The organism is Gryllotalpicola koreensis, assembly GCF_039538185.1.
GTDB lineage: Bacteria > Actinomycetota > Actinomycetes > Actinomycetales > Microbacteriaceae > Gryllotalpicola > Gryllotalpicola koreensis.
In genome coordinates this window covers 676512-730452 of sequence record NZ_BAABBW010000001.1, presented here as the reverse complement: position 1 = coordinate 730452, position 53941 = coordinate 676512, and the positions used below count along the sequence as shown (strand labels likewise).

General features: G+C 68.9%; 61 protein-coding genes and 2 riboswitches (2 of these 63 only partly in view). Of the genes, 33 read left to right on the top strand and 28 right to left on the bottom strand.

What is annotated here, in order from left to right; all coding sequences use genetic code 11:
• The 6 genes from ABD708_RS03545 to crcB form a co-directional block, all read left to right on the top strand.
• Nucleotides 1-1434 carry the 3' portion of a cell wall-binding repeat-containing protein gene (locus ABD708_RS03545; RefSeq protein ID WP_344751902.1) on the top strand. The gene continues 270 nt to the left of window position 1, outside the view, so only the last 1434 of its 1704 coding nucleotides appear in the window; its start codon lies beyond the left edge, outside the window; it ends in the stop codon at nt 1432-1434.
• Between the two features lie 118 nt (nt 1435-1552).
• Nucleotides 1553-3457, top strand: a complete 1905-nt coding sequence (locus tag ABD708_RS03540; RefSeq protein WP_344751901.1) for a cell wall-binding repeat-containing protein — start codon at nt 1553-1555, stop codon at nt 3455-3457.
• A gap of 23 nt (nt 3458-3480) precedes the next feature.
• The gene (locus tag ABD708_RS03535) at nt 3481-4173 is read left to right on the top strand and encodes an HAD hydrolase-like protein (protein ID WP_344751900.1); all 693 of its coding nucleotides are present in this window, start codon (nt 3481-3483) and stop codon (nt 4171-4173) included.
• A gap of 27 nt (nt 4174-4200) precedes the next feature.
• Nucleotides 4201-4275: riboswitch (Fluoride riboswitch) on the top strand.
• Nucleotides 4276-4302: 27 nt separating this feature from the next.
• Nucleotides 4303-4884, top strand: coding sequence for a universal stress protein (locus tag ABD708_RS03530; protein WP_344751899.1), 582 nt, complete (start codon nt 4303-4305; stop codon nt 4882-4884).
• Nucleotides 4877-5452, top strand: a complete 576-nt coding sequence (locus ABD708_RS03525) for a fluoride efflux transporter FluC (protein ID WP_344751898.1) — start codon at nt 4877-4879, stop codon at nt 5450-5452. Before ABD708_RS03530 ends, ABD708_RS03525 begins: the two co-directional genes overlap by 8 nt.
• A complete protein-coding gene (crcB, locus tag ABD708_RS03520; RefSeq protein WP_425553244.1) occupies nt 5452-5820 on the top strand; it encodes a fluoride efflux transporter CrcB in 369 nt (122 codons plus the stop codon). Before ABD708_RS03525 ends, crcB begins: the two co-directional genes overlap by 1 nt.
• Here the strand turns inward: crcB and ABD708_RS03515 are convergent.
• From ABD708_RS03515 to ABD708_RS03505, 3 genes are all read right to left on the bottom strand, one after another.
• Nucleotides 5817-7214: an MFS transporter gene (locus ABD708_RS03515; RefSeq protein ID WP_344751896.1), complete on the bottom strand. Its 1398-nt coding sequence runs from the start codon at nt 7212-7214 to the stop codon at nt 5817-5819. The genes crcB and ABD708_RS03515 overlap by 4 nt on opposite strands.
• Nucleotides 7215-8018, bottom strand: coding sequence for an ABC transporter ATP-binding protein (locus ABD708_RS03510; protein WP_344751895.1), 804 nt, complete (start codon nt 8016-8018; stop codon nt 7215-7217).
• A gap of 100 nt (nt 8019-8118) precedes the next feature.
• Nucleotides 8119-9396 (bottom strand): aspartate aminotransferase type Ic, encoded by a 1278-nt coding sequence (locus tag ABD708_RS03505; protein ID WP_344751894.1) that lies wholly within the window; start codon nt 9394-9396, stop codon nt 8119-8121.
• Nucleotides 9397-9467: 71 nt separating this feature from the next.
• Here ABD708_RS03505 and ABD708_RS03500 point away from each other — a divergent pair, with 71 nt between their 5' ends.
• Nucleotides 9468-9680 (top strand): hypothetical protein, encoded by a 213-nt coding sequence (locus tag ABD708_RS03500; protein WP_344751893.1) that lies wholly within the window; start codon nt 9468-9470, stop codon nt 9678-9680.
• Here the strand turns inward: ABD708_RS03500 and ABD708_RS03495 are convergent.
• The 5 genes from ABD708_RS03495 to ABD708_RS03475 all read right to left on the bottom strand — a co-directional run bounded on the left by ABD708_RS03495 (nt 9677) and on the right by ABD708_RS03475 (nt 15119).
• Nucleotides 9677-10006, bottom strand: coding sequence for a GNAT family N-acetyltransferase (locus ABD708_RS03495; RefSeq protein ID WP_344751892.1), 330 nt, complete (start codon nt 10004-10006; stop codon nt 9677-9679). The genes ABD708_RS03500 and ABD708_RS03495 overlap by 4 nt on opposite strands.
• 29 nt (nt 10007-10035) lie before the next feature.
• Nucleotides 10036-10776 (bottom strand): MIP/aquaporin family protein, encoded by a 741-nt coding sequence (locus tag ABD708_RS03490; RefSeq protein WP_344751891.1) that lies wholly within the window; start codon nt 10774-10776, stop codon nt 10036-10038.
• A 27-nt stretch (nt 10777-10803) separates the two neighbouring features.
• Nucleotides 10804-12393, bottom strand: a complete 1590-nt coding sequence (locus ABD708_RS03485) for a long-chain-fatty-acid--CoA ligase (protein ID WP_344751890.1) — start codon at nt 12391-12393, stop codon at nt 10804-10806.
• A gap of 181 nt (nt 12394-12574) precedes the next feature.
• The gene (locus tag ABD708_RS03480; RefSeq protein WP_344751889.1) at nt 12575-14209 is read right to left on the bottom strand and encodes an acyl-CoA dehydrogenase family protein; all 1635 of its coding nucleotides are present in this window, start codon (nt 14207-14209) and stop codon (nt 12575-12577) included.
• Between the two features lie 52 nt (nt 14210-14261).
• Nucleotides 14262-15119 carry an oxidoreductase gene (locus ABD708_RS03475; protein WP_344751888.1) on the bottom strand — a complete coding sequence of 286 codons (858 nt, stop codon included), beginning with the start codon at nt 15117-15119 and terminating at the stop codon, nt 14262-14264.
• Between the two features lie 93 nt (nt 15120-15212).
• Here ABD708_RS03475 and ABD708_RS03470 point away from each other — a divergent pair, with 93 nt between their 5' ends.
• Nucleotides 15213-15791 carry a TetR family transcriptional regulator gene (locus tag ABD708_RS03470; protein ID WP_344751887.1) on the top strand — a complete coding sequence of 193 codons (579 nt, stop codon included), beginning with the start codon at nt 15213-15215 and terminating at the stop codon, nt 15789-15791.
• 4 nt (nt 15792-15795) lie between these two features.
• Nucleotides 15796-16086 carry a DUF1905 domain-containing protein gene (locus ABD708_RS03465; RefSeq protein ID WP_344751886.1) on the top strand — a complete coding sequence of 97 codons (291 nt, stop codon included), beginning with the start codon at nt 15796-15798 and terminating at the stop codon, nt 16084-16086.
• Between the two features lie 16 nt (nt 16087-16102).
• Here the strand turns inward: ABD708_RS03465 and ABD708_RS03460 are convergent, their stop codons facing one another.
• The 3 genes from ABD708_RS03460 to ABD708_RS03450 are packed head-to-tail and all read right to left on the bottom strand — an operon-like array spanning nt 16103 to nt 17591.
• The gene (locus ABD708_RS03460) at nt 16103-16276 is read right to left on the bottom strand and encodes a hypothetical protein (protein ID WP_344751885.1); all 174 of its coding nucleotides are present in this window, start codon (nt 16274-16276) and stop codon (nt 16103-16105) included.
• Between the two features lie 52 nt (nt 16277-16328).
• Entirely contained in the window at nt 16329-16502 is a 174-nt protein-coding gene (locus tag ABD708_RS03455) for a hypothetical protein (protein WP_344751884.1), read from the bottom strand.
• A 57-nt stretch (nt 16503-16559) separates the two neighbouring features.
• Complete coding sequence (locus ABD708_RS03450) at nt 16560-17591, bottom strand: serine hydrolase domain-containing protein (protein WP_344751883.1); 1032 nt, start codon at nt 17589-17591, stop codon at nt 16560-16562.
• Nucleotides 17592-17750: 159 nt separating this feature from the next.
• Between ABD708_RS03450 and ABD708_RS03445 the strand changes: the two genes are divergently transcribed.
• The 4 genes from ABD708_RS03445 to ABD708_RS03430 all read left to right on the top strand — a co-directional run bounded on the left by ABD708_RS03445 (nt 17751) and on the right by ABD708_RS03430 (nt 20922).
• Entirely contained in the window at nt 17751-18041 is a 291-nt protein-coding gene (locus ABD708_RS03445; protein WP_344751882.1) for a hypothetical protein, read from the top strand.
• The gene (locus tag ABD708_RS03440) at nt 18038-19084 is read left to right on the top strand and encodes a hypothetical protein (protein WP_344751881.1); all 1047 of its coding nucleotides are present in this window, start codon (nt 18038-18040) and stop codon (nt 19082-19084) included. The genes ABD708_RS03445 and ABD708_RS03440 overlap by 4 nt, the downstream gene beginning before the upstream one ends.
• On the top strand, nt 19081-19986 hold the full coding sequence (locus ABD708_RS03435) for a hypothetical protein (RefSeq protein ID WP_344751880.1): 906 nt from the start codon (nt 19081-19083) through the stop codon (nt 19984-19986). Before ABD708_RS03440 ends, ABD708_RS03435 begins: the two co-directional genes overlap by 4 nt.
• A gap of 129 nt (nt 19987-20115) precedes the next feature.
• Nucleotides 20116-20922 carry a nuclease-related domain-containing protein gene (locus tag ABD708_RS03430; protein ID WP_344751879.1) on the top strand — a complete coding sequence of 269 codons (807 nt, stop codon included), beginning with the start codon at nt 20116-20118 and terminating at the stop codon, nt 20920-20922.
• A 43-nt stretch (nt 20923-20965) separates the two neighbouring features.
• Here ABD708_RS03430 and ABD708_RS03425 read toward each other — a convergent pair whose 3' ends face one another.
• Entirely contained in the window at nt 20966-21088 is a 123-nt protein-coding gene (locus ABD708_RS03425) for a hypothetical protein (protein ID WP_344751878.1), read from the bottom strand.
• A gap of 160 nt (nt 21089-21248) precedes the next feature.
• Nucleotides 21249-21365, top strand: a riboswitch (SAM riboswitch).
• Between the two features lie 36 nt (nt 21366-21401).
• On the opposite strand from ABD708_RS03425, the gene ABD708_RS03420 reads away from it, so the two are divergent.
• The 3 genes from ABD708_RS03420 (at nt 21402) to ABD708_RS03410 (ending at nt 25167) form a co-directional block, all read left to right on the top strand.
• A complete protein-coding gene (locus ABD708_RS03420; RefSeq protein ID WP_344751877.1) occupies nt 21402-21818 on the top strand; it encodes a hypothetical protein in 417 nt (138 codons plus the stop codon).
• Nucleotides 21819-22218: 400 nt separating this feature from the next.
• Complete coding sequence (locus ABD708_RS03415) at nt 22219-23706, top strand: GmrSD restriction endonuclease domain-containing protein (RefSeq protein ID WP_344751876.1); 1488 nt, start codon at nt 22219-22221, stop codon at nt 23704-23706.
• 198 nt (nt 23707-23904) lie between these two features.
• Nucleotides 23905-25167 carry a DNA cytosine methyltransferase gene (locus ABD708_RS03410; protein WP_344751875.1) on the top strand — a complete coding sequence of 421 codons (1263 nt, stop codon included), beginning with the start codon at nt 23905-23907 and terminating at the stop codon, nt 25165-25167.
• A gap of 23 nt (nt 25168-25190) precedes the next feature.
• On the opposite strand, the gene ABD708_RS03405 is transcribed toward ABD708_RS03410, so the two are convergent.
• Entirely contained in the window at nt 25191-26060 is an 870-nt protein-coding gene (locus ABD708_RS03405) for an HNH endonuclease (RefSeq protein WP_344751874.1), read from the bottom strand.
• A gap of 86 nt (nt 26061-26146) precedes the next feature.
• Between ABD708_RS03405 and ABD708_RS03400 the strand changes: the two genes are divergently transcribed.
• The gene (locus ABD708_RS03400) at nt 26147-26572 is read left to right on the top strand and encodes a very short patch repair endonuclease (protein WP_344751873.1); all 426 of its coding nucleotides are present in this window, start codon (nt 26147-26149) and stop codon (nt 26570-26572) included.
• Between the two features lie 100 nt (nt 26573-26672).
• On the opposite strand, the gene ABD708_RS03395 is transcribed toward ABD708_RS03400, so the two are convergent.
• Nucleotides 26673-27458: an HNH endonuclease gene (locus ABD708_RS03395; RefSeq protein ID WP_344751872.1), complete on the bottom strand. Its 786-nt coding sequence runs from the start codon at nt 27456-27458 to the stop codon at nt 26673-26675.
• Nucleotides 27459-27695: 237 nt separating this feature from the next.
• Between ABD708_RS03395 and ABD708_RS03390 the strand changes: the two genes are divergently transcribed.
• The 4 genes from ABD708_RS03390 to ABD708_RS03375 all read left to right on the top strand — a co-directional run bounded on the left by ABD708_RS03390 (nt 27696) and on the right by ABD708_RS03375 (nt 30540).
• The gene (locus ABD708_RS03390; protein ID WP_344751871.1) at nt 27696-28757 is read left to right on the top strand and encodes a TM2 domain-containing protein; all 1062 of its coding nucleotides are present in this window, start codon (nt 27696-27698) and stop codon (nt 28755-28757) included.
• A gap of 261 nt (nt 28758-29018) precedes the next feature.
• A complete protein-coding gene (locus tag ABD708_RS03385) occupies nt 29019-29270 on the top strand; it encodes an AbrB/MazE/SpoVT family DNA-binding domain-containing protein (protein WP_344751870.1) in 252 nt (83 codons plus the stop codon).
• On the top strand, nt 29267-29641 hold the full coding sequence (locus tag ABD708_RS03380; protein WP_344751869.1) for a type II toxin-antitoxin system VapC family toxin: 375 nt from the start codon (nt 29267-29269) through the stop codon (nt 29639-29641). The genes ABD708_RS03385 and ABD708_RS03380 overlap by 4 nt, the downstream gene beginning before the upstream one ends.
• 131 nt (nt 29642-29772) lie before the next feature.
• Complete coding sequence (locus tag ABD708_RS03375) at nt 29773-30540, top strand: hypothetical protein (RefSeq protein ID WP_344751868.1); 768 nt, start codon at nt 29773-29775, stop codon at nt 30538-30540.
• Between the two features lie 107 nt (nt 30541-30647).
• Here the strand turns inward: ABD708_RS03375 and ABD708_RS03370 are convergent, their stop codons facing one another.
• Entirely contained in the window at nt 30648-31604 is a 957-nt protein-coding gene (locus ABD708_RS03370; protein WP_344751867.1) for an ADP-ribosylglycohydrolase family protein, read from the bottom strand.
• Nucleotides 31605-31770: 166 nt separating this feature from the next.
• On the opposite strand from ABD708_RS03370, the gene ABD708_RS03365 reads away from it, so the two are divergent.
• Genes ABD708_RS03365 through ABD708_RS03355 form a run of 3 tightly spaced genes read left to right on the top strand, consistent with a single transcriptional unit; the run spans nt 31771 to nt 33873 of the window.
• Nucleotides 31771-32139, top strand: coding sequence for a TM2 domain-containing protein (locus ABD708_RS03365; protein WP_344751866.1), 369 nt, complete (start codon nt 31771-31773; stop codon nt 32137-32139).
• Nucleotides 32140-32169: 30 nt separating this feature from the next.
• Nucleotides 32170-33600, top strand: a complete 1431-nt coding sequence (locus ABD708_RS03360; RefSeq protein WP_344751865.1) for a M20/M25/M40 family metallo-hydrolase — start codon at nt 32170-32172, stop codon at nt 33598-33600.
• Between the two features lie 9 nt (nt 33601-33609).
• The gene (locus tag ABD708_RS03355) at nt 33610-33873 is read left to right on the top strand and encodes a glutaredoxin family protein (RefSeq protein ID WP_344751864.1); all 264 of its coding nucleotides are present in this window, start codon (nt 33610-33612) and stop codon (nt 33871-33873) included.
• 84 nt (nt 33874-33957) lie between these two features.
• On the opposite strand, the gene ypfJ is transcribed toward ABD708_RS03355, so the two are convergent.
• On the bottom strand, nt 33958-34854 hold the full coding sequence (gene ypfJ / locus ABD708_RS03350; protein ID WP_344751863.1) for a KPN_02809 family neutral zinc metallopeptidase: 897 nt from the start codon (nt 34852-34854) through the stop codon (nt 33958-33960).
• 66 nt (nt 34855-34920) lie between these two features.
• On the opposite strand from ypfJ, the gene ABD708_RS03345 reads away from it, so the two are divergent.
• The 4 genes from ABD708_RS03345 to ABD708_RS03330 all read left to right on the top strand — a co-directional run bounded on the left by ABD708_RS03345 (nt 34921) and on the right by ABD708_RS03330 (nt 37499).
• On the top strand, nt 34921-35400 hold the full coding sequence (locus tag ABD708_RS03345; RefSeq protein ID WP_344751862.1) for a nitroreductase family deazaflavin-dependent oxidoreductase: 480 nt from the start codon (nt 34921-34923) through the stop codon (nt 35398-35400).
• A 121-nt stretch (nt 35401-35521) separates the two neighbouring features.
• The gene (locus ABD708_RS03340) at nt 35522-36004 is read left to right on the top strand and encodes a helix-turn-helix transcriptional regulator (RefSeq protein WP_344751861.1); all 483 of its coding nucleotides are present in this window, start codon (nt 35522-35524) and stop codon (nt 36002-36004) included.
• Between the two features lie 10 nt (nt 36005-36014).
• Complete coding sequence (locus tag ABD708_RS03335; protein WP_344751860.1) at nt 36015-36419, top strand: VOC family protein; 405 nt, start codon at nt 36015-36017, stop codon at nt 36417-36419.
• 30 nt (nt 36420-36449) lie between these two features.
• Nucleotides 36450-37499, top strand: coding sequence for a hypothetical protein (locus ABD708_RS03330; RefSeq protein ID WP_344751859.1), 1050 nt, complete (start codon nt 36450-36452; stop codon nt 37497-37499).
• Between the two features lie 22 nt (nt 37500-37521).
• On the opposite strand, the gene ABD708_RS03325 is transcribed toward ABD708_RS03330, so the two are convergent.
• Nucleotides 37522-38970, bottom strand: coding sequence for an MFS transporter (locus ABD708_RS03325; RefSeq protein ID WP_344751858.1), 1449 nt, complete (start codon nt 38968-38970; stop codon nt 37522-37524).
• A 118-nt stretch (nt 38971-39088) separates the two neighbouring features.
• On the opposite strand from ABD708_RS03325, the gene ABD708_RS03320 reads away from it, so the two are divergent.
• Nucleotides 39089-39679, top strand: a complete 591-nt coding sequence (locus ABD708_RS03320; protein ID WP_344751857.1) for a TetR/AcrR family transcriptional regulator — start codon at nt 39089-39091, stop codon at nt 39677-39679.
• Here the strand turns inward: ABD708_RS03320 and ABD708_RS03315 are convergent.
• A complete protein-coding gene (locus ABD708_RS03315; protein ID WP_344751856.1) occupies nt 39666-40088 on the bottom strand; it encodes a tautomerase family protein in 423 nt (140 codons plus the stop codon). The genes ABD708_RS03320 and ABD708_RS03315 overlap by 14 nt on opposite strands.
• A gap of 50 nt (nt 40089-40138) precedes the next feature.
• Here ABD708_RS03315 and ABD708_RS03310 point away from each other — a divergent pair, with 50 nt between their 5' ends.
• Complete coding sequence (locus ABD708_RS03310) at nt 40139-40690, top strand: TetR/AcrR family transcriptional regulator (RefSeq protein ID WP_344751855.1); 552 nt, start codon at nt 40139-40141, stop codon at nt 40688-40690.
• Here ABD708_RS03310 and ABD708_RS03305 read toward each other — a convergent pair.
• Together ABD708_RS03305 and ABD708_RS03300 are read right to left on the bottom strand one after the other, a co-directional pair.
• Entirely contained in the window at nt 40687-41238 is a 552-nt protein-coding gene (locus ABD708_RS03305) for a TetR/AcrR family transcriptional regulator (protein WP_344751854.1), read from the bottom strand. The genes ABD708_RS03310 and ABD708_RS03305 overlap by 4 nt on opposite strands.
• A 28-nt stretch (nt 41239-41266) precedes the next feature.
• The gene (locus tag ABD708_RS03300) at nt 41267-42493 is read right to left on the bottom strand and encodes an MFS transporter (RefSeq protein ID WP_344751853.1); all 1227 of its coding nucleotides are present in this window, start codon (nt 42491-42493) and stop codon (nt 41267-41269) included.
• A 156-nt stretch (nt 42494-42649) separates the two neighbouring features.
• Between ABD708_RS03300 and ABD708_RS03295 the strand changes: the two genes are divergently transcribed.
• Complete coding sequence (locus tag ABD708_RS03295; protein WP_344751852.1) at nt 42650-44254, top strand: amino acid permease; 1605 nt, start codon at nt 42650-42652, stop codon at nt 44252-44254.
• Between the two features lie 56 nt (nt 44255-44310).
• Here the strand turns inward: ABD708_RS03295 and ABD708_RS03290 are convergent, their stop codons facing one another.
• The 6 genes from ABD708_RS03290 to ABD708_RS03265 all read right to left on the bottom strand — a co-directional run bounded on the left by ABD708_RS03290 (nt 44311) and on the right by ABD708_RS03265 (nt 51157).
• A complete protein-coding gene (locus ABD708_RS03290) occupies nt 44311-44910 on the bottom strand; it encodes a hypothetical protein (RefSeq protein ID WP_344751851.1) in 600 nt (199 codons plus the stop codon).
• A gap of 159 nt (nt 44911-45069) precedes the next feature.
• A complete protein-coding gene (locus ABD708_RS03285) occupies nt 45070-45951 on the bottom strand; it encodes a carbohydrate ABC transporter permease (protein ID WP_344752174.1) in 882 nt (293 codons plus the stop codon).
• A gap of 20 nt (nt 45952-45971) precedes the next feature.
• Entirely contained in the window at nt 45972-46955 is a 984-nt protein-coding gene (locus ABD708_RS03280; protein WP_344751850.1) for a carbohydrate ABC transporter permease, read from the bottom strand.
• On the bottom strand, nt 46939-48321 hold the full coding sequence (locus ABD708_RS03275; RefSeq protein ID WP_344751849.1) for an ABC transporter substrate-binding protein: 1383 nt from the start codon (nt 48319-48321) through the stop codon (nt 46939-46941). Before ABD708_RS03275 ends, ABD708_RS03280 begins: the two co-directional genes overlap by 17 nt.
• A 33-nt stretch (nt 48322-48354) precedes the next feature.
• A complete protein-coding gene (locus tag ABD708_RS03270) occupies nt 48355-50049 on the bottom strand; it encodes a glycoside hydrolase family 13 protein (RefSeq protein ID WP_344751848.1) in 1695 nt (564 codons plus the stop codon).
• A 73-nt stretch (nt 50050-50122) separates the two neighbouring features.
• The gene (locus ABD708_RS03265; protein ID WP_344751847.1) at nt 50123-51157 is read right to left on the bottom strand and encodes a LacI family DNA-binding transcriptional regulator; all 1035 of its coding nucleotides are present in this window, start codon (nt 51155-51157) and stop codon (nt 50123-50125) included.
• Between the two features lie 196 nt (nt 51158-51353).
• On the opposite strand from ABD708_RS03265, the gene ABD708_RS03260 reads away from it, so the two are divergent.
• A complete protein-coding gene (locus ABD708_RS03260) occupies nt 51354-51626 on the top strand; it encodes a hypothetical protein (protein WP_344751846.1) in 273 nt (90 codons plus the stop codon).
• A 166-nt stretch (nt 51627-51792) separates the two neighbouring features.
• On the opposite strand, the gene ABD708_RS03255 is transcribed toward ABD708_RS03260, so the two are convergent.
• The gene (locus tag ABD708_RS03255) at nt 51793-52995 is read right to left on the bottom strand and encodes an MFS transporter (RefSeq protein ID WP_344751845.1); all 1203 of its coding nucleotides are present in this window, start codon (nt 52993-52995) and stop codon (nt 51793-51795) included.
• A gap of 70 nt (nt 52996-53065) precedes the next feature.
• Here ABD708_RS03255 and ABD708_RS03250 point away from each other — a divergent pair, with 70 nt between their 5' ends.
• Nucleotides 53066-53785, top strand: coding sequence for a GntR family transcriptional regulator (locus ABD708_RS03250; protein WP_344751844.1), 720 nt, complete (start codon nt 53066-53068; stop codon nt 53783-53785).
• A 108-nt stretch (nt 53786-53893) separates the two neighbouring features.
• Here ABD708_RS03250 and ABD708_RS03245 read toward each other — a convergent pair whose 3' ends face one another.
• Nucleotides 53894-53941 carry the end of an HdeD family acid-resistance protein gene (locus tag ABD708_RS03245; RefSeq protein WP_344751843.1) on the bottom strand. Its footprint extends 564 nt past the window's final position, so 48 of the gene's 612 nt are visible here — the last part of the coding sequence; its start codon lies beyond the right edge, outside the window; it ends in the stop codon at nt 53894-53896.

The following is a 53941-nucleotide window of genomic DNA, read 5'->3' as shown; positions in this document are numbered from 1 at the left end:
GCGGGAGCCACGCAGGCGGGGATCCCCCGCGGCGCGTATGCGTTCGGGCAGCCCAACAAGACCGCGTCGAACGGCGCCACGCAGGCCACGTATTTCTACAACCACGGCGCACAATTCAGCACAGCGAACAAGTTCTCGCTGCCACCCGTGCTCGATCTCGAGGAACAATCGGGCGCGACGACCAACGCCGCATCGTGCTGGAACCTCTCGGTCGCCCAGCAGCAGGATTGGGTGACCAGCTTCGTCACGACGTTCAAGTCGCTGAGCGGAATCGCCCCGGTCATCTACACCACCAGCTCGTACTGGAAGCAATGCGTCGGCAACCCGTTGACGCTCAACAAGTACCCGCTTTGGGTGGCCGATGTCGACTCCGGCACGCTCGGGAGCCCGGGCTTCGGCGGTGCGACCGCCTGGAAGTTCCGTCAGTTCGACATCACCTCCAGCAGCAGCTTCGACTACGACGAGTTCCACGGCACGCTCGCTCAGCTGCAGGCCCTCGGCACGCCGCGTATCGCCGGCCCGCAGCGCTGGGACACCGGCGCCATGGCCTCCACGTACTTCCCCGCCGGCACCTCGACCGTCTACGTCGCGAGCGGCGCGAACTTCCCTGACGCCCTCTCGGCGGGTGCTGCGGCCGGCAAGGCCGGCGCACCCGTCCTGCTGGTGAACCAGAACTCGGTGGCGGCGAGCGTGATCCAGGCGCTGCAGTACCTCAAGCCGACGAACATCGTGGTCGTGGGCGGCACGACCGCCGTCTCGAGCGCCGACTCCAGCACCCTCGCGAAGTACGGGCACGTGACGCGCGTCTCCGGCGCCGACCGCTTCGCGACCAGCTCGCAGATCGCCACGAGCTCCTTCCCGGCGGGCGTCAAGAACGCGTACATCGCCGTCGGCGCCAACTGGCCCGACGCCCTCTCGGGCTCGGCACTCGCCGCATCGCAGGCCGGAAGCGGCCCGATGCTGCTCGTCCAGGGGACGACGATCCCGGCATCCGTCGCCAGTGCGCTCGCCAAGCTGAAGCCGCAGCACATCACGATCCTCGGCGGCACGGCCGCGGTCAGCCAGGGCGTGCAGAACGCGCTTGCGAGCTACACGGCGGGCAAGACGGCGTCGGCGGTGACGCGCATCTCGGGCGCCGACCGCTTCGCCACGAGCGCCACCATCGCGGCCAAACTCGCGTCGATCGCGGGATCGGCGTGGGACAAGTCGGTGTACGTCGCCTCTGGAACGAACTTCCCCGACGCGCTCGTCGGCGCGCCGACCGCCGCGCTGACCTCGTCGCCGGTACTCCTCACGATGCCGACCAGCCTCTCGTCGTCGACGAGTGCCGAGATCACGAAGCTGGGCGCGACCTCCTTCGCGATCATGGGCGGTCCGGCCTCCGTGGGAGCCGCCGTGCAGTCGTCGCTGAACTCGATCGCGAAAGCGAAATAAGACCGGTTCGGGGATTCCGGACACTTCGGTCGTTCTCCCCCCGTTCGCGGGCGAGGCGGGTTAGCGTCGTGCCGAAGGCCGGTCCCCGACACCCCGGCACCTACCGAGAGGAATCCTCGTGCGCCTCGCGAGCCGAACCCTCACCGCTCTGACGGCGAGCGCACTGCTCGCGGCCGGAATCCTGACCGCCGAGCTGCCCGCGCAGGCCGAGACGGGCGGCGCAGCCGCCGCGACCACGACGGATGCCTCGGGCCAGTGCGCCCCGAGCGGCGACGGCACCACGCCGAGCCGCGCGGTGCAGGACGCCTGCAACGACCACGCCATGGGGTCGTCGCTCGAAGCGCAGGCCACGCCCGCCGCCTCACCCCAGCTGCGCTCGGCGGCCGCGGCGCCCGCCGCCGGCGCGAGCCCGTCGTCGGGCTTCCTCAAGGGCTTCGACGTCAGCGGCTGGCAGGGGGCGACCCCCGACTGGTCGGGCCTCGCTGCGAAGGGCTACAAGTTCGTCTTCATCAAGGCGAACGAGGCGACCGGGGTCTACAACGACTACTTCCCGCAGCAGTGGGTCGACGCCGGCGCGGCCGGGCTCATCCGCGGGGTGTACGACTTCGCGCGCCCCGACCTCGTCAGCGGCGCGGCCGAGGCCAACGCCTTCTACCAGAACGGCGCGGCGATGGCGGCCGGCGACGCCGGCACCCTGCCGCCCGTCATCGACCTCGAGACACCGTCGGCGGGCACCCCGGCCTGCTCGAACCTCAGCCAGAGCGGCATGGTGTCGTGGATCTCGAGCTACATCTCCACGCTGACCTCGCTGACGGGCCGGCAGCCGCTCATCTACTCGAACGCAAACTGGTGGAGCACCTGCACCGGCAACACCACCGCCTTCGCGAGCCGAGCCAAGCTGTGGATCGCGAACTGGGTCACCGGCGTGACGAACCCGACGCCGTTCCCTGGCTGGAGCAGCTGGACGTTCTGGCAGTACAGCGACGCGCTCACCGACAACCCCACCGGCGGTGACATCGACGTGTTCAACGGCTCGGCGCTGAGCGCGCTGCAGTCCGTCGCGCGGTACCCCCGGCTGTCGGGAACGGACCGATTCGCCACGAGCGCGAGCATCGGGCAGAACTTCCTCACCGCGGCGAGAACGGGAACAACGACTCCGACTCCGGGCGGGACGGTGTACGTCGCGAACGGCTGGTCCTTCCCCGACGCGCTCTCCGGCGGAGCGGCGGCGGGACTCGTCAACGCGCCGATCCTGCTCGTGAGCGCGACGTCGATCCCGACGACGGTCCGCAGGGAGATCACGGCGCTCTCGCCGACGAACATCGTGATCCTCGGCGGCACCACCTCGGTCAGCTCCTCGGTGTCTTCAGCGCTCGTCGGCCTGACGAAGTCGAAGTCCGCCTCCGCCGTCACCCGCATCGGCGGAGCCGATCGCTTCGCGACGAGCGCCGCGGTCGCGACCTCGAAGTTCTCGCCGGGCGTCGCCAACCTCTACATCGCCTCCGGAGCGACCTGGCCTGACGCGCTCTCCGGTGCGGCCGCCTCTGCCGCCGCCTCGACGAGCGGCCCGATCCTGCTCGTCCAACCCGGTTCGATCCCGGCTGCGACGGCCGCCGCGCTGACCACGCTCAAGCCGAAGAAGATCACGATTCTCGGCGGCCCCACCGCGGTGTCCGCGGGCGTGGCGAGCCAGCTCGCGAAGTACACCACGAGTACCGTCGCGCGGCTCTCGGGCGCGGACCGCTTCGCCACGAGCGCCGCGATCGCCACCTCGAAGTTCCCGGTCGGCGTCTCGGTCGCCTACGTGGTCTCCGGCGTCGACTTCCCCGACGCCCTGTCCGCTGCCCCGCTCTCTGCGCTGACGGCCGGCGCGCCCGTGCTCCTCACGCAACGCACGACGATCCCCTCGTCGGTGAGCGCCGCTCTGAAGACGCTCAAGCCGAAGTCGATCATCGTCATCGGCGGGTCGGCCTCGGTCGCGGCATCCGTTCAAAGCGCGCTCGCGTCGTACGTCGTTCAGTGACGTCCCCCTACACTGTTCTGGCTATGACTTTCGAAACCTCAGAGGTTCTCCGCAGCTGGAGCTGCGTGCTGTTCGACCTCGACGGCACCCTCACCGACTCCGCGCCCGGCATCATGCGCTCGCTCGAGCGCATGTTCGAGGCCATCGGTCGGCCCGTGCACACGGAGGACGAGCTGAAGGCCTACGTCGGGCCGCCGCTCGTCACGGCGCTGCGTGCCCGCGAGGACTTCACCGAGGCCGAGGCGGCGCACGCCCTCGAGGTGTACCGCGGCTTCGCCGAGGAATCCGATCTCGTCGACAACGCCGTGTTCCCCGGCATCCTGGGCCTGCTGCAGTCGCTCCAGGCCGACGGCGTTCCGGTCGCGACGGCGACGAGCAAGCCGACGAGCCGCGCCCGCCGCATTCTCGACCACTTCGGGCTCACCGAGTACTTCACCTTCATCGGCGGCGCGAGCGATGACGAGACCCGCGCCGAGAAGGCCGACGTGATCGCCTACACACTCGCGGAGCTCGAGAAGCTCGGCGTCGACACCTCGCGGCCGGTGATGGTCGGCGACCGCTTCTACGACGTCGAGGGCGCGAGCGCCAACGACGTGCCGACGATCATGGTCGAGTGGGGCTACGGCTCGCCGGCCGAGGCGAAGGGGGCGCTGGCTGTCGTGCACTCGATCGACCAGCTGCGCTCGCTGCTGCTCGGGCAGGCCCTCGCGGCGTAGTTCCGTCTGAGGCGCTGCCTCACTAGTATCGAGATCGGCGATGGATCCCGCCGGAGTCCGACGACTCGAAGCGCCTGCCTGGCTGATGGTTCCTGCCTTAAGGTTGTTGAACGATAGGGCAGGTGTGTCATGCGCAACGCTCGCTCCGGACCGGTGGTGGTCGGCCTGTCGGCCGGCACCCCCGACCGCGTTCTCGATGAGGCCGTCGCGATCGCGCGCGACCTCGGTGCGCCGCTCGCATGCGTCTACGTCGATGAGACCCGCGTTCCGATCGGCGAGGCGCCCGGCGGCCGGGTCGTGACCGCGCCCGTCGTCGCCGCCGATCACAACCAGCCGGAGGGAGAGAAGCTGCGCCCCGAGCTCGCGACGATCGCCGACCGGGTCGTCGCTCGCGCCGCGCCGGCGAACGTCACGGTCACCCACCACGTGCGCGCGGGCGACACCGTCACAGCCCTCGCGCGCTTCGCCGTCGACCGCGACGCGCGCCTGATCGTCGTCGGCACCCGGCCGCCCGGCGTGCGCGCCTCCCTGTCGCTGCTGCTCGCGGGTCCCGTCGCCTCGCGCCTCGCGCGCCGCCAGCCGGTTCCCGTGCTCGTCGTGCCGCTGCATGGGCGCTCGCCCCTGCCGACGGCGATGCAGAACCGGGTGACGGATGCCGGAACCGAGGTCCCCGACCCCGCCGACGTGCTCTTCGGGGAGGGGCATGCCTAGCTCCCCCCTGCACCTGCGCCCCCTGCCCGTGCTGCTCGTGTTCCTCGGCGGAGCCGCGGGGACCGTCTCGCGCTACCTGCTCAGCCTCGTGATCCCGACCGTGGGCGGCTTCCCGCTCGCGACCTTCGCGATCAACCTGGTCGGCGCGTTCGTGCTCGGCCTGCTGCTCGAGGGGCTGCTGCGCGGCGGCAACGACGTCGGCTGGCGGCAGCGCGTGCGGCTGCTGTTCGCCCCCGGGTTCCTCGGCGGCTTCACGACCTACAGCTCGCTGTGCGTCGAGAGCGTGCTGCTGACCGAGAACGGGCAGTACGTCACGGGCGGCGGCTACGCCGTCGCGTCGCTGCTGCTCGGCATCGCCGCCGCGGCTGCGGGCGTGTGGGTCGCGGCGAACGTCTTCCGGGTGCCTGAGGTGATGCCGGGGTCCGAGCACTCGAGCGTCACATCGACGCAGATCCTGCACATCGCGCAGCCGGCGGCCACGGCAGAGCCCGGGGCCGTGGCCTCGTCGGGCGCGGTCGACGCCGATATCGAACGGCTCGGCGACGACACCGAGGGCGGCATCCGTTGATCATCGCTCTCCTGGTCGCCGGGGCGGGCGGCGTCGGCGCGGTCTCGCGCTTCGTGCTCGACGGACTGATCCGCTCACGCGTGACCTCGCTCGTGCCGGCCGGAACCTTCGTCATCAACGTCTCGGGCTCGCTGCTGCTCGGCTTCGTCACGGGGCTCGTGCTCGTCGGTGCCGAGCCGGCCGACTTCCGTGTCGTGCTGGGTACCGGATTCCTCGGCGGCTATACGACCTTCTCGACGGCCATGATCGAGACCGTGCGGCTGCTGCAGCAGCGCCGCTGGGTGGCCGCCGGCGCGAACGGCGTCCTGATGCTGCTGCTCGGCCTCGGCGCCGCCGTGCTCGGCATCTTCCTCGGCACGCTGATCTAGCGAGCGGTCGCGCTCACTCCGGCCTGGCGCGGCAGAGACAGCGCCTCGAAGAGCGGGATGAGCAGCAGCGCGGCGGCCCCCACGAAGGCCCAGCGGTAGCCGAGCCAGTCGCCGTCGTGGGTGACGGATGCCGCGAGCGAGCCGCCCAGCCGCACGAGAAGGGCCGCCACCGCGATGCCGAGACCTGCGGCGACCTGCTGCATCGTCGACGCGAGCGTGTTCGCGCCGTTCGTGAGCGCGGGCGGCACATCGACGAACTGGATCGTGTTGTAGCCGCTGAAGCCGATCGAGCGGAACGCTCCGCTCGCAACGAGCAGCACGACCGTCACCACGACGGGCGTCGTCGCGTCCACGAGGGCGAGCAGCAGCAGGATCGCGGCCCCGATGATGTTCGACCACACGATCACCGTGCGGAACCCGAAGCGCTTGATGAGCGGCGTGGTCGCCGGTTTGATGCCGAGGTTGCCGACGAAGAGGGCGATCACGATGAGGCCGGCCTGCGCCGCCGACCAGCCGAAGCCCGACTGGAACAGCAGGGTGACGAGGAACGGCACGGCCCCGATCATCAGGCGGTAGACCCCGCCACCTGCATTCCCCGCGCGGAATGTGCGGATGCGCAGTGCCGAGAAGTCGAGCACGGGGTGGTCCGCGCGTCGGGTGCGCCACCAGAATAGGCATCCGCTCGCCGCACTCACCGCGAGCGCCGCGGCGACCACCGCCCAATCGGTCACGGTCTCGCCCACCAGCTCGCCCGCCATCACCAGCGCGCCCAGCGCGACCGCGATGAAGGCCAGCCCCGACCAGTCGAGCGGCACCGGGCGCAGCTCGTCGGCTCTCGGCACAAGCATCAGTGCGGCGATCAGGGTGGCGATGCCGATGGGCACGTTGATCAGGAAGATCCAGCGCCAGCCGACGGTGTCGGCCAGCACGCCGCCGACAGCGGGCGCGATCACGGGGGCCAGAAGCGCCGGCCACGTGAGGTAGGCCATCGCGTCGAGCAGGTCGCGCGGCTCGATGGAGCGCAGCACCGCGAGCCGGCCGACGGGCACCATCATCGCGCCGCCGATGCCCTGCAGCACCCGGAAGACGCAGAGCCAGAAGAGGTCCGGTGCGAAGGCGCACAGAACGGATGCCGCGCCGAAGACGATGATCGCCGTGAGATAGACGCGGCGGGTGCCGAAGCGGTCGGCGAGCCATCCCGTTGCGGGAATGCACACCGCCAGCGCGAGCAGGTATGCCGTCATCGCGAGGTTGATGTCGGTCGCACGCACGCCGAAGTCCCGGGCGATCGCGGGCGCCGCCGTCTGGATCACGGTGGCGTCGAGGAACTCCATGAACGCCGTGACCGCGACGAGCAGCGCCAGGCCGCGGTTGAAGCTCGCGCTCGGAGCCATCTATGCCTGCGGAGGCATGCGTCGAGTGCGAACGGCCCATCGACCCTCGGTGCGGGTGATCGTGACCGGGTAGTCCAGCGTCTCGGAGACCAGCTTGGTGGTGAGCACCTCGTCGGCCGCGCCCTGGGCGATCACCGTGCCGTCGCGTAGCAGCATCGCGTGCGTCGTCGAGGCGGGCAGTTCTTCGAGATGGTGGGTGACAAGAACGGATGCCAGATCGGGGTGCTGCTCGCGCAGCTGGTCGATCCGGTCGAGCAGTTGCTCGCGTGCCGCGATGTCGAGGCCCGTCGAGGGCTCGTCGAGCAGCAGCACGTGCGGGTCGGACTGCAGCGCGCGGGCGATCAGAGTGCGGCCGCGCTCCCCTTGGGAGAGGTTCGGCCAGCGGGCATCCGCCAGTGCGCCCATGCCGAGCAGTTCGAGCAGGTAGTCGGCGCGCTCGAGCTCGGCCTCGCTCGGCGACCAGCGCATCGGCAGCTCGGTGCCGCCCGTGCCGCCGGTCAGCACGACCTCGCGCGCGGTCAACGGGTTCATCAGCGAGTGCCGCGGGTTCACATGCCCGATGAGGGTGCGCAACTCGCGCAGGTCGACGCGGCCGAGCCGCTTGCCGAGCACCTCGACGGTTCCGCGGGTGGGGTGCTGCACCGCGCCGAGCAGCGACAGCAGCGTCGACTTGCCCGCACCGTTCGCCCCGATGAGCGCCCAGTGCTGCCCCCGCTCGACCTTGAGATCGATGTGGTCGAGGATCGCCCGCCCGTCTCGCACGAAATCGACGCCGACGACGGACAGGACGGGGGTGCTGCTCACCCTCTTACGCTATCCGCCCTCCGATGGTCGAGTAACGCCGCAGGCGTGTATCGAGACCCCTTCTCCCGCGAGAGGGGTCTCGATACGCCGGCGTCGCCGGCTACTCGACCGGCGGTAGCGCGGAGCGCTCAGCCTCTGCGAGCAGCAGCGCCGTGCAGAAGGCCTCGAGGCCGGCGGTGAGATCCTCGATCGTGGGGAAGGTCGGGGCGATGCGGATCACCGCGTCCTCCGGGTCGTCGAGGTACGGGTGCGTGGAGCCCGCGGGTGTGATCGCCACGCCCGCCTCCGCGGCGAGCGCGATCGCGCGCTTCGCGACGCCCGGCGAGACTGTCAGCGTCACGAAGTAGCCGCCCTTCGGGTCGCCCCAGCTACCCACGCCGAACGGGGCGAGGCGGCGCTCGAACACCTCCTGCACGGCGGCGAACTTCGGCGCGACGAGGGCGCGGTGCTTCTCCATGTGGGCGAGGACGCCCTCCGCCGTCTCAAGCAGCCGCACGTGGCGCAGCTGGTTGAGCTTGTCGGGCCCGATCGACTGGAACGCCGCCCACTTCGAGTACCACCGGACGTTGTCGGGCGACGAGCCGAAGAACGCCACCCCCGAGCCCGGGTAGGTCACCTTCGACGTCGAGGCGAAGACGAAGACCCGGTCAGGGTGCCCCGCCTCAGCGGCGAGCGACAGGATGTCGATCGGCTCCGGCCGCCAGTCGGTGAGGTGGTGCACGGCGTAGGCGTTGTCCCACATGATGCGGAAGTCGTCGGCCGCCTCGAGCGAGGCGAGCTCACGGGCGACGCTTTCCGAGTACACGGCGCCGGTCGGATTCGAGTACACCGGCACGCACCAGATGCCCTTCACCGTCGGGTCGACCGCGATCGCCGCCTTCACCGCGGCGATGTCAGGGCCGTCCTCATTCATCGGCACCGGGATCATCCGCACACCGAGCGCCTCGGTGATCGCGAAGTGCCGGTCGTAGCCGGGAACGGGGCAGAGGAACGACACCGTCTCCTCCCGCACCCAGGGCCGCGCCGAGCCGGGAACGCCGTGCAGCATCGCGAAGGTCAGCACGTCGTGCATCAGCGTCAGCGAGGAGTTCCCGAGCGCGAGCAGCTGGGGCACCGGGATCTGCAGCAGCTCGGAGTAGATCGCGCGCAGCTCGGGGAGTCCGTTCGGGCCGCCGTAGTTGCGCAGGTCGGCGCCTGCGGCATCCGTATATTCACCGTCACCCGGCAGCGTGAGCAGCGCGTCTGACAGGGCGAGCTGATCGGCCGACGGCTTGCCGCGCGTGAGGTCGAGCTTCAGCCCGCGCGCCTTCAGCTCGTCGTACGCCGACTGGAACTCGGCGAGGTGGTCGGTCAGGGTGCCGGTCGCGGTGGTGCTCACACGGAGAAGATTACCGGTGCGCGCCCGGGCGCGGCGGTGTGAACGGATGCCTGCGCGGGTACGAGCCGCTCATGAGTGATCAGGACGACACGCGCCCCTTCGACGTCGACGACCTCGATGATGAGGTCGACGAACTCGACGAGCTCGATGGCGAGATCGACGAGGCGGCGGACGATCTGAAGAAGGATGCCGACGAGGACGAGCTTCCCGACGCGCTGCCGCGTGGCATGCCGCCGGGCAGCGCCGCCGAGCTCGACGAGGAGCCCGAGCGGCGGGAGCCCTAGGAGGCCGAGCGGGCCCGCACCGCCTCGAGGATCGCGGGGGTCGGTTGGTCGACGAGCTCGTCCCAGTCGTGGTTCTTCTCGAGGAAGCCCGTCACATACGGGCAGAAGTTGACCAGGCGTTTGCCCTGCGCGCGCACGTCGTCGAGGGCCGCTCGCACAAGCTGACCGGCGAGTCCGCGGCCGCCGAATTCCGGACTGACCTCGGTGTGCAGGAACACGCGGCGAGACCCCTGGTCGACGTATTCGAGGAACCCGGCATCCGTCTCGTCGATCGCGATCACATAGCGCGAGCCGGTGTCGCGCACGGTGGTGGCGCTGTCGTCCATGCGGCGAGCTTACGACGGGACGCGGGCGGCTACAGCAGCGGGCCGGCCGCGAGGCCGCCGAGCAGACCGCCGATGAGCGGGGCGAGGATCGGGATCCACGCGTAGCTCCAGTTCGACGGGCCCTTGCCCGCGATCGGCACGAGCTGGTGCACGAGGCGCGGCATGAGGTCGCGCACCGGATTGAGCGCCGCCCCGGTCGGGCCGCCGAGCGACGCGATCAGTCCGATGATCAGGAACGCGATGGGCAGCGCGCCGAGCGAGGCGAGACCCGTCGTCGGGCCGTGCTCGCCGAACGCGAGGGCCACGAACACGAGCACGAAGGTTCCCGCCGACTCGCACAGGCCGTTCCATACCCACCCGCGGATCGCGGGCGACGTCGCGAACACGCCGAACTTCGCCGTCGGCTCCGGGTGGTCGTCGAGCTGCTGCCGGTAGACGAGCCAGACCGCGAACGCGCCGACGAAGCCCCCGACGAACTGCGCGACGATGTAGCCGAGCACGTTCTGTAGATCGACCGCCACGCCCGGCGCGAACTCGTGCGCCCCGCTCAGGACGATACCGAGCGTGACCGCCGGGTTGAGGTTCGCACCCGACTTGGTGGCGACCGTCACGCCAAGGAAGACGGCGAGCCCCCAGCCGAGGCTGATCAGGGTCCAGTCCGAGCCGAAGCCCTTCGACTTCCGTAAGGACGCGTTCGCACTCACCCCGCAGCCGAGCAGCAGCATCAGGGCGGTCCCAACGGACTCGGAGAGGTATGCGGCCAGGGGCATACCGCTAATCGTGGCGCATGGCAGGGCCTATGCGGGCTGCTGTGTGTGCGCCTGCTCCCATTCGGCCACGAGCACACGCTTCAGCACCTTGCCAGAGGGCCCGAGCGGCAGGGCGTCCACGATCTCGACGTGCCGCGGGTACTTGAACGGCGCCACCTTCTCCTTCACGAACTCGATCAGCTCTGCCGGATCGACGGATGCCCCCGGCATCAGTGTCACCGCGGCGACGATCTCCTGCTGGTGGACGGGGTCGGGCACGCCGTAGACCGCGCAGCCCGACACCGCGTCGTGCCGTGCGAGCACTTCCTCGACCTCGCGCGGGTACACGTTGTATCCGTTGCGCACGATCATGTCCTTCTTGCGGTCGACGATCGTGACGTAGTCGTCCTCGGTCATCGTGCCGAGATCGCCCGTGCGGAACCAGCCGTCGACGACGGCTTCCGCGTCGGCATCCGGCCGGTTCAGATAGCCCTGGAACACGTTGTGGCCGCGCACGCAGATCTCGCCCAGCTCGCCGCGCGGCAGCTCGACGATGCGATCATCGAGCTCGGCGTCGGCGATGATCACCTCCGTGCCCCAGATCGGCTGCCCGATCGTGCCGGGCCGCGGCGCCTTGCCGAAGTGGTTGAAGGTCGCGACCGGGCTCGTCTCGGTGAGGCCGTAGCCCTCGTGCACCGCGATGCCGAACTCCTCGGACATCCGCCCGATCACCGCCACCGGGATCGCCGCCCCGCCCGACAGCCCGTAGCGCAGCGGCGGCCGCTCGGGGTTCGCCTTCGCCGCCTCGAGCAGGGCGATATACATCGTCGGCACGCCCGTCATGATCGTGCAGCGATGCGCGTTGAGCAGGGCGAGCGCAGTGGCGCCGTCGAATTTGGGGACGAGGACGACGGATGCCCCGCGCCGGAAGGCCACATTCATGACGCACATCTGGCCGAAGGTGTGGAACAGCGGCAGGCAGCCGAGCACGACGTCGTCCTCGCGCACGTCGATCGCGCCCGCGAGCAGCGTGTTGACGTGCTCGACGAGCGAGAAGTGCGAACCGCGGGCGCCCTTCGGCTTGCCCGTCGTGCCGCTCGTGTACAGGATCGTCGCCGTCGCCGTCGGCGGCAGGAACTCGTAGTGCTCGATCGGCTCGGCGTCCTTCGCGAGGTCCTCGAGGCGGGGGAACGGCGCCTCGGCGAGCTTGTCGTCCGGCACGAGCACCGAGAGCAGCGGCACGTTCGCGAGTGCGGCGCCCTTCGCGCCCTCCGCGAGCAGCGGCGCGGCGACGATGAACCGGCTCGCTCCGGAATCGGTCAGCACATACGCGATCTCCTCGGCCTTGAGCAGCGCGTGCACCGGTACGACGATCGCGCCAAGGCTCAGGATCGCGAAGTACGCGCGCGGGAAGTCCGGCACGTTGGGCAGCAGCACGGCGACCCGGTCGCCTCGCGTGACGCCGAGATCGCGCAGCGCGCCGGCGTACTGCTTCGTCTCAGTCCAGAGCCGGCTATAGCTGATGTGATCGGCGCCGAAGATGAGCGCGATGTTCTCGGGTTCGCGCTTCGCGCTCTCGGCGAGGATGGCCGCCAGGTTGACCGTGGCGAATCCGGGTTGCTGGTCGATATCGGGCATTGTTGACCTCTTTCGTCTTCATTGACGAGTCGTTGCTGGGATCGTAGTACGGGGCGCGCGAGCGGATGCCCCGGCCGGGGTGTTCTCGGCCGGCCGGTGTGCCCGTTCGGCGCTGCTGCGCCCTGTGCTGCGGCCACCGTCGCGCCGTTCGGGCACAGCGCCGCGCCGAACGGGCACGACCTCACGCGCGGGCGAGGATCTCCTCGACGTCGACGCCCGGGGGCAGCACGCCGTAGAGCGCGGAGCGGTGCGCGAGCCGCGCGCCGACGAACGCCCCCGCGACGGGCGGCGGCGAGAAGCGCAGCATCAGGGATGCCTCGAGCAGTGTCCCGAGCCGCTCCGCGAACTCTCGCGCCCGCAGCTCGGCTGCCGCCGAACCGTCCAGCAGGGCCACCCTCAACTGCCGCGACAGATCCTGCACCGCGTCGAGCTCGGTGTCGTATGCCTCGTAGTCGCCGCGGGCCTGGTTCAGGTCGGCGAAGAACGCGTGGAACGTCTCGGGCTCGCGGGCAAGGGCGCGCAACACGTCGAGGGCGATGACGTTGCCGCTGCCCTCCCAGATCGCCATCACCGGCTGCTCTCGGTAGCGGCGGGCGAGCGGGAATGCCTCGGTGTAGCCGTTGCCCCCGAGGCACTCGAGCGCCTCGTAGGCGTGGCCGGGGCCGCGCTTGCAGACGAGGTACTTCGCGACGGCGGTCGCGAGGCGGCGGAACGCGAGCTCTGCGGCATCCGTCTCATCGCCGTCTCCGGCATCATCGGGGGCGTCATGCGCCATCGCGAGGCGCAGCGCGGTCAGCGTCGCCGCCTCCGACTCGAGCTGCAGGTCGGCGATCACGGCCGCCATGGCGGGCTTCTCGATGAGCGAGTCGCCGAAGGCGGTGCGATAGCGCGTGTGCCAAGCCGCCTCGGCGACCGACTGGCGCATGCCGGCCGCTGTGCCGATGACGCAGTCGAGGCGGGTACGGCTCACCATCGGCAGGATGGCCCGCACGCCCCGTCCCGGCTCCCCGACGAGCCAGCCGAGCGTGCCGTCGAACTCGACCTCGCTCGAGGCGTTCGAGCGGTTGCCGAGCTTGTCCTTGAGGCGCTGGATCAGAAAGGTGTTGCGGGCGCCGTCGGGCAGTGTGCGCGGCACGAAGAAGCAGCTCAGCCCCTCTGGCGCCTGCGCGAGCACGAAGAACGCGTCGCTCATCGGCGCGCTGCAGAACCACTTGTGGCCGGTGATGCTGAAGCTGCCGTCGGCGTTGGGCGTCGCCGCGGTGGTGTTCGCCCGGACATCCGACCCGCCCTGCTTCTCCGTCATCGCCATCCCGAACAGCGCGCCGGCGCCGTACTCGCGGCTCATCGCGCGCGCCCACCACTGCTCTTTGTCCGGGATCTCGGCGTTCTTCAGGATCGCGGCGCCGGCGTGCGTCATCGACACCGGGCAGGCGTGCCCCGGCTCCACCTGCGCGAACAGGTAGAACATGGCGGCGCGGTCGACGGATGCCCCCGGCCCCGGCTTCGCCCAGGCCGAGGTGTGCGCTCCCCTGGCGATCGCGTCGCCGATCACGCGGTGGTACGCGGGGTGGTACTCGACCTCGTCGATGCGCTTGCCGTGCCGGTCGTGGGTGTGCAGCACGGGCTCGTGGGTGTTCGCGAGCTCGGCATCGTGCTGGAAGCCGGCCGATCCGACGAGGGCGCCGGCCTCTGCGAGTCGCTCCGGCCCGGCATCCGTGCCCCACGCGCGCACCGCTTCGACCAACGCGACGTTGCTCTCGAACTCGTTGACATCGACGCGATCGGGGGCCTGATTCAGGACTTCGTGCGTGATCACCGGCGACCACCTCCGAGCCGAGGCTAACCCGGCCCGGCTGCCCGCGTGGCCGCTAGGCGATCGCGTCCAACTCGGCGACGGCCTCGGCCGGCAGCTCGAGCGCCGCGGCGGCGATATTCTCAGCGAGGTGCGCGCGGCTCGATGTCCCCGGAATCAGCGCGATGTTCGCCGAGCGCTGCAGCAGCCACGCGAGCGCGACCTGCTGCGGCGACGCCTCGAGCCGCTCGGCGACAGCCGCGAGCGCTCCGGACTGCAGCGGGGTGAACCCGCCGAGCGGGAAGTACGGCACGTAGGCGATGCCGAGCTCGGCGGTGCGGCGCAGCATCCCCTCATCCTCACGATGCGCGAGGTTGTAGAGCGATTGCACCCCGACGATCGGGGTGATGCCGAGCGCCTCGGTGAGCTGGGCATCCGTCACCTGGCTCAGACCGATGTGCCGGATCTTGCCCTGCCGCTGCAGCTCGACGAGGGCACCGAGCTGGTCGGCGATGGATTCCTCGACGGTGGCCTCTGGCGAGCCCATGCGCAGGTTCACGACGTCGATCGTCTCGAGGCCGAGGTGCGTGAGGTTGTCGTGCACCTGTGCGGCGAGCGCTTCGGGGCTGCGATCCATCACCCAGCCGCCGTCGGCATCGCGGCTCGCGCCGACCTTCGTGACGAGGTGCAGCTCGTCGGGGTACGGGTGGAGCGCCTCGCGGATGAGGTCGTTCGACACGTGGAATCCGTAGAAGTCCGCGGTGTCGATGTGGGTGATGCCCGCCTCGACGACGGCGCGCAGCACGGCGATCGCCTCGGCGTGGTCGCGCGGCGGCCCCCACACGCCGGCGCCGGGCAGCTGCATGGCGCCGTAGCCCATGCGCGTGATGGTCAGGCCGGGGGCGAGGGTCAGAGTTCCACCGGGAAGCGTCATATCGGATTCCTAACTATCTGGTTAGTCAGAGACTAGATCAAGACTAACCATTTAGTCAAGAATTAGGATCGGGGCAAGAGATGAGGTGATCGGATGCCTGAGCCAGAGGCCCCCCTAGCGGCCGCCGGCCGCGCAGAGCAGACCCGCCAGCGCATCCTCGAGGCGGCCTTCGCCGAGTTCGCGAGCTATGGCTTCGCGGGCGCCCGGGTCGACCGCATCGCGAAAGCAGCCGGCTGCAACAAGAACCTGATCTACATCTATTTCGACAGCAAAGAGGGACTGTTCGACGCGACGCTGCGCGCACGCCTCGGCCTCGTCAGCGAGCAGAACCCGCTCATGCCCGAGGACCTGCCCGAGTTCGCGGGCAAGACCTTCGACTTCGTGATGGCGAACCCCGACGTCATCCGGCTGACCGCATGGACCAAGCTCGACCCCGACGCGCCCGACCCGGCCGTGCGCGGCGAAGGCGCCGGCGCGAAGGCCGCGGCCCTGCGCGCGGCGCAGCAGAAAGGCGAGCTGACGGATGCCTGGGACGCCGAGTTCCTCATGACCTTCGTCATGTCTCTCGCGACCGCCTGGGTGCCCGCGTTCCCCTATGGGACCGGGGGCATGGATCACGAGCGCATCCGCGCCCAGATCGTGCGAGCGGTCGCGGCCGTGGTGGGAAGCTGACCTCATGCCCTACGAGTTCACCTCAGAGCTCTACGAGTGGTCGGCGCGTGACAACTGGTTCTTCGTCGATCTGCCGTTCTCGGTGAGTGACGCGATCACGGCGATGCCGCTCGTTCCCGGCGGTTTTGGCTCGGTGAAGGTCGAGGCCACGGTCGGGCACGTGACGTGGCGCACCTCGGTCTTTCCGGACGACAAGCGCGGCACCTTCGTGCTGCCCATCAAGAAAGAGGTGCGAGCCCGCAACTCACTCGTTGCGGGCTCGCCGGTGGACGTCACCCTCGAGGTCGTGCGCTGACCCGCGAGGCGGCGCCTCAGTGCGTCGAGTCCGGGTCTCCGGCACCGAACGCATTCGCGAGCCGCTCGGCGATCTTGTGCCAATGCTCATTGGCGTTCTTCTGCTTGGTGTAGTTCGCCTGCTGACGCAGCTCGAGAATCCAATCGGCGTACTCGCGCTCCTCAGCCTGCGTCATCGTGTTGTGCGACATGAATCCCTCCGATATTGCGTGGCCGATGTGGCGTTCGCCCTCCCTTTCGAGGCTAGGAACGACCACTGACATCAGGGCTCCCCGGCCGCACCCGGAAGGCGGCCAGGGCCGCCTCGTGGCGGGACTGAGCCAGGCGGCTCTTGGCGGCGCGCAGCTCGCGCTGCAGCGCCCTCACCGCTTCGGCGGCGTCGACGGGCAATTCGATCGTGTTGTCGTAACGAGTCATGAGGTTTCCCCTTAGAACGTTTCCCCGTCCTCCCAGTGTGGGAAGGACCACTGACATTCAGGAGGTCGAAGCAAGGGCCTCGATCACGACATCGGAGAGCCGCGAGATGTGCGCGAGCCCGGATCTGTGCGGCAGGATCACCGAGTTCAGCCAGATGAAGACGGCGTCGCTCACGGGGTCGGCCCAGACATTGCAGACGGCACTGCCGTTGTGTCCGAACATCTGCGCGTTCGCACGGGTGCCCATCGGCCGGATCTCGCTGGGGAAGCCGAGCTGGAACCCCGTACCCCAGCGCACCGTGTGGCCGATGACGTGGTCGCGTTCGCCGTCGGCCGAGACGTCGCGGGCGCCCGCGATCACCTCGCGGGGGATCAGCCCGTCGCCGTTCCGGAGCAGCACACGATAGAAGTGCGCGAGATCTCGAGCCGTCGTCTGGATTCCCGCCGCGGGGATGACCGCCTCGCGCACCGCGCGCCGGTTGAATGCCTCTTTGCGTATATGTTCCACCGGGTGACCCGCCACGAGGGGGACGTGGCGCTGCCAGGCATCCGTCATCAGCGCCAAATGGGTGTCTGCCATACCGAGCGGCTGCGCGAACTCGTCGTCGATGAAGCGGTCGATCGTGCGCCCGTCAACGCGGCACACGAGTTCGCCGAGGATGAAGCCGAAGTTCAACATGCCGTAGGCCACGACACGGCCGGGCGGGTAGCGCAGATGTGCGTTCTCGGCAGCACGAACGGATGCCTGCCAGTCGGCCATCCGCAGCGCATCGCCCAGCGCGGAGCCCGTCGAATACGGCATCCCGCTGCGGTGCGTGAGCACGTGCCGCACCGTGACGGAAGACTTTCCGTTCATGGCATATTCGGGCCAGTAGTCGGCGATCGGGGCATCGAGATCGAGGCGGCCGAGGTGGGCGAGCAGGTGCACGGCGAGCGCGGTGAACGGCTTGCTGACGCTGAACGTGTAGAAGAGGTCGCTCGGCTGCGCGCCGACGAGCTGCTCGAAGACGACCTCATCGCCGCGCATCACGAGGATCGACGAGGCGTGCCCGCGCTCGGCCGCGACCCTGCCGACCTCGTTCCACCGCATGCCTGAAAGGTACCGACCGTTGAGGGGCGCCGGGGGCGCGTCTCGAAACGGTTCGAACCACCTATCTTCCCCAGCACAACTCACAAATCATCTGATCCATCCCCATTTCGCCGCTTTCGGCGGTCGGCCGGTCCCCCGCCTTCTCTAGCGTTCCGAGCCATGACGACGCGAATGGATGCCCCCACCGTGGCCGGTCTGGTGAGCCGGCTGCGCTCGGCCGCGGGGGCCGCGAACGATGCTGAGCTCGCGGCGATGCTCGCGTTCGAAGAGCTGCTGGCGAAGTCGGCGGCGCTGCCCGCGGTGCATGCGGCGCTCGCACAGTACTGGGCCGCGCGTACCGGCAGCGGCTCGGCCATCTGCGGGCATATCGGCCAGGTCGCGGCAGCCCTCGAGTCCGCGGCCGACGAGCTAGAGCGCGACGATGTGCTCGTCGCCGGGATGCTGACGTGACGGCCACCGCCGACCTCGCCCCGCTCGTGGCGGCAGCCGCCGACTACGAGCACGCCGTGGCGCGGATCGAGGATGCCGCAGCCGATGCTGAGGCGGCGTGGAAGCTGCTGCCGGCCGCGCTCGACTCCCCCGGCACGCAGCTGGGCGTCGGCCGCTTCGTCGGCCCGGCCCACCAGCTGTCGACGGCTCTGCTGCAGGCGGCGGATGCCCTGCACGGCGCCCTGCTCACGGAGGAATTCCCGCTGCGCACGCTCGTCGCGCAGGCCGAAGCTCACCCTGACGACCCGAACTGGCAGAACCGCATCGACGCCGCGGAGGGCGAGTGCGCTGCTGCGATCGCGGCGATCCGCGGAGGCGAGGCCGGCTCGGTCGATCTGCCCTGCCCCGAGCCGCAGGCGCCGCTCGGCAGTAGCGCCGCGCGCCCGGCGAGCTTCGCGCTGCCGGTCTCGCCGACATGGGGCCTGCCCGCCTTCGGCAGTGCCGTCATCGACGGGGCGACGGCGGCCGCGGCAGCCACCGGAGCCGGCCTCCTCGGCGTACTCGGCCTGGTGCTGTCCCTCGGCGGCTCGAGCGACGAGTCCGCCGCTGCGCCCAAGAAGCAGCGCCGGCCGGGGCCAGATGCGATCGAGGGCAAGGACTTCGAAGTCACGCCGTACCAGCCGTGCGACCCCGAACTGCACGGCGAGGGCTGCCAACCGCACCTGCTTGGGGATAAGCCCGGCAGCGAACCCTTCACCGGTGACAAAGTGTGGGGCAACGAGGAGCCCGGTGACATGCCTGGCACCACGTCGGACTGGGTGAAGACCGAAGCCCGGAACGGGCAGGGCTATGTCTACAAGGCGCCCGACGGAAGGAGCATGCGGGTGATGAAACCCGGACAGCACGGCTATGACCGGCGTTACCCCTACGGCTACGTCGTCTTCGAAGAGCCCGACGGGACCGTCCTCAATCTCCAGCGGCTCAAGGGCGACGACCCGAACTTCGCCCACATCGTGCGCAATCGAGATGGAAGTTTCCCGATGCCGGAAGGATGGACAAAGTGACGGCAATCGATGTCGGGCTGACGGGGGCTCGCGTGTGCGGTTACCTTGCGTACCCAGACGGCATCCGCATCATGTTCGTCCAGGGCGGAGCCTATCTGGCCTCCGGCGGCACCTGGCACATCACCTGGCCCGACGGCAGCCATTACGAATTCGCGTCGGATAGCGGAATGGGTAAGGACCCCGAAACGGGCAGGCTCATGGGCACCCTGCTCGCCGACGCGGTGACGCTCGCCCGAGCGGATGAGCACTCGAAGCTCGCCGTCGATTTCGAATCCGGGCTCCGCCTCGAGTTCGAGCCACAGCGCGGCGACTACGAGTATTGGGACGTCTACTCGACCAAGGGCATGCGCTCCTACGCCGTCATGGGCAAGCCGCCCAAACAAGGTGAGGGGCCGCGCCCCGACCGCATCGGGCTCGAAGACCTGGAAGCCGAGGGCACCTTTGATCCGCCACGCGACGGCGAACGTCTGATCGATCTGGAACTCGCCGACGTCGTCTTCGGGGTCACGATGCACGCCGAGAGCATGCAGCTCGAGACCCGCAGCGGGGATCTGTTCTTCGCCGGCCCTGTTCAGCTCACAGACCCGAACGGTCTCACCGGAGTCTTCGACCCCACGTTTGCGGCCTCGGACACCACCACCGGGACTGTCCTCAAGCTCCTCATCGACAGCACGATCGAACTGGCAGCTCTGGCCCCCGACTCGAGCAGGCTGGATGTCCGCTTCACGGATGGTCTCCGTCTCGTCTGGAATGCGCCGAGCGCGCAGCAGGGTCTCTTCCGTGCTCGCAACCGGAGCGGCCGCGAGTTCTGGAGCAAGGGCGACGGCACCATCTACTGGTACGGCGGGCCCGAGGGCACGCATCCGAAGTTCCTCGTCGGCGGCCCGAAGCCGACCGATTAAGCCAACCCCATGAAACGCCCGGTGCGCGCCCAAAGCTGTCAGTGGTCCGCCGCAGAATGACGGCAGCGAGAAAGAGGGCCCTCATGTTGGGACTGACGAGCCCCGGCCGGGTGCCATAGGACAGTAAGCATGACAGAACTGCGAGGCGCGAACACCGCGACGGGGGCCGCCGCGTCCCTGCGAGCGCGCCCCGCTGCAGCATCCGTCATCGCCGCCTGCTTGAACGCACAGGCTGAGTCACGTCCCCGCTCGGTCCTCGGCCGCGCGTTCGGAGCCAGCCCGCTGTCCGAGGCATCCCGTCAGCCGTATCTCGACGCGCTCAGCGAGCTCCACGTGGCGGACGAACTCGAGAAGCTCGGCTCCGACTGGGTGATCCTGCACGACGTTCCCGTCGGTGAGCGCGGCAGGGTCATCGATCACCTGGCGATCGGCCCAGCGGGCGTCTTCGCCCTCGCCGTGCAGCATCAGCAAGCCGCCGCGGTCACGGTGCGCGGCGACGCGCTCGCGATCAACGGAGTCGCCCGCCCGCACCTTGCCCGCTCGCGCGACCTCGCGACCGAGGCTGCCGTCAATCTCACCCGTGCAACCGGCCTGAACGTGCCCGTGCGAGGGCTGATCGTGTTCGTGGCACCGCAGTCCGTCTCAGTGCGCAACGAGCCCGACGACGTCGGAATCACCAGTGATCGCGGGGTGCACAAGTGGCTGGCCGACCGTGAGCAGACCCTCAGCCCGACCCAGGTGGCGATGATCGCGGATGCCGCGGCCGACCCCGCTACCTGGCGAGGCGCCGTCTCGCGCCGCGCCCCGGGCTTCAACGCCGACGCGTTCGACGCCCTCCGCGTCGAGGTGCAGCGCGCCTGGCTCGCCCGAGGGTTCTGGGGCACCGTGCTCATCGCGGCAGCCGCGGTCGCCGCGTTCCGCGTGTTCGGCGCGTGACGGCCAACCCCCGGCCGCTTTCCGCGTGAGCTGAGCTGCGCCGTCAGTCAGCCTCGCCCGCAGCGGCGGACGGGGTGGTCCGCGGCACGGCGACGACATCGAGCGCGTAGGCGCGTGCAGTCAGCCATGAGCGCACCGGGCCGACGGCGCTGGCGGCGGCCGTCACTCTAGCTACGAGGCTCGCGTCTTGAGTAAGCAAAGTGCGTCGTTCCGTGTCGCACATTGGTTTCTTGATGTGCTGCACACCCCACCGATCCAGACCGCCGACATCAACCTGCCGCCACGCTCTCATCGTCGGCACCGCGCGAGCGCTAGCCTGAGATCACGTTCACGAGTTGCAGCCTTCGGTACCTGGCCGGCTGCACGGCAACCCTCCTCCATCGAGCGGGGTGCCCCAGGCGAAGAACCGGCCGCGCGGCATCCGCCAGCGGCAAGTCGATGGAGGCGCACGATGCCTCCCGTCACACAAGGAGGCAGCTATGGCTCATCAGCGAGGGATCTATCTGAAGGGCGCGCCGGCGATCGAATGGCAGCGCGCGATTTACCGGTATTCGCCTCTGCCGCTGGGTTCGGGGGTCTCCCGTCGGGCGATCGGCGCGATGCTCGCCGAAGGGCATCTCGTGAATATCCCGACGTGGGTGGAGCTGTCTCACGAGTTCGCACGAGCCGGCTTCACCCCGGCCGAGTTCGCCATGCTTCACGAGGCCGTCGCACCGCGTGCGCGCGAGATCGCGCGAACGCACCCCGAACTGGCCGTCGAGGTTTTCGACGAATGCCTTCCCGCGAACCCGCTTTTCCGCCTTCGAGCTCACGGTTGGACGCGGTGGCTCACTTTGGTGCGGTCCAGCGACATGAGCACGGGGGATGCCGTCGCCGCCGTACTCCGCGGCGAATAGCGGGTGGCAGATGCCCACAAGTGGGTCTGCGCCTGCGCCGCTTGCCCGCAATAGACAGGACGAGTGACCGACCTCACCGCGTCCGCGCGCACCGACCTGCTCGCGGGACGCCCAGTTGCGGCACCCGTCATCGCCGCGTGCCTGGCCGAGCCGAGGATCCCGACGGTCAGCAGCCAGAGGATGCCACGCCCGAACCTCCCCAGACAGAAGCTCTACAGCCCGGCAATACCGAACAACCAATCGTCGCCTTCCGCCAGAGCAACCCCGCCCAAAAAACTTCCCGCTGCGGCATCTTCTTCAACGAACACAGGCCACCGCTCGGTGACTCGCGCCGCCGCTTGGTCCAGCTCTAAATATGCTTGCGTGGGGCGGGCTCACGGCGCCCAGAAGGAGGGACCAAGTGGCTAGCGATTCGGGCACGATTCGGACGGAGTACCGCTGCGACGATTGCGGTTACGTTTTTAGCCCCGCCGACTACTCGGACGATTTCGACAGTCTGCCCACGGAATGGACATGCCCCCAGTGTCAAGCCGGGAAGGACCACTTCCAAGTCGTCGTGCCGCCCACGAACGACCTTGAGGAGGAGAACCATAGTGGCGAAGTGCCCGACGAAGCGCCCGACCCTTCTGGGCCGCGTCGCCTCTACACGTCTGCGTCAACACCTGACTTTGCTGGCCTGCAACGCAGGTGGAAAAAAGGCGCGCTAGATACCCAGCCCGATTTCCAACGCTATGAAGTGTGGTCGGACCAAAAGAAGAGCGCACTGATCGAGTCAATCCTCCTGGATTTGCCAATCCCGCAGGTCTTCCTTGCTCAAGACGACAACGGTAAGGCCGTGGTTATCGATGGACAGCAGCGCTTGACTGCAGTGTTCCGCTATCTCGATGGGGACTTCGCGCTAAAGCTGGCGAATCCGAGGCTGACGGGTAAGCGGTTCAAGGATCTAAGCGAAGAGCTTCAGACCCGCATCGAAGACGCAAAGATATCCGTGGTGGAAGTACTAAAGGAATCGGATCCTGAGATCCGGTACCTATTGTTTCAGCGCCTCAATGAGGGCTCCGTAAGCCTCAACGACCAAGAGCTTCGCAACTCCGTCTTTCGCGGACCTTACAACGACTTCATCAAGGAGCTGGCTAGCGAAAAGACCTGGCTAAAACTCCTTGGGCTAAAGGAGCGGCATAAGCGAATGGTCGACGTTGAACTTGTGCTCCGCTACATGGCATTCCGCGAACAGACCTATCTAAAGCACCCGGACAAAAAGACCGGGAAGTTCCTCGATCGTCAAATGACTCTTAATGCGAATCCGACGCATTCAAGCATGGAAGAGGCGCGAAAGGACTTTAGGACTGCGGTCGAACTCGTCCAGACAGTCTTCGGCGAGCGGGCTCTCAGGCGCTATCTCCCCGGCGGGGAGAGCGATCACCGCGGGGCGTGGGAATCGCGCATCAATCGCGCGCTCATCGACGTCGAATTGTGGGGTTTCTCGCCCGAGCGAAATGAAAAGGGCCTAGTCGTCAAGAACGCGGATGCGATTCGCGAAGCTGCCATCGAGTTGATGATCTCCCCCGAGTTCAGCGCCCTGCTTACGTACTCAACGAGCGAGAAGAAGCGAGTTGAGCGTCGGTTCGAACTATGGAAGAACATGCTCGACTCCGTCCTAAAGAACCAGGATCAAGGCGCCCGCGCATTCAGCCGAACCACCAAGGAAGACGCATTCAAGACCGACCCCACGTGCGCGATCTGCAGCCAAAAGATTCAGTCCATTGATGATGCGCATATGGATCACATGATTCCGTTCAGTAAAGGCGGTTCCACGACGTGGGACAACGCGGCCCTCACCCACCGCTACTGCAACCTGCATAAATCCGATGGAACTCCCAGCGCATAGAGATGGGGCGGAGACGGGCCACAGCGCGGTCTTCTTCAGGCCGTATGTTGATCGCGGCAACTTCCAATACGCAGGCCTCGGCAGGTCTCTGCCACAACTCCAGCCGAACAGGCCGCACGGAAAGCGCTTCGCGCCGGTGTCGGTGGTCGATGGTCTGCTTGCCGTGACGTAATCTCGTCGTGAGCTTGAGGAGTTGCAGTGAGCGCACTTTCCGTGGTCGAAATCTGTGCCGGCGCAGGAGGTCAGGCACTAGGACTGGAATTGGCCGGCTTCGAGCACCGCCTAGCGGTCGAACTTGATGAAAACGCGGCTGCGACCCTTCGCTTCAACCGTCCCGAGTGGGAAGTTCGCGTTGGCGATGTTGCAGACTCCTCGGTCTGGAACCCAAGTGAATATGCCGATGAACTATCGCTCCTGGCTGGCGGCGTTCCTTGCCCCCCGTTTTCAATCGCAGGCAAGCAGCTTGGAACCGGCGACGAGCGTGACTTGTTTGCATGGGCGGTTGAATTAGCGGGCAAAATGCAGCCCCGCGCCGTGCTGCTCGAGAATGTGCGGGGGCTCTCCATGCCGCGATTCGCCGCTTACCGCCAACACGTCAAGGATCGGCTAGCCGAACTGGGCTACTGGTCCGACTGGAAACTCCTTGAGGCCCGCGATTTCGGGGTGCCTCAACTTCGACCGCGCTTCATCCTTGTCGCACTTCGGTCCGAAGACGCGCGCTACTTCTCGTGGCCGAAGCCGACCCCGTTCATCGGCACGGTCGGGTCCGCGCTTGCGGACCTGATGGGAGAACGCGGCTGGCGCGGAGTCAGTGCGTGGGCCAAGCGCGCGAGCGGGATCGCCCCCACAATCGTCGGCGGTTCTAAGAAGCACGGCGGAGCGGACTTGGGCCCGACGCGCGCACGCAAGGCGTGGGCCGCGCTTGGCGTGGATGGTATTGGAGTTGCGGACGAAGCACCGGGCCCGGACATTCCGGAAGCATTCACACCCAAACTGACGACTGAGATGATTGCCCGAATTCAGGGATGGGGAGCGAGCCCCGAATACGCCTGGACATTCACCGGGCGCAAGACGACGCGGGCGCGCCAGATCGGCAACGCGTTCCCGCCGCCGGTCGCGCGAGCCGTCGGAGGGGCGATCGCGGCCGCGCTTCGGCATGAGGGCGCAGGATCTGAGTGTGTCGAGACCGAGGAGTCAACCGCGCACGATCCGGTATACCTCGCACTAAAGGGGTCGGCCGAACCAATGACCGCGCAGCAGGTGATTCGCGCTGCGGGCGGCACCATGAGCGAACCAGAGTTTGCCCGCAGGATGGCCGATATCGGCCGCGACTTTGAACTCGATGTTGTCGGCGAGGGGAGCGAGCGAACCTACGCGATCGGCGCATTCCGGGGCTTCGTCGGCCAGGAGAACCACGTGCGTCACGCAGCATTCAACGTTGCGCGCTCCAAGATTAGTTAGCGATCGCTTGCTGATTTAGCGGGCTATTTCGCTAGTTTCTTCTCACGCTCGAGACGGCGGATGAGCGGCGCGAGTGGCTCGTTTGGCAGGTCTTTCCAGCGCGCCAGTTTCCACTCGGTTGTGACGCGCCCGCTCGGGAGCCTCTTCTTGCGCATCTCGAACTGAAGTCCAAGTTCACGTAGTTCGCGCATTCGCTTCTGCCAGTCTTCTTGGAACTGCTTCGCAGACGCGACCGCGCCGATCAGGTCAGACGGGATCCATTCGCCCTCGGTGGCCTTCAGAAGCATGGCAATCCGCCGGTGTGGCTCGTCGTAGTTGACGGCTTCGCGGATCTGATCCGCGTACTCATCGAACGAGCCATAGAAGTCCTTCTTGCCCGCGTTGCACTCTTGGCAGAGCGCTTGATAGTTGTCGAGCGAATCGGTACCGCCCCAGGCCTGTGGGATCACGTGGTCGACGACCAACTTCACGCCGTCATCCGCGACGGTTCGGCCGCACTTCGCACATCGCCCAGCCTGTAGGACCACAAATCGATCCCGCTGCGAGATTCCCGCACCGCGCGCTAATTGCACAGCGCGCCATCCGACGAGCCTGTACGCAACCTCCCGCCCTGTGCGTACTTGCTCTATCTGGAAGACTTCGCCGACTTCCCGCCGACGGCGATCTAGTTGCGTTGGGCGCTGGCCCGTGTCCGCATAGAAGTAGTCCGCTATTTGGGCGTCGGTTGGAGGTGCATTCCGGTACTCGAATAGATACGAGTAGATGCGCTCATGAGCAGGAGTATCGCGGCCGCGGTGCTCGAGTGCCTCTGACAGTTCCGTGCTGTACGGCTGCGGCAGGGGGCGAGGCGCACTTCCCGATGGAGAGGTGGAGTCTGCAACGCTCACGCCCATAGTCAATCAGCGACGGATCCGATGCGCTCGCCCTTTTTGGGAGGAGTCGCTCCGCGGTGGGAATCTGGCCAGCTAGCGTGGTGACCATGTCGTGGGCGTCGAGCGAATCCGTGCGCAAGTCAATGCGCGGTAACAAGCGACGAGACACGAAACCAGAGCTGATTGTGCGCTCGGCCCTGCACGCCCTTGGATACCGATTCCGCGTCGACTTCCGAGCATCGCCAAGCATTCGCACTCGGGCAGACATCGTCTTCACGAAACGCAGGGTCATCGTGTTCATCGACGGCTGCTTCTGGCATGGGTGTCCGACCCACGGCAGCCGCCCGAAGACGAACAGCGACTATTGGTTGCCGAAGCTCGATCGAAACATTGCGCGCGACCGCGCCACTGACGCGACTCTGGCGTCTGAGGGGTGGGTAGTACTGCACTTCTGGGAGCACGAAGACCTGACCACGGTGGTGACCTCTCTTACTCAGGCGCTCGGGTCGCCGCGCTATGAGGCCGCTCATTGACAGCTCGCTCTGCGGGGATGGGGTCCTCTTGCGCGGCTACCTGCAAGCGGCAGGCTGTGGCGGCGTTCTCATCGAGTAGCACTCGAGCCGGGACTGAAAACTAGCCAGGCCCGCGGCCCCGAAGTCCGAGTATTCCGTCCAACGCGGTCTTGAACTCGGCTTTTCCACCCGGAGACAACGCTCGATAGCGGTCGAACGCGGTATCGACTCTGTCTCGACCTCGACGTCCTTGTCCAACCCAGGCCTGCAGACGCCGCAAGTCGCCAACATTGAAGTTCGCAACCTCTGTTATTAGTGAACCCGGCGACTCAGGCGTTTCCGTATTACTCCTAGCGGGCTCGTTGCACTCCGCACACTCGGTCTGGAGATTGGACAGGTCTCCGCTGCCGTTGGAAATACCGGGGACTACGTGGCCCACGGTGAGTACCGCGTTGGTGTCCGGCCGACCCGGATAAGGTTCGCCCGCGCCGATGCCGCAAATCACGCAGCGGCGGCCGTCTCGGTTTATCACTGCTCGCCGAGTGGAGGCGCTGACGGCAGAGGGGTCGTTTGGCCTCGCGCCCAAAGCCGGGTACCACCCCACACGCTCAAGACGGTATTGCCCCTGTTGCAACGTACGGTCGTGCTTCTTTGACGGAATAAGCCAGCTTCCATACTTTGCCTTCCGAAGCTCTCGGACACGACGTTGAAAGTGCTCGGCATTGTTGCGAGCGTCCGCGCTCAGCCTGTCTCCGATCCCTCGCCGCAGCTCTTCGGTAGTGAAGGTGTCTCCGACTTCCTTGTTGGCGGCGAGCCAAGCGGCGATCCTTCTCTCATCGCCGAGCCCATCCGTTCGCCACCACAGCTCACCGCTTGCCGTGTGTGCCTCGAGAATGTAGTCGTTCACAGCGCGAGGTTATCGGCGGAGACCGGTCCAGCTCAATCTAGATGCCCTCGAACACTTACACCCAAGTAATTCTCGAATCCCCGTACTACCCCGCTCCCCCACTCCGGGGGTAATTCCGACCAATACACCGCGTTTTGGACAATTTGCGGCCACCCAGTGTCGGTGGTCGGCGGAAACGTGCTCGCTCGCCCCGAGCACCTCCGCTCGCGGCATCCGTTCGAAAGAAAGTCGCACGAAATGTCCAACGCAACCACACAGCCCTACGCGCCCTACCCCGCACCGCCGCAGCCCAGCCAGACGACGGGCACCAAGTCGTTCCTCGCCACCTGGATCCTCGCGCTCCTGCTCGGCGGGCTCGGCGTCGACCGCTTCTATCTCGGCAAGGTCGGCACTGGCATCCTGAAGCTCGTCACCCTCGGCGGGTTCGGAGTCTGGGCGCTCATCGACCTGATCATCACGCTCGCCGGGGCCCAGCGCGACAAGCTCGGACGCCCCCTCGCCGGCGTCGAGAACGCGGCGCTGCGCAAGGTCGCCTGGGTCGTCAGCGGCGTCCTGGTCGCACTCGCGATCGCTCTTCCGTCGGCCGCCGGCGGTTCGCCCACGTCGGGTGCCGCCCCTGCAATCACGGCGCCGAAGACGACGGGCGCCTCGCCGGTCGCCGACTGCGGGAAGTACACCGACACGCTCGCCAAGACGGACTGCCAGCAGGGGAAGCCCTCACTCGCGGACCGCGACCAGGCACGGGCAGACTGCGCGCCGAAGTACTCCGACACGAGCGCGCTCGACAAGTGCGAAGCGGGCGACGACGCCGGGGCCAAGGCCGCTCAGCAGACCGCCGACGCGGCGAAGGCTGCGGCCGAGAAGGCCGCCAACGCAGGCAAGTCGTTCGACGACCCCAACCCGGCGGGCACTCACTCGCAGATGCAGTCGACCAACCGCCTCGACGGCAGTGTCACCACCTACGAGGAGTGGTTCGACGGCTACAGCAACGACTGGCGCGGCTACGACCAGTTCAGCGCGCCGAAGACGGGCTACAAATACGTGGCGATCACGGTGCACGTCAAGGCGAATGACTCGGGCGTGGATGCGTCCACGACGGCGTACGACGTCAACTTCGCCGGGCCGGATGGAACCGCCTACGCCCAGGCCGACGTCTACGGCTACCCGGGCGCGATGCCGAGCGTGACGCTGGGCGCCGGCCAGCTGGCGAACGGCGTCGTCGTCTTCGAGGTGCCGAACTCGCTTCAGGGCGGCGTCGTCAGCTTCGGCGACGGGTCGGTGTTCACCGCGGTCCAGTAGCCGCTCACCTCGGCGCCGATCGCGCCGTCCACACCGCGGGCGCCTCGCCGCCCTCAACCCCGAACCCGACGGGGCGCCCGCACTCCATGCGTCAGCACGAGGCCACGCGTGAACGATCGCCACGCGCCGTGGTCCGGGCGACTCGCCGTCCACAGGCAGGGATCGCCGCGAGATGCCCACAACGGACCGGTTGGGCGCACCGGCACGTCGGTGCCGGCCGCTACCGTGGCCGCATGGCGAGCAGAGTGGTACCTTCCCGGCATGAGTGGGTCGTACTTCATGACGGTGGGAAACAAGGGGCGCGTCGTGCTACCGGCTGAGCTGCGGGCGCGGTTCGGCTGGGAGGAAGGCACGACGCTCATCGCCGTGGAGACCGAGAACGGCGTGACCATCAAAGACCGGGCAGAGGTGCTGAAGGAGATCCAATCCAAGCTGGCTGGCACCTCGATCTTGGAGGACCTCCTCGCCGAACGCCGCGCCGAGGCCGCCCGCGAAGACGCTGGCGAGTCATGACCGGCGTTGTCTTCGATGCGTCGGCGCTGATCGCGCTGCTGAAACGTGAGCCCGGTTGGGAGAGCGTCGAGCGCGCACTCACCGCAGGGGGTTTCTGCGGCGCGGCGAATCTCGCTGAGGTCGCCCAGAAGGTCCGATTCTTCGGGTTCCAATGGGAGACGGTGTGGAGCTTTCTGCGCAGCTACGGGCTCACGGTCGTACCCATCCTTGAGGCGGACGCGCTCCGAGCCGCTCTCTTGTGGAAACCGCGCGAGAACTTCTCGCTCGCCGACCGGCTCTGCCTCGCACTCGCAGACCGGCTCGAACTCCCGGCGCTCACCGCGGACACGGCGTGGAAGGGAAAGCATCCGCGAGCGCAGCTCATTCGCTGAGGAAAGGGTCTCGATACGGCCGCCGACGGCGGCCTACTCGACCGACGGGAAGGAGGCACTCGCGCGTTCGGCATCCGCTCAGGTTCAACTTGTATCTTTGCTTGCGTCTAACAAGCGAAGGAGAAACTACCGTGCAAACCGAGACCATCCGCCGCAACCGCAAGCGCGCCGGCATCTGGGCCTCGAGCATCGCAGTGGGGGCGCTTGTGGCCGGCTCCATCACCGTGGGTCTTTATTTCGGCCACGATCCTGCCGACGCCGAGCCGGCCACCAACCCTGCCGCGGTCTCACACCCGATCACCCCGAACACCGACGGCCCCCACGAATCCACGATCTGGGATGCCCAGGTCTGGGCCATGCAGAACTTCGGCAACTTCAACGCCGAGACCCACCACGGTGAGGGCGACGCCCTGATCACCCTGCCCGAAGGCGCCCGTGCCGGGCTGCTGACCGGCCGCCACACCGGCGACGGCGCGTTCGAGCTCCGCCTGCGCGACGCGAACAACGCCATCGTCGAGGAGCCCGTGAACACGAGCGGCGACTACCGCGGCACCACGGCCTGGGGCGTGCACGACAGTCGTGAGGCGACCACTCTGCAGATCGTCGCCGACGGCAGCTGGTCCATCACGATCTCACCCGTGGCCGGCGCGGGTGTCATGCCCTCGACCGGCAACGGACAGGGCGACGCGGTCTTCCTCTACGACGGCACGTGGCGCGGCGTGAACGCCGTGCACAACGGCACCGGCGAGTTCGAGGTCAGGGGCTACACCGAGGACCCCCTCGCGACGGTGAACATCCTCACCCACACCGGGCCGTACTCCGGCACCGCGCTGCTCCCGTCGGTTCCCGCGGTGATCACCGTCAGCTCTGAGGGCACCTGGCAGATCGTGCGGCACTAGCGTCCGACCGATCGTTTCGAGACGGATGCCTGCACCTCGCGAGCACAGCCCGCTCGGCGTCCGGCGCGCGGCAGCCCACCGGGCTGCCGCTGCTGAGCGCCGAACGCTCAACGATCGGAAACGGCCCTGTGCACGAGTTCCGCGAGTTCGGCAGCGCCGAACGCGCGGAACTCGTCTGCGGGCCACCCGTGCAAGACCTCGACCCACTCAGCCGGCACCGCCGCAGCACCGTAGACCGCTCCCGCCAGAGAGCCTGCGATCGCCGCGACGGTGTCGGTGTCGTTTCCGCTGCGCACCGCGAGCTCGAGCGTCTCGCGCAGCGACGACGCATGCACAATGGCCGACCACGCACACTGCAGCGCGCCGACGACCCAGCCGTTGTTCGCGTGCAGCTCCCAGGGCAGCGCGGCCTCCGCAGCGTCCAGCCGCGCGTTCCAGAGCGCCGCCCGGTCAACAGGCAACGCAGAGACCGCCGCGCGCAGTTCGAGTGCGCCGGTGAGAATGGCCGAGCGGATGGCCAGACTCCAGATGACGCACGCGTCGCCGGCATCCGTCTCATGGTGCGTCAGCTCGCTCACGCGGCGGGCGGCGGCGGCCAAGGCATCCGTCTCACCGCCCTCCGATCGACCCAAGAACCCGAGCGCGACCGGGCCCGTGCGCATCAGCGAGCCGTTGCCCGCCGATTTCCCGGACTTGCGATGCACGGCGAGCGCCGAGGTGCGCGCGTCGTCCTCAGTGACATGACGGATGCCGGCCAGCACGGCCCGCGTCTGAAGGCCGACGTCTTTCGCGTCACGCGCCCACCCGATCCACTCGCCGACGATGGCGGCCAGGGTGCGCGCGTCGTCGAGCGGCTTGTGGCGGGCCAACGCCTGCAGGATCGGCACCGCCATGCTGGTGTCGTCGGTCCACTCGCCGAGCTCCCACGGCGGGGCGGCATGAAGGGTGATTGGCGTCGGCGGCAGGACGGACGCATGGAATTCGTATGGTGCTCCAAGTGCGTCCCCTGCCGCCGACGCTGTGACGGCGCCGACAGCTCGGTCCAGTTGCTGTGGTGTCAGCATCCGTCCCCCAACCCCTTAAGAGTTGACAGTATGTCAGCTGGGTCCCTGGTATCTGCCCCCAGTTTGAAGGGTGGCACCAGGGGCCTTGGTCCCGGTACTTCAGGCCGTTGTGGCGGGCCTCTTCGCGCGGGACGCTTCCGGCAGAACCACCGGAAGGAACATCATCATGACCACGACCCCCGCCGCCCCCACTGGCGGCTACCCGCAGCCGCCGGCTCCGGCCTCCGCCCCGAAGTCGTTCACCGCGACCTGGCTGTTCGCGCTGGTGCTCGGCTGGCTCGGCGTCGACCGCTTCTACCTCGGCAAGATCGGCACGGGCATCCTCAAGCTCATCACCCTCGGCGGCCTCGGAGTCTGGTGGGCGATCGACGTGATCCTCGTGCTGACGGGATTGACGACCGACAACCTGCGGCGCCCCCTGCTCGGCGTCGACAGCGATAAAGAACGGATGCTTGCCTGGATCGGCACCGGTGTCGTACTCGTCGCCAGCTCGATCGGCTCGGCCTTCGGCCATTGGAGCGGGCCCGTGCGGTGAGGCGCGGCATTCGCCTCGTAGGCTGACCGCATGTCCGATGAATCCGAGACGGATGCCGCAGCTGTTCGCCCCGGAATCGAGGAGCGCCTCAGCAGGCTGATCCAGCTCGACACCGTGTCATCGACCGTCGTGACCGACGGCCCAGAAGCGTTCGAGCAGCTGCTCGCCGAGCTGTACCCCCTGGTGCACCAGCACCTGAAGAAGGAGCGCATCGGGGAGCGCGGGGTGGTGTTCCACTGGGACCCGACCGCTGAGGAGCCGCGCAGCGGCGTCTCGAAGCGATCCTCAGCCGACGATGGCTTCGAGACGCGCCCTACGGGCGCTCCTCAACCATCGGTCGAGCCCGTCGTGCTCATGGCGCACTTCGACACCGTGCCCGCCGTCGCCGAGAACTGGAGCAGGTCGCCGTTCTCCGGCCTCATCGAAGATGGCGTGGTGCACGGCCGCGGCGCCGTCGACGACAAGGGCGCACTCGTCACGGTGATGGATGCCGTCGAGAACCTGCTCGCGGTCGGCGCCACGCCCCAGCGCCCCGTGCTCATCAGCCTCGGCGGCGACGAGGAGACCGAGGGGCCATCGGCGAGGGCGATCTCTGAGGAGCTGCACGCGCGCGGCATCCGCCCCTGGCTCGTGATCGACGAGGGCGGCGCCGTCATCGACGCGCCGCTTCCGGGGCTGCGGCACCAGAGCGCGATGGTCGGGGTCGCCGAGAAGGGCGCCGTGACGGTGCGGCTCACCGCCACCGCCCCGCCCAGCCACGCCGCGACGCCGAGTCGCGCGCCGACCGCGACCGAGCGTCTCGCGAAGGCGATCACCCGGCTGCGCCGGAATCCGTTCCCCAAGCGGCTGAACGCCACGGCGCGTGCGATGTTCGCCTCCTTCGAGGGCGTCGCGACCGGCGCGGGCAAGGCGCTGGTCACCGTCGCGCCGCGGCTGGGGCCCGTCAGCGCGCGCCTGCTCGCGAGCCTCGGCGGCGAACCGGCCGCCATGGTGCAGACCACCCTCGCCGTGACGCTGCTCGATGCCGGCACAGCCCACAACGTCATCCCGAACACGGCGACCGCCGTGCTCAACCTGCGCCTCGCCGTCGGCGACACCGTCGAGCAGGTCATCGCGACCCTGAAACGCACGATCAAGGACCCGGCTGTTGCCATCGAGCTCATCGAGGGCTACCCCGCGAGCCCTGAGTCGCGCACCGATACGCCGCAGTGGCAGGCGATCACGGATGCCGTGGCCGAGGCCTACCCCGAGGCGGTCGTCGCTCCGTACGTCATGCTGCAGGCATCCGATGCCCGGCACTTCCACCGTTTCACGACCGAGGCGACCTATCGCTTCGCCCCGCTCGCGATGTCGGCGGCCGAGCGCGCCGCGATCCACGGCAACGACGAGCAGGTGACCGTCGACGCGCTCGTGCGCGGGGAGCGGTTCTACCGTCAGCTTCTGTTGCATCTGCCGACGTAGCATCGAGGTATGGCCACCCCCGAGAGCTTCGACAAGATCACCATGTTCGGCGCCGCCTGGTGCGGCGACTGCCGCCGCTCGAAGGCGCTGCTCGACCGGCTCGAGGTCGACTACGACTACGTCGACGTCGAGGAGGAGTTCGAGGGCGCCGCACGCGCCGAGGCGATCAGCGGTCGCAAGAGCATCCCGGTGATCGTGTTCCCCGACGCGACCCACGTCGTCGAGCCGACGGATGCCGAGCTCGAGGCGAAGCTGAGCGAGCTCGCGGCGTAGCCGCCCCGCTTCTGTGCCTGCACCCGACGGCTGCGCCTCCCGTCGCGGACGCACGTGTCGGGCGCAGGCACAGTTATCCGCGGCTCACCCCAGCTGCGACGCCGGGATGCCGAAGGTCTGGCAGCTCCCGGGTGAGCCGTTCAGCCCCGTGTTGAACCACTTCTGACGCTGGGTACTCGTGCCGTGCGTGAACGACTCGGGGTTCGCCTGCCCCTGCGTGACCTCCTGGATATGGTCGTCGCCCACCGCGGCGGCCGCCTTCAAGGCATCCGTGATCTGGTCCGCCGTGATCGGCTCGAGGTAGGTCTGCCCGTTCTCGTCCTTCACGGTCGACGCGTCGCCCAGCCACGCGCCGGCGTAGCAGTCGGCCTGCAGCTCGAGCCGCACCGAGTCCGATGAGGCTCCGGTCGCCGAGAGGTTCTTGCCCTTCATCGTGCCGGTGATGTTCTGGATGTGGTGACCCCACTCGTGGCCGATGACGTACAGCTGCGCGAGTCCGCCGGCCGTGTCGCCGAACTGCTGCGCGAGCTCGTCGTAGAAGGCCGGGTCGATGTAGATCGTCTGGTCGTTCGGGCAGTAGAAAGGCCCCATGTCGGTCGAGGCCGAGCCGCAGCCGGTCGTCGTCGACTGGTCGAAGATCACGATGCCCTGCGGGTCGGTGTAACCGCGCACCTGGTCGGCCCAGTACGTCTGCAGCATGGCGGCCGCGCCCTGGATGCGGCAGTTCGCGTCCTTGTTCGCCTCGGCCGCCGTGCAGGCGAGCCGCTCGTCGCCGCTCGTGTCGATCTGCTGCCCCTGCAGGCCCGAGAGGCCGCCCGCGACGCCGCTCACGTCCACTCCCGTGAAGTGCTGGACCAGCAGCACCACGATCGCGATCAGGATCGCTCCGCCGCCCGCGCCGCCGCCGATCTTCATGCCGCGGCCGCCGCTGCGGCGGCTCGCCTTCCCGCCCGAGATGTCGGCGTTCTCGTTGAACGTCATGCGGCAAAGGTACCGCTGGGGCGCCTCAAAGAAACCCGCTCGAGCGCAACGCGACAGACTGAGAGCGTGGACTCGCCCCTCAGAACCTTCCGCGCCGGCGTCGCATGGGTCTCTCGCACCCGATGGTTCCGCCGCGTCGGCCCGCGCATCATGCCGCCGTTCGAGCGCGTCATGGCAAAGCTCACCGAGGGCCGGGTGACCGCGAGCGGCATCCTGATGCCCGCGCTCGTGCTGCACACGACCGGCGCGAAGACCGGGCAGCCGCGGCAGACCGAGCTGATGTGCGTGCCCGATCACGGCACCTGGCTCATCACGGGCTCGAACTTCGCGCGCGAGCAGCACCCCGCCTGGACCGCAAATCTGCTCGCTCACCCCGAGGCCGAGATCGACTACAAGGGCCGACGGATGCGGGTCACCGCCACCCTCGTGCCGGATTCCGAGCGCGAAGAGGTCTGGGCCACCATCCAGCGGCAGTGGCCCGGCTACCGCAAATACGAGGTCGCCTCGGGCCGCACCCTGCGCATCTTCCGCCTCACCGTGCGCTGACTGCGTCCGGCGAGCAGGGGGGTGTGCCCGTTCGGCGCGAATGTGCCCGGCGCACCGGCAACACGTGCGCCGAACGGGCGCAGTCGCGGCGCGCCGCAGCAGCAGCGCGCACAATGGACGCATGGCCGACCTCGACGAGCTGCGCCGCCTGCGGCGAGCGCGCGACCGCATGGATCGTGAGTTCGCCGAGCCCCTCGACGTGCCGGCCCTCGCGCAGACCGCGCTCATGTCGCCGGCGCACTTCAGCCGCCGCTTCCGCGCGGAGTACGGCGAGACGCCCTACGCCTACCTCATGACCCGGCGCATCGAGCGGGCGAAGGCGCTGCTGCGCCGCGGCGACCTGAGTGTGACGGATGCCTGCTTCGCGGTCGGCTGCACGAGCCTCGGCTCGTTCTCGGCGAGGTTCACCGAGCTCGTGGGCGAGACGCCGAGCGCCTACCGCGCCCGCGACCACAGCGCGCTGCAGCTCATCAGCCCGTGCCAGCTCATGCTGATCACCAGGCCGCGGCGCCAGCCCGCTGGTCGAGTAGCCCGCGAAGCGGGCGTATCGAGACCCACCGAACAGAGCAGTTTCGAAGAAGCATCCGTTCTCTCCCCTGCCTAGCCTCGAGGGCATGACAGTTTCACTCAGCGGCGTGCACATCCTGGTCGACGACCCCGATGCCTCGCTCGCCTTCTATCAAGACGTTCTCGGCTTCACGAAGCTCTTCGAGGCGGAGAACGGCGGCTTCCGCTGGATCACCCTCGCGACGCCAACCCAGCCCGAGATCCAGATCGTGCTCGAGCAGCCGCACGGCGGGCGCTCGCAGGAGAGCGGCGATCAGCTCGCCGCGCTGCTCGCGAAGGGCGAACTGCAGATGGTGAACTTCAGGACGGACGACCTCGACGCGACCTTCGAGAAGGTCGCCGCGGCGGACAGCGCCGAGATCCTGCAGGAGCCCGCCGACCAGCCGTGGGGCCAGCGCGACGCGGCGTTCCGCGACCCGGCGGGCAACCTCATCAGGATCGCTCAGGCGTAGCCGCTCCCGGGCTTGCGTACTCTGGGACGCATGCCCGCCGACACGATCCGCCGCCGACGTGCGCCCTGGATCATCACCGTCGTCGCGGTCGTCGTGATCGCGGCGGCGGTGGCGGCGGTCGGGTGGGTGCGCCTGCAGCGGCCGCCCGCCCCGGCGCAGACGGCGATCCAGTTCTGGCAGCTGCTCGCCGACGGCCACGCCCAGGACGCGCTCGCGCTCACGACGACCCCTGCAGACTCCGTGCCGAACGGGCTGCTGCTCAGCGACGCGGTCTACGGCAAGGCCGATCGCGGCATCGCCCACGTCACGTCCGGTCGCTTCACGCAGCACGACGACAGCGCGTCGGGCACTGTGAGCTACACGCAGCACGGCACCGCGCACACCGCGAAGGTCGAGCTGCAGCTCGTGCGGAGCGGGTACTTCACGAGGCCCACCTGGCAGATCACGAACGCGCCCATCGCCCGGGTCGATGTGACGGTCGCGAGCGGCAAGCAGGCCGACTCGCTCGCCGTCGAGGGCAGGTCGCTGCCGCTGCCGGGCGGCGACGGCACGCTCGCGGTGCCCGCACTGCCGGGCACATACCGCTTCGCGCTGGGGGTCTCGAACAAATTCTTCGCGCCCGTGCCGCAGCAGGTCGCCGTCACGGGCGCGAGGGCCGCGGTCACCTTGGGCGTGAAACCGTCCGACAAGCTCGGTCGGCAATCGGTCGCGGCCGCGACCGCATTGGTGAACGGATGCTTCGCGCAGCCCTCCCTCGCCCCGGACTGCAGCCTCGCCCAGGGCATCCGCAACGTCTTCAATCTGCAGGCCGAGACCACGGTCAGCTACCAGCTGACGCGAGCGCCCCAGCTCGCCTTCGACGCGCAGGCGATGCAGGTGAAGTCGACCAGGGACGGCGAGATCACGACGACCCAATCGGATGCCATCAACGCGCCGTTCCACAACGTCGCTGACGTCTCGTTCGCACTCGACGTGGCCGTCACGGACGGGAAGATCGTGCTGACGCCCGACCAGGGCGGAGTGTTCAACACCGACACCGTGTGCGTGCCGGGAACGCACCAGGCGGCCTGCGGCACCTGACCCGGGCCTTCCTGCGCCCCGCCTACGCGGCGTCGAGGAACTCGACCTCGACCTCGTGGCGCGGCTCGGGGGCGGCATCCGTCGGCTCGGTCACCGCGGCGCCTCGCCGCGGCACCAGCACGGCGGCGCCGACCGCGATGAGCGCGAACAGGGCGACCAGCAGGAATCCGCCGATGTATCCGCCCTCGACGGGCAGTCCGGTCGCCGTGGCGTGCGCCGTCACGACACTGGTCACGGCCGCGGTGCCGACGGCCCCGCCGATGACGCGGATGTTGGCGTTCATGCCCGTCGCGACGCCGGTCTGGTGGTGCGGCACGCTCTGCACGACGAGGCTCGAGAGGGCGGCATAGGCGAAGCCGAGTCCGACGCCGTAGAGCAGGCCCCAGGCCGCGATCACCACGGCGGAATCGTGTTCGAACGCAATGCCGGCGGTCGCGACGGTCGAGATCACGGAGGTCCACACGAGCTGCATGCGGAAGCTCACGCGATGCGAGATGCGCGCGCTGAGCGGCCCGGTGACGCCCATGCCGACGACCATCGGCAGCAGCACGAGTCCGGCGCCCGTCACGGACAGCCCGAGCCCGTAGCCCGAGGACTCGGGCGTCTGCACGAGCTGCGGCAGGAAGGTGAGGATGCCGAACATGGTCGCGCCGAACAGCAGGGCGACGAGATTCGTGGTCCACACCGCGGGGGTGCGCATCAGGCGCATGTCGATGATGGGGTGCTGAGCCCTCGACTCGACGACGATCCAGAGCACGAGCAGCACCGCGGCGACGACGAACAGGCCCTGGGTGGCGGGGTTGGTCCAGCCCCATGCACGCCCCTCCGAGAGCGGCAGCAGCAGGGCGACCAGCCATCCGGCCATGAGCACGGCGGCGCGGGTGTTGAAGCGGCCCTCGGTGCGGGTGCCCGACTCGGGCAGCAGGAACACGGCGGCGACGCCGAGCAGCACGACGAGGATCATCGGCAGCCAGAACAGCCAACGCCAGTCGAGCGCCGACTCGATCGGGCCGGCGAGCACGACACCGATGCCGCTGCCGATCGCGAGGATCGACGACAGCAGCCCGATGGCGCCGGGCACCCGGCGCGCCGGGTAGATCTCGCGGATCATGCCGAATGCGAGCGGGGTCACGGCGTAGCCGAAGCCCTGCAGCACGCGGCCGACGAGCACGACGGCGAGGTTGGGCGCGAGCGCGGAGACGAGCGTGCCGAGCGCGATCGCGCCGAGCACGGCGAGGATCGCGCGCTTGCGGCCGAACAGGTCGCCGGCCTTCCCGATGAGCGGGGTGGCGACGGCCGCGGAGAGCAGCCAGGCGGACATGATCCAGGTGGCGCCGGTCTGCGTCGTGTGCAGATCGGCCTGCATCGCAGGCAGCACGGGCGCCATGAGCGACTGCAGCGCGGTCAGCGAGGCGACCGCGAGCGCGAGGATCGTGAAGGCGATGGTGGGATTCGCTGCTTTGGTGGGCACAGCGGTACCGCCTTTCAAAGGTGGGAGGGTGTACGATTGATCAGAACCGGAGAGTTCTCCGGTGACTCGATCAACAGTAACGGAGAACTCTCCGTTTAGCAAGCGCAGTAGTAGACGGATGCCTGACACCAAGCCCGAAGTGAAGAAGCGCGCCGACGCGCAGGCCAACTACGAGCGCATCCTCGGTGTGGCGCTCGAGGCGCTGACCGCCGACCCCGACGCGTCGCTGAACTCGATCGCGAAGACGGCGGGCGTCGGCGCGGGAACGCTCTACCGCCACTTCCCCACCCGCGACCACCTCGTCGTGGCCGCCTACCGGCACGAGGTGCAGGAGCTCGTCGACGCGGCGTACTCCCCCTGGGTCGCGAAGCTCGAGCCAGCGGTCGCCCTGCGCACCTGGTTCGACCGCATGGCGCAGTACGGCATGACGAAGACGGGGCTCAAGAGCGCGCTCGACGCGGCCACGCAGTCCGTGCCGCTGGAGCGCGACGAGATCCACCGAGCGCTCGCCGATGCGATCTCCCACCTGCTCGCGCGCGGGCAGCAGGCGGGCGAGCTGCGCGCCGACCTCACTGCCGAGGATGTGCTGCTGGCCGTCGGATTCCTGTGGCGCCTCGACCCGGCATCCGATTGGCGCCCGCAAGCCAGTCGTCTGCTCGATCTCGTGGTCGACGGCCTGCGCGCCGCCCCAGCGCCTACTGCCGGCTGAGTTCCGCTCGGGCCGCTGCGACGATGCCGTCGTTGGTGAGCGCTTCGCCGCCGATTCCCCACCCGCCGTCATACGCCTCAGTCAGCTGCACCCAGGTGCGCGCCACCAGGCTCGCATCGCCGGCGTGCTCGGCCACGACCCGGGAGAGCTCGCGCACCGCCGCCAGCTGCTTGTCGCGGTCGAGGGCACCCTGGTTGGTCAGCACGGTCACGCGCACGTGATCGCTCGAGCCGTTCACGTCTGAGATCGCGGCAGCCGGCACCTCGTGCACGAACGCCGCCGTGTTGGCGCGGAACAACTGCAGCTCGGGAACCTGCTCGACGCTCTTGAGCGTGGCGGCGAGGTCGGTGGCGAGGGCATGCACGTCGGGGAAGAGGCCTGCGGGGGCGTAGACGTCGATCATGGGCATGCGATCAAGCTAGATTATGATGATCGTCATAGTCAAGAGAGGATGCCGAGATGACGACGGATGCCCGCTCCCGCATGCTCGACGGAACGATCCGCTTGCTCGCCCGCAAAGGCATGGGGGCCTCGTTCTCCGAGCTGATCGAGGCCTCCGGCGCCCCGCGCGGCTCGATCTACCACCATTTCCCCGGTGGTAAGGAGCAGTTGCTGGCCGAGGCCATCGCCCTCGCGAGCTCGCGGCAGCTCGCGGCGCTGGAGCTGCTGCGCGGGCAAGACGCCTTCCAGATCGTCGCCGCCTTCTTCGACGGCTGGCGCCGGCTGCTGCTCGGCACCGAGTTCGGCGCAGGCTGCTCGGTGGCTGCAGTGACGGTCGCGGCCGGGTCCGGCGAGCTGATCTCGGGCGCCGGCGCGGTGTTCCGCGACTGGGGCGCGAAGCTCGCGGAGCTGCTCGAGGCTGGTGGCATCCCGGCATCCGCCGCCCGCGGAATCGCGACGCTCATGATCGCGGGCTCCGAGGGGGCGGTCGTCCTCTGCCGTGCCCAGCACAGCATCGTGCCGCTCGACTCGGTCGAGGCATCCGTGCTGGACGCCGTGAGAACCGCCTAGACCGGCACCCGCTCGAACAGCCGGCCTACAAGCCGCGGCGCGGTCGTCTCGTCGACGGTCCACGGCGAGAAGATGATGCGGTAGATGATCGGCGCGATCACGAAGTCGATCACCTGGTCGGGGTCGAGGCCGAAGGAGTCCGGCGCGCGCTCGAGCAGCAAGCTCGCCTCGATGCGGCGGTTGCGCAGGCAGTCGCTCTCGACCTCGCCGGCGGTCGCGGCGCCGGCACGCAGCAGCGCCGCGTTCACGGGCTGGGAGTAGTGCGTGACGAATTCCTCGGCCCACAGCTCGAGATCACGGCGGAGGTCAGAGGTGTCGGGCAGCGGTCGCTTCGGGTCGAGGCGGTAGGTCGCGATGTCGTTGATCATCGTCTGCAGGTCGCCCCAGCGGCGGTACACGCTCGTCGGGTTCACGCCCGCGCGCTCGGCCACCATCGGGATCGTGATGGCTGCCCGCCCACGCTCCTCGATCAGCTCCTCGACGGCCGCCTTCACAGCCGCGACGACGGCCGCGCTACGGCCCCCGGGGCGGGTGGGTCTCGCCGACATGCCAGTCATGCTAATGCCGAACCTCGCTTCAGGCCCTGATGGCTGCCCGCGCCAGACGCCACTGCAGCAAGAATCCGATCGCCGCCGCGACCACGATCGCCACTGCGTAGCCGACAGCCACGGGCCGCAGCCCGAATGCCCCGACGACCTGACCGGCGATGATGGCGGGAACACCGAACGAGAGGTACGCGACCACGTAGACCGCGGCCGAGAGACCCGCGCGCTCGTCCGGTCGGGCGAGCGGCAGGACCCCGCGCAGCGCGCCGGAGAACGACGTGCCGAAGCCGACGCCGGCGACGGCTCCGCCACTGACCAGCAGCACGTAGTCGGCCTGCACGATGCCGACCGCGATCAGAGCGGCGCCGACGGCAAGCGCCGACGTGCCGATCAGCACCGCGCGGCGCGGCAGGAACCGACCGAGCAGGTACCCTGCGATGGTCGCCGCGGCCGGCTCTGCGAAGGTCGTGGCTCCGCTGAGCAGGCCGCTTCGCGAGTGGAATACCGCTCCGAGCACGGTGGGCACGAGGCCGAAGAACAGTCCGGCGACCATCCAGGTGGCGATGTGCACCGGGATCGCGCCGGCGAACTCGCGCCGTGCCGCTCCTGGCACTGAGACCCGCGGCGCGAGCGAGCGCCACGTGAAGCGCTCGCGGGCTGCCGTCTCAGGGGCGAGTGTCGCGGCGAGCGCGCCGAACACCATGATCAAGGCGAGCGCGCCGAACACGATCTGCGAGGCATGCGCGGTGAGCTGCACGGCCGCGCCGGTCAGCAGCGCTCCGAGGCCGAGACCCGCGGCCGGCGCGAGCGAGGCGAGCAGCGCTCCGAGGCGCTTCCGGCTCTCGGGGGCGAGCTCGACGATCCAGGCCGAGAAGGCGCTGGTCGCCGCACCGGTCGCGACGCCCTGCACGATGCGGGCCGCGATCACCCAGCCGATGCCCGTGGCGCCGAAGAACATCAGCATGGCGACGACCTCGAGCACGAGCGCAGCGGTGACGACGGGCCGGCGGCCGAGTCGGTCGGAGAGGGAGCCGACCACGAGCAGCGCTGCGAGCAGGCCACCCGAGTACGCTGCGAAAGCCACGGTGAGCGCCCACTCAGGGAAGCCCCACTCGCGCTGGTAGACGACGAGTAACGGGGTGGGGGCGCCGGCCGCGAGATACAGGCTTGCGAAGGCGGCAGCCGAAGCCGCGAAGGCGGCCGTGCGCGGCAGGCGGGCGGCGCGGGGCGCCGCCGTCAGCGCGAGTTCTGAGGTCATCACATGCTCCGATCCAAAAGCAACGATGGTGGCTTTAACCCATCCACATCTCGGATATTCCGCTAAGGCAAGAATCTTTGCTTTTGCGACGGATGCCTGTCGAAGTCGCCCACTCGCACGCCAAGCTGGTCTCCTCAGGCAGGGAGAGGGGACCACATGCCTTCAGCACCGCAAGACCCGCACAGCCCGCGCGACACGTCGCCGGCCGAGTACGACATCGCCGACACGAAGGAGAACAGGCTCGAGCTGTTCGGCGACCGGATCGCCGCCGTCGAGGACTTCAGCCACGAGCAGGCCGGCTACCACAAGGGCCTCGGCGCCCGGCAGCTGCAGATGATCGCGATCGGCGGTGCGATCGGAACGGGTCTCTTCCTCGGTGCGGGCGGCCGGCTGCACACCTCCGGCCCGATCCTGATCTTCGTCTACGCGATCTGTGGCTTCTTCGCCTTCCTCATCCTGCGCGCCCTCGGCGAGCTGGTGCTGCACCGCCCGTCGTCCGGATCGTTCGTGAGCTACGCGCGCGAGTTCTACGGCGAGAAGGCGGCCTATGTCGCCGGGTGGATGTACTTCCTCAACTGGGCGATGACCGGAATCGTCGACTCCACAGCCATCGCCGTCTACGTCAAGTACTGGTCGGCGTTCTCGGCGGCACCGCAGTGGCTCATCGCGCTGATCGCCCTCGCCGTGGTGCTCGGCGCGAACCTGATCTCGGTGAAGGTCTTCGGCGAGATGGAGTTCTGGTTCGCCCTGGTCAAGGTGACCGCGCTCATCGCGTTCCTCGTCATCGGCGCGATCTTCCTCGCCTTCCGCTTCCCGACCTCGGCCGGCGCGACCGGCTTCGGAATGCTCGCCGACCACGGCGGCCTGCTGCCGCACGGCATCGGAACGATCATCGCGGCCGTCATCGTCGTGCAGGGCGTCGTGTTCGCATACGCCGGAGTCGAGCTCGTCGGCACGGCCGCGGGCGAGACCCCCGAGCCGCACAAGGTCATGCCGCGCGCCGTGAACTCGGTGATCTTCCGCATCGCGGTGTTCTACTGCGGCTCGATCTTCCTGCTCGCGCTGCTGCTGCCCTACACGATGTACAGCGCCGACGAGAGCCCTTTCGTCACCTTCTTCTCGCACATCGGCAACCCCGAGGTCGGTGCGATCGCGGGCAATCTGATGAACTTCGTCGTGCTCACCGCAGCGCTGTCGTCGCTGAACGCCGGCCTCTACTCGACCGGGCGCATCCTGCACTCGATGGCGCAGTCCGGGGCATCCCCTCGCTTCACCGGTGTGATGAACGCGCGCGGCGTGCCGTGGGGCGGCATCGTGCTGACGTTCTGCGTCGCGCTGCTCGGTGTCGGCCTCAACCTGGTCGTGCCCGCGCAGGCGTTCGAGATCGTGCTCAACGTCTCGGCGCTTGGCATCATCTCGAGCTGGGGAACGATCATCCTGTGCCAGATGGCATTGAAGCGGCGGGCGGATGCCGGGCAGATGGAGCGCCCCCACTTCCGCCTCTTCGGCGCGCCGTTCACCGCGTGGCTCACGCTCGCGTTCCTCGTCGCCGTGCTCGTGCTGATGGCGTTCGACTACCCGACGGGCACGTACACGATCGCGGGGCTCATCGTGATCATCCCGCTGCTGATCCTCGGCTGGTACCTGCAGCGCGACCGCATCATGGCGATCGCCGAGGAGCGCCTCGGCCACACGGGCATGTTCCCGACGATCCCCGGTCGGCGGCCGCCGATCACGCACCAGCCGCCCCCGAGGAACTAGTTCCCGTTCCGGACGTTCGCGCCCGCGGCCCGAGGCGCAGCTGTCGGGAACGGGAACTAATCGGTGGCGGGCTGCCGCGCGCGCAGCGCCGCGAGGTCCTCGTCGATGAGGCGCGCGATGCGCTCCTCGCGGAACGCCGCGTAGTCGGGGTCGTCGTCGACGCGCGGTGCCGCGAGGCGGGCGGCGAGCGTGCCGCCGATCTCGTCCCACGCGGCGGCCTTCGCCTCGTCGACCAGCTTCCGCAGCGCCTCGTGCTCGACGGCGGTCGTCTCATAGGCCTCCGCGACCGCCCGCAGCGCCTGCGGCTTGCGCCGGTGGTCGGGCTCGATCACGACCGGCTTGCCGCCGGGGAAGATGCGGCCGCCCGTGGTCGACTCGTCGCGGTCGAGGTCCTTCTGCGCGCGCACCGCGGCGTCGCGATTGGTCTCGGCGAGCTCGTGGTACTCGCCCCGGGCGAACTCCTCAAGCTCGGCCTCGTCGAACGGCTTCCCGTCGCGCAGGGCGTTCACGATCAGGTGGTTCTTCACCGCCATGCGCACGCCGTGGTACGCGATCTTCAGCGCGTCCTCGACGACGTCGTCGAGCGGCGCGAGCGGTTCGGGCTCCGGGGGAACGAAGCGCCCCAGATCCCTCCGCTTCTTCCGGAACAGTGCCACCCCTCCATCGTGCCGCAGTTCCGGCATCCGTTCTCTCCCCCGTCCGCTCTAGGCCGTCGGTTGCGCTGCTGCGATCCGCAATGCGCTGCCCGGATCCGAGTCACGCACTGCGGATCCGAGCCGCGCGTGCGAACGGGCTCGACAACGCCCGACACCGCGTCACCCCTTCACCGCACCGCCCAGGCCGCCGCCGCGCAGGAAGGTGCGCTGGAAGCACAGGAAGATCACGACGGGGATGAGCGAGGCGATCGCGAGGGCCGCGAGGTACACGCCGAGGTCGGTCTGCGAGGCGATCGCGGGAAGGCGCACCGACAGCGGCTGGATCTGCTGGTTCGGCAGCACGAGCATCGGCCACAGGAAGTCCGCCCAGGCCGCCGAGATCCCGAACACCGACACCACCCCGAGGATGGGCCGCGACATCGGCAGCACGATCGACCAGAACAGCCGGAACGGCCCGGCGCCGTCGGTCTCGGCCGCCTCGAACACCTCGGTCGGCAGGCCCTGGAAGAACCGCATCACGAGCAGCACGTTGAAGGCGGATGCCCCGGCCGGAAGCCACACGGCCCAGTAGGTGTTCAGCAGCGAGGTGCCGACGAGCGGCGGGTGCAGGATCGTGAGGTACAGCGGCACGAGCAGCACCACGGCCGGCACGAACAGCGTCGCGAGCACGAGGCCCGAGATCACCTTCGCGTAGGCCGGCTTGAGCACGGCGAGCGCGTAGCCGCCGGTCGTCGCCACGATGAGCTGCACCGCCCATTCGCCGACCGTCACCCAGATCGTGTTCACGAAATAGGTACCGATGTGCACGTCGTTCCACGCGTGCGCGAGGTTCGCCCACGCGAAGCCGTTCGGGAACAGGGCCATCGGATGCTGCAGCGTGTCCTGCGTGGGTGTGATCGCCGACTTCGCGAGCCACAGCAGCGGCAGGAGCCCGACCACGATCAGCAGCAGGAGCAACACGACGTGCAGCACCGTCGTCGGGATCCGTACCGCCGGCCGCTTCCAGTCGGTCTCGGAGATGATGGTGCGATCTGTGCTCATGTGGGCCGTTCGGGTGGTCGTCACGCGTCGCTCCAGCGGCGCGTGAGGCGGAAGTACAGCACCGACATCAGGGCCAGGAACACGGCGAGCATCAGGCTCAGCGCGGTCGCGGCGCCGTAGTTGCCGCCGAGGCTGTTGGTGAAGGCGTAGCGGTAGACGAGCAGCAGGATCGTGGTCGTCGAGTCGACCGGCCCGCCGTTCGTGAAGAGGAACGGCTGCAGGAACACCTGCGCGGTCCCGATGATCTGCAGGATGAGGGTGATGAACAGGATGCCGCGCAGCTGCGGCAGCGTGACGTGCCAGATCTTCCCCCAGATGCCCGCGCCGTCGACCTCGGCGGCGTCGTACAGCTCAGGGGCGACGCTGGTCAGGGCGGCGAGGTAGATGATGATCGTCCCGCCGGCGGCGGCCCAGGTCGCCTGCAGCACGAGCGACGGCATCGCGGCGACCGTGCTCTGGATCCAGGGCTGGGGTGGGATGCCGGCCCAGCCGAGGATCGTGTTGAAGACCCCCTCGGCGCGGGCGTCGTAGAAGAACTTCCACAGCAGCACCGACACGACCGGCGGCATGACGACGGGCAGGTAGGCGAGCACACTGAAGAGCCCCTTGAGGCGGCGCACCTCGCTCATGATCACCGCGAGCACGAGCGGCAGCGGGTAGCCGAACACGAGCGCGAGCAGCGCGAACCAGCCGGTGTTGCGCACGGCCACCCAGAAGATCGGGTCGTGGAAGACGTACTCGAAGTTCTGCCAGCCGACGAAGAGCGGCGCGGTGACGAGGTTCGTGCGCTGGAAGCTCATCACGACCGAGCGCGCGATGGGCCACCACGAGAACACGCCGAAGACGACGAGCAGCGGCAGCGTGAAGACGAGCTTCGACAGCCCGCCGCGCCGCACCCACGTGATCGGGGTGCGGCGCGGGCGCACGCGCTCGGCGGCCGGGCGGCTCACGGCCGCCCGGCCCGTCGCGGCTGCCTGCTCGGTCAGCTCAGCCCTGGTCAGCATCGACGAGGGCCTGGATCTTCTGGTCCACGGCCTTCAGCTGCGCGTCGACGTCGACGTTCTTCTTGGTCAGCACGGCCTGCACGACGCTGTCGAGGGCGCCGTAGAGATCCTGCGTGTGCGCGGAGGGCTCCGGCACGATCTGCTGGTCGAAGATGCCGTCGGTGAACGGCTTCAGGTTCGCGGTGGGGATGTTGTCGTACGGCGCGATCCAGCTCTGGTTCTGCTGCCAGGTCGCCTTGTCGAACACGGGAAGGGTGGGCGCGTTGACGGCCTGGTTGCCGGCCTTGAGGGTCTGCGCGTTCTTGATGGCGGCGGCCTTGTCGACCGTCGGCTGCGTGCGGTAGAAGTCGATCCACTTGACGGCGGCGGCGATCTGCGCGGGCGAGTCCTTGACGTTCACGACGTCGACGTTGCCGCCCGACAGGATGCCGGCGTCCGAGGAATCCGACAGCGGGAAAGTCGTCACCCCGTACTTCGTCTGGTCGAATCCGTTCGCCTGCATGAGCGAGCCGATCACGTCGGAGCCGCTCATGTACATGGCGACCTGACCGGAGGCGAACGCCTGGTTGATGCCCGACCAGTCGAACAGGAAGTTCGAGCCCATGGCGTTGTCGTCCCAGCGCAGCTTCGCGAGCCACGCGAGCGCCTGCTTGGTCTGCGGGTTGTCGGTCTTGACGGTCACCTTGCCGTCCTTGCCGATGGTCTCGAAGCGGCCGCCGAGCGAGTTCGTCAGGGTCGCGAGCTCCCAACCGCCGGTGTTCCCCGAGGTCATCTGCATGTAGCCCGCGGTGCCCGGCACCTTCTCGGCGATGGTCTTCGCGTCCGCCTCGATCTCGTCGAGCGTCGTCGGCGGCTTGTCGGGGTCGAGCCCGGCCTTGGTGAAGATCTCGCGGTTGTACGACAGCGCCATCGCGTACGGGCCCCACGGGATGCCGTAGATCTTCCCGTCCTTGCCGGTGGCCACGTCGAGCACGTTCTTGTTCCACTTGCCGGCCGTCGAGGTCTTCCTGAAGTCGGCCGTGATGTCGGCCAGCTGGCCGTTGTTCGCGAGCGTCTTCGAGTCGGTGAACGGCACGTTGAACACGTCGGGCAGGGTGCCGCCCGCGAGCTCGGCGGCGAAGGTGGTGCCCGTCCACTGGTACTCGATGGGCTTCACGATGATGTCGGGGTTCGCCTTCTCGAACTCCTTGACGCGGTCGCTGAGCGCCTTGAGGGCGTCGGCGGTCGCGCCGGGCAGCACCGGCGCGACGGTGAGGTACACCTTGCCGTCCTTGGCGCTCGCATCACTCGACGACGAGCAGCCTGCGAGCAGGCCCACGCCGACGGCGGCGATCGCGAGCGCCGCGATGACCTTCCGTGACTTCATTGTCAGTTCCTTACTGTTCGTGGTGTGTGGTGATTACAGGCTGTTGATGCGTAGCCATGCGGTTGAGTCGGGGGGCAGCAGTCCGCCGTCGAGCGGACTGCTCGCGAGAAGCACCTTGTCGTGTGCGGGCAGGTGAGACGGATGCCTGCCGAGGTTCGTCACGCTGAGGAATCCGTTGCCGCGCCGGAATGCCAGCACGTCGTCGCCTGCCGCCGCCTCGAGCCACGCGAACGACCCGTCGCCGAGATCGGGGTCGCTGCGCCGCAGCGCGAGCGCCGCGCGATAGAGGTTCAGCATCGAGTCGGGGTCGGCTTCCTGCGCCTCGACGGTGAGCGCCGCCCAGGCCGCGGGCTGGGGCAGCCACGGCTCTGCCGCGCCCTCCGGGCCGAAGCCGAAGGGGGCGGATTCCCCCGACCAGGGCAGCGGCACGCGGCATCCGTCCCGCCCGGGGTCCACGCCGCCGGAGCGGAAGTGCATCGGGTCCTCGAGCCGGTCGAGGGGCAGGTCCTCGACCTCGGGCAGGCCGAGCTCGTCGCCCTGGTAGAGGTACAGCGAGCCCGGCAGGGCGGCCGTCAGCAGCGCAGCAGCGCGCGCCCGGCGCAGCCCGAGGGCGAGGTCGACAGGCGTGCCGAAGCGCTTCTTCGCGAAGGCGAACGAGCTGTCCTCGCGGCCGTACCTGGTCACCGGCCGGGTGACGTCGTGGTTCGAGAGCACCCAGGTCGAGGGGGCGCCGACCGGCGCATGGGCGGTGAGCGTCTGGTCGATCGAGGCGCGCAGCTCGCGGGCATCCCACGGCCGCGCCATGAAGTCGAAGTTGAAGGCCGTGTGCAGCTCGTCGGGCCGCAGGTACTTCGTGAAGCGATCGATGTCGGGCAGCCACAGCTCGCCCACGAGCACGCGCGTGCCCGGGTAGGAGTCGGCGAGCGCGCGCCACGAGCGGTAGACGTCGTGCAGCTCGTCGCGGTCGGTGTTGGGGTGCTTGCCCGGCCCCGGGTTCTCGGGCACCTCCGGCAGCGCCGGGTCCTTGATGAGCAGCGCCGCCGAGTCGATGCGGATGCCGCCGACGCCGCGGTCGAACCAGAAGCGCAGCACGTCGAGGAACTCGGCCGGCACGTCGGGGTTCGCCCAGTTCACGTCGGGCTGCTCGGGCGTGAACAGGTGCAGGTACCACTCGCCAGGGGTGCCGTCTGCGTTGGTCGTGCGGGTCCAGGTGTCGCCCGCGAAGTTGTTCGGCCAGTGCGTGGGCGGCTCGTCGCCGTTCGCGCCCTTGCCGGGGTGGAACCAGAAGCGGGCGCGCTCTGCGCTGCCGGGCGCGGCGGCGAGCGCCGCCTGGAACCACGGGTGCTGGGCTGAGATGTGGTTCGGGACGACGTCGATGATGGTGCGGATGCCGCGCTCGAGCGCCTCGGCGATGAGCCGCTCGGCCTCCTCGAGCGTGCCGAAGGCCGGGTGGATGCGCCGGTAGTCGGCGACGTCATAGCCCCCGTCGGCGAGCGGCGACGCGTACCACGGGGTGAACCAGATCGCGTCGACGCCGAGGCGCTGCAGATAGTCGAGGTGCGCGCGCACGCCGGCGAGGTCGCCGATGCCGTCCCCGTTGCCGTCCGCGAAGCTGCGCGGATAGATCTGGTAGATGACCGCGCTGCGCCACCACTCGGGGTCGTCCAGCGCGAGGGGCGCCGGCGCAAGGGTCTGCGCGAGCGGGCTGCTCTGCTCGTTCACGGTCATCAACGTAGATAACTTGACAAGATGACGCAAGAACGTAACTTTTTGGCGCAGGCTTGCGCTGCGCTTGCGCGATTTACCGGGTGACGGATGCCTTCCGCGGCGCCTTCGGCGCGGGCCCCGTCGATGACCGCACCACGAGCTCCGGCTCGAACAGGAACTCGTCGACGTCGCCGGCGACGCCCGTCATCTGGCCGAGCAGCAGCTCGAGCGCCATCTTTCCCATGAGGTCGATCGGCTGCCGCACGGTCGTCAGCGGCGGCTCGATGCTGCCCATGAGCGCCGAGTCGTCGTAGCCGATGACCGACAGGTCGCCCGGCACGGAGAGCCCGGCCTTGCGCGCGGCACGGATCACGCCGAGCGCGATGGGGTCGCTCGCGCACACGATCGCCGTGACCCCCGCCCGGATCAGCCGGGCGCCCGCGGCCTGCCCGGCCTCGACCGAGTACAGCGAGCGGATCATGCGCTCGGTGGGGAGCTCGAGACCGGCATCCGTCATCGCGCGCTGCGCCGCCTCGGCCTTGCGTCGCGACGGCATGTGATCGGTCGGCCCGAAGGCGAAGCCGATGCGGGTGTGGCCCAGCTGGATCAGGTGGTTCACGGCCATGTCGGTCGCGGCCCAGTCATCGCACGACACCGTCGGGAAGCCGAGCCCGTCGACCGGCGCCGACACGAGCACCGTCGGCAGGGCGACCTCGCGCAGCTTGTCGTAGTGTGCGTGATTCGCGGCCGCCTGCGTGTAGAGGCCGCCCGCGAACACGACTCCCGATACCTGCTGCTGCAGCAGCAGGTCGACGTAGTCGGCCTCGCTCACGCCGCCCGCGGTCTGCGTGCAGAGCACGGGGGTGTAGCCGTTCTGGGCGAGCGCGCCGCCCATGATGTCGGCGAAGGCGGGGAAGATCGGGTTCTGCAGCTCGGGCAGCACGAGGCCCACCAGCCGGGCGCGCTGGCCGCGCAGCTTCGTCGGGCGCTCGTAGCCGAGCACGTCGAGCGCGGTGAGCACCTGCTGGCGAGTGGCCTCGCTCACCCCCGGCTTGCCGTTCAGCACGCGGCTGACCGTCGCCTCGGAGACACCGACCTTCTTCGCGACCTCTGCGAGCCTCTTCGACATGCAAGAACTCTGCAATTTCTTGCGCAACCACGCAACTCGCGGTGCGCGCCGCCCCGCCGCCCGCCACCCCGCCGCCCGCCGCCTGCGCTGGTTGCGCTGCTGCGATCCGCAGTGCGCTGCTCGGATCCGGGCAGCGCACTGCGGATCCGAGCAGCGCACGCGTCACGATTCGCGCACGCCAGGGTCGTTATGAGGCATGAGCATCGTGAGCGTGCCGCTGACGGCACTGACTTCGACGACACTGTCCGCGCACCCCGCATCCCGCCGCGTCGACTCGCCGGCGACGACCGCCCTCGTCGACAACGACCGCAAGGCGCTGCACCTCACCGCACCGTGGCACGCCGAGATCCTCACGCACGCGCGCACCGGCGAGGTGCTGCTGACGCCGTGCGACTGCATGCTCGAGCGCGACCACAGCTACGCAGAGCGGATGTCGTGGCCCGCCGGCCTCATGCAACGCGAGGCGTGACACCCGGTCTCGACGACAGACGTCACCCTCAGCCGCGCTACAGCTACGGAACCGCGCGGCAGCGGCGAGGGGCGCGGGGCTCCGCAACTGTAGCGCGGCGACGTGATTCACGGGCCTCGCGAGCACAGCTCGCTCGGGACTCCGCGCGCGACGACCCACTGGGTCGTCACCCTGAGCGCGGAGTCCAGTGCCGGTCGCGGGCAGGCACTAGCGGGATCGACAGCAGCGGGGCGACCGCCACCAGCGCGAAGGCGATCGGGTAGCCGACGACCGTGATCAGCGCCCCGATTCCGGGCCCGACGGCGGATGCCGCGAGGAACTGCCCCGTGTTCTGCAGCCCCAGCGCGCGGCCCGACCACTGCGGGCCGGCCGCCTCGGCGACCGAGGTGAAGGAGAGTCCGTTGTCGGCGACGCTCACCGTGGTCGCGACGATCAGCACGACGGCGGCGGCCGCCGCCCACTCCACGACGCCGGTCAGGGCGAGCGCCCCCATCACGACGACCCCGCTGATCGCGACCCACCTCAGCACCCGCACCCGCGAGCCGACCCGGTCAGACCAGGAGCCGATCACGATGCGCCCGATCGCCCCGACGAACTGCGAGACGCCGATCACGATGCCGGCGGCGGTCGCACTCCAGTGCAGCTGGGTGATGAGCCAGACCAGCCCGAAGATCGACAGCGTGAACTGCGGCACGACGAGCAGCACCGAGACGAGGTGGATGCGCCACAGGAATCCGCTCGCCCGATACGGGTTGGCGGGCGCCTCGGAAGCCGCCGCGCGCGCCGCCGGCCGCGGCGGGTTCGCGATGCCGATCGCGCACAGCACGGCGAGCACCGCGAGCACGACTCCGGCGAGCAGCAGCGGCCCGCCGGGCCCGAAACGGTCGGCGAGCGGCGGGACCGAGACGGCTGCGGCGGCCACGCCGAGCGGCTGGGACATCTGACGGATGCCCATCGCGAGCCCGCGCCGCGACCGGGGGAACCATCCGACGACCACGCGGCCGCTGGCCGCGTTCGTGCTCGCCGAGGCGGCGCCGCCGAGCAGCAGGAGCAGTCCGAGCCCGACGAATCCGCTCGCGGCCACCGCCACCAGCGCGAACGCCGCCGTCAGGGCGAGGCCGCCGGCGATCACCCAGCGCTCCCCGTAGCGGTCGGCGAGCGCGCCCCAGGCGACGAGGGTCAGCACCATTCCGAAGGTGGGCGCCGAGGCGAGCAGGCCGGCCTGAGCGAGCGGGATGCCCCGCTGCACGTGCAGCAGCGGGATCAGGTAGGCGGGCGTCGAGACAAGCAGGGTGCCGGCCGCCTGGGCGAGCACGCCGAGCGCGAGCATCCTCCATGCCGCCGTCGGGGTGCGCTCGGTGTCGCTCATTCCTTCTCCTCGTATTTCGGGATACCATTCCGGTATACCAATGCTTGCACGATGAACGGAGAAGCGCGAAATGAGCGATCAGGCCGATCAGACGGGTGGGGCCTACACCGCGCTGCGCTCCGCGATCCTCTCCTTCGAGCTCGCGCCGGGCGAGCGGCTCAGCGAGCGCGGCCTCGAGGCGGTCGCCGGCGGCTCGCGGACCCCGGTGCGCGCCGCGCTCATGCGACTCGCGGCCGACGGACTCGTGCAGCGCGCGGGCCGCGGCTGGCAGGTCACGCCCATCGACCTCGCCGAGGTGCGCGCCGTCATGGAGTACCGCGAGGCGCTCGAGACCGCCGCCGTGCGACTCGCGGTCGAGCGCGCGGGCGCCGACGAGCTCGCGGCGCTGCGGCTGATCGCCGACGCGCACTCCGAGACCGGGACGAACACGGATGCCGCCGTTGAGGCCCCCGCGCCCGGCGAGGCCACCCTGCGCGACGGCACCGACTTCCACGTCGCCCTCGCCGGCCTCTCGCGCAACCCGTTCCTCACCGAGGGCATGAGCCAGGTGCTGACCCGGCTGCTGCGGGTGCGCTGGCTGTCGGCGAGCGCGCCGCAGGCACGCGAGTCGGCCCGGGCGGAGCACCTCGAGATCGTGGCATCCGTCGCCGCCCGAGATGCTGATCGCGCGGTGAAACTGGTCACCGCGCACAGCCACGGCACCCGCGACCGCCTGCTCGGATTCCTCGCCGACGAGCGCCGCCGCCTGCGCGGCAGCGGCATCGCGGTCATCGAGTCGGTCGAGGCGTAAGCGCACGGTTCGTCACACGACGCAGGATTCGTCACCCTGATCCGCCGCAGGGATGTGCCCGATCGTGCGTCGTGCGCCCGAGCCGCGCGGCGGGGCGCGTCGGGAGCGTCAGAGTGCGCTCAACGCATCCCTGCCGAAGGTGAACGCGCGCATCAG

Excerpts from the sequence above, each read along its gene's own strand:
- ABD708_RS03270 (WP_344751848.1), bottom strand. The coding sequence starts at position 50,049 with ATGACCGTGAACGAGCAGAGCAGCCCGCTCGCGCAGACCCTTGCGCCG.
- ABD708_RS03465 (WP_344751886.1), top strand. The coding sequence starts at position 15,796 with ATGCCCTACGAGTTCACCTCAGAGCTCTACGAGTGGTCGGCGCGTGAC.
- ABD708_RS03420 (WP_344751877.1), top strand. The coding sequence starts at position 21,402 with ATGGCTCATCAGCGAGGGATCTATCTGAAGGGCGCGCCGGCGATCGAA.
- ABD708_RS03530 (WP_344751899.1), top strand. The coding sequence starts at position 4,303 with ATGCGCAACGCTCGCTCCGGACCGGTGGTGGTCGGCCTGTCGGCCGGC.
- ABD708_RS03385 (WP_344751870.1), top strand. The coding sequence starts at position 29,019 with ATGAGTGGGTCGTACTTCATGACGGTGGGAAACAAGGGGCGCGTCGTG.
- ABD708_RS03285 (WP_344752174.1), bottom strand. The coding sequence starts at position 45,951 with ATGAGCACAGATCGCACCATCATCTCCGAGACCGACTGGAAGCGGCCG.
- ABD708_RS03360 (WP_344751865.1), top strand. The coding sequence starts at position 32,170 with ATGTCCGATGAATCCGAGACGGATGCCGCAGCTGTTCGCCCCGGAATC.
- ABD708_RS03380 (WP_344751869.1), top strand. The coding sequence starts at position 29,267 with ATGACCGGCGTTGTCTTCGATGCGTCGGCGCTGATCGCGCTGCTGAAA.
- ABD708_RS03280 (WP_344751850.1), bottom strand. The coding sequence starts at position 46,955 with ATGCTGACCAGGGCTGAGCTGACCGAGCAGGCAGCCGCGACGGGCCGG.
- ABD708_RS03275 (WP_344751849.1), bottom strand. The coding sequence starts at position 48,321 with ATGAAGTCACGGAAGGTCATCGCGGCGCTCGCGATCGCCGCCGTCGGC.
- ABD708_RS03485 (WP_344751890.1), bottom strand. The coding sequence starts at position 12,393 with ATGCCCGATATCGACCAGCAACCCGGATTCGCCACGGTCAACCTGGCG.
- ABD708_RS03525 (WP_344751898.1), top strand. The coding sequence starts at position 4,877 with ATGCCTAGCTCCCCCCTGCACCTGCGCCCCCTGCCCGTGCTGCTCGTG.
- ABD708_RS03490 (WP_344751891.1), bottom strand. The coding sequence starts at position 10,776 with ATGCCCCTGGCCGCATACCTCTCCGAGTCCGTTGGGACCGCCCTGATG.
- ABD708_RS03300 (WP_344751853.1), bottom strand. The coding sequence starts at position 42,493 with ATGACCTCAGAACTCGCGCTGACGGCGGCGCCCCGCGCCGCCCGCCTG.
- ABD708_RS03295 (WP_344751852.1), top strand. The coding sequence starts at position 42,650 with ATGCCTTCAGCACCGCAAGACCCGCACAGCCCGCGCGACACGTCGCCG.
- ABD708_RS03500 (WP_344751893.1), top strand. The coding sequence starts at position 9,468 with ATGAGTGATCAGGACGACACGCGCCCCTTCGACGTCGACGACCTCGAT.
- ABD708_RS03335 (WP_344751860.1), top strand. The coding sequence starts at position 36,015 with ATGACAGTTTCACTCAGCGGCGTGCACATCCTGGTCGACGACCCCGAT.
- ypfJ (WP_344751863.1), bottom strand. The coding sequence starts at position 34,854 with ATGACGTTCAACGAGAACGCCGACATCTCGGGCGGGAAGGCGAGCCGC.
- ABD708_RS03340 (WP_344751861.1), top strand. The coding sequence starts at position 35,522 with ATGGCCGACCTCGACGAGCTGCGCCGCCTGCGGCGAGCGCGCGACCGC.
- ABD708_RS03390 (WP_344751871.1), top strand. The coding sequence starts at position 27,696 with ATGTCCAACGCAACCACACAGCCCTACGCGCCCTACCCCGCACCGCCG.
- ABD708_RS03430 (WP_344751879.1), top strand. The coding sequence starts at position 20,116 with ATGACAGAACTGCGAGGCGCGAACACCGCGACGGGGGCCGCCGCGTCC.
- ABD708_RS03365 (WP_344751866.1), top strand. The coding sequence starts at position 31,771 with ATGACCACGACCCCCGCCGCCCCCACTGGCGGCTACCCGCAGCCGCCG.
- ABD708_RS03450 (WP_344751883.1), bottom strand. The coding sequence starts at position 17,591 with ATGCGGTGGAACGAGGTCGGCAGGGTCGCGGCCGAGCGCGGGCACGCC.
- ABD708_RS03515 (WP_344751896.1), bottom strand. The coding sequence starts at position 7,214 with ATGGCTCCGAGCGCGAGCTTCAACCGCGGCCTGGCGCTGCTCGTCGCG.
- ABD708_RS03250 (WP_344751844.1), top strand. The coding sequence starts at position 53,066 with ATGAGCGATCAGGCCGATCAGACGGGTGGGGCCTACACCGCGCTGCGC.
- ABD708_RS03320 (WP_344751857.1), top strand. The coding sequence starts at position 39,089 with ATGCCTGACACCAAGCCCGAAGTGAAGAAGCGCGCCGACGCGCAGGCC.
- ABD708_RS03330 (WP_344751859.1), top strand. The coding sequence starts at position 36,450 with ATGCCCGCCGACACGATCCGCCGCCGACGTGCGCCCTGGATCATCACC.
- ABD708_RS03260 (WP_344751846.1), top strand. The coding sequence starts at position 51,354 with ATGAGCATCGTGAGCGTGCCGCTGACGGCACTGACTTCGACGACACTG.
- ABD708_RS03460 (WP_344751885.1), bottom strand. The coding sequence starts at position 16,276 with ATGTCGCACAACACGATGACGCAGGCTGAGGAGCGCGAGTACGCCGAT.
- ABD708_RS03255 (WP_344751845.1), bottom strand. The coding sequence starts at position 52,995 with ATGAGCGACACCGAGCGCACCCCGACGGCGGCATGGAGGATGCTCGCG.
- ABD708_RS03315 (WP_344751856.1), bottom strand. The coding sequence starts at position 40,088 with ATGCCCATGATCGACGTCTACGCCCCCGCAGGCCTCTTCCCCGACGTG.
- ABD708_RS03310 (WP_344751855.1), top strand. The coding sequence starts at position 40,139 with ATGACGACGGATGCCCGCTCCCGCATGCTCGACGGAACGATCCGCTTG.
- ABD708_RS03445 (WP_344751882.1), top strand. The coding sequence starts at position 17,751 with ATGACGACGCGAATGGATGCCCCCACCGTGGCCGGTCTGGTGAGCCGG.
- ABD708_RS03455 (WP_344751884.1), bottom strand. The coding sequence starts at position 16,502 with ATGACTCGTTACGACAACACGATCGAATTGCCCGTCGACGCCGCCGAA.
- ABD708_RS03535 (WP_344751900.1), top strand. The coding sequence starts at position 3,481 with ATGACTTTCGAAACCTCAGAGGTTCTCCGCAGCTGGAGCTGCGTGCTG.
- ABD708_RS03265 (WP_344751847.1), bottom strand. The coding sequence starts at position 51,157 with ATGTCGAAGAGGCTCGCAGAGGTCGCGAAGAAGGTCGGTGTCTCCGAG.
- ABD708_RS03405 (WP_344751874.1), bottom strand. The coding sequence starts at position 26,060 with ATGGGCGTGAGCGTTGCAGACTCCACCTCTCCATCGGGAAGTGCGCCT.
- ABD708_RS03470 (WP_344751887.1), top strand. The coding sequence starts at position 15,213 with ATGCCTGAGCCAGAGGCCCCCCTAGCGGCCGCCGGCCGCGCAGAGCAG.
- ABD708_RS03355 (WP_344751864.1), top strand. The coding sequence starts at position 33,610 with ATGGCCACCCCCGAGAGCTTCGACAAGATCACCATGTTCGGCGCCGCC.
- ABD708_RS03305 (WP_344751854.1), bottom strand. The coding sequence starts at position 41,238 with ATGTCGGCGAGACCCACCCGCCCCGGGGGCCGTAGCGCGGCCGTCGTC.
- ABD708_RS03475 (WP_344751888.1), bottom strand. The coding sequence starts at position 15,119 with ATGACGCTTCCCGGTGGAACTCTGACCCTCGCCCCCGGCCTGACCATC.
- ABD708_RS03495 (WP_344751892.1), bottom strand. The coding sequence starts at position 10,006 with ATGGACGACAGCGCCACCACCGTGCGCGACACCGGCTCGCGCTATGTG.
- ABD708_RS03370 (WP_344751867.1), bottom strand. The coding sequence starts at position 31,604 with ATGCTGACACCACAGCAACTGGACCGAGCTGTCGGCGCCGTCACAGCG.
- ABD708_RS03400 (WP_344751873.1), top strand. The coding sequence starts at position 26,147 with ATGTCGTGGGCGTCGAGCGAATCCGTGCGCAAGTCAATGCGCGGTAAC.